Below are 57,671 nucleotides of genomic sequence, written 5' to 3' on the forward strand. Positions count from 1 at the left end.
AATCGGCTCAAACATGAAGAAATGAAATGACTGAGTCAGCCGAGAAGAATTTCCCCGCTTATTCGCACCTTCCCTAGATGTAATGCGAGGCCTGAATGCTGAATGTGAGTGCCATTCCGTTGACCGACATCTCACCCATCTGGGATGACGGCTTTCTCTCCCTCTCCAAGAACCTGCTCTCTGCCGTCACCCTGGACGACTTCATCAAGAAGCTGAACTGGATCCAGCCCTGCTTTAGCCAAGTGGATCGGGTCAACCTCATCCTCAACCTGGGGACGGGGGAGGAGGCGGTCTTCTACTACCTGGGGGAGCAGGGGCCGACACACCTCATCTGCCGCAAGGCCGATCTCCATTTTTCCCGCGAGCAGGCCATCGTGCTGCCGGGGAGCCGCTTTCGCCATCGCTGCGAACAGCTGGCGAGCACTCCTGTCTATGACGGCTTGCAATCCTACTGCCAGCTGCCCATCACCACTGCTCGCAGCCACCTGGGCGGGGTGGAGTTCATCAGCCGCGAGGCCAATGCCTTCCAGATGGAGACCCTGGCCAAGCTGACCCAGCTGGCGGCCATCGTCGCCATTGCGCTGGAGAACGTGCTGGACAAGGAGCGCACCCTGGAGCAGGCCAACTCCCTGCGCCTTGAGCGCGACAGCTGCAAGATCCTGGTGGACGTGACCAACGCGGTGATTAAACTGGTGCGCATCGCCGAGTTGCCCCAGAGCCTGTTCACCATCCTGCACCACCATTTTGGCATCAGCAGTCTGTGCCTGGCCGAGTACAACGCCACCTCCGACAGCTTCAAGAGTTACCTGGTCAATCAGCAGCAGCGTGAACAGCCCGGCATCATCAACCATTCGTGTTTTGAGAAGAACTGCCTGCAGGGGGCGCTCGGCCACAGCGAGCCCTTCTTCCTCTATCGCGAGCAGGGCCACGGCTGCCAGTCGAGCTGCCGCTTCACCTCCCAGATCCTGCCCCCCGACGCCGACAGCTCCTGTATCCTGCCGCTGCGCTATCGGGGCAACCTGCTGGGGGTGTTGATCCTCTCCCACCCCGAGGCGGATTTCTTCGCCGACCTCGATATCTCGCTGCTCGAACAAGTGGCGGCGCGCACGGCGATTGCCATGAACAACGTGCAGGCGCAGCAGGAGATCTCCAACACCACCGGCGCCAGGGAGAAGACCCTTCGAGTCGACGGACCCGCGCCACAGGGGGACTTTGCCAACATCATCTACCAGAGCGCCGTGATGGAGAAGGTGCTGGAGAAGGTGAAGCTGGTGGCCCAGAGCGATTGCACCGTGCTCATTCTGGGGGAGACCGGCACCGGCAAGGAGCTGATCGCCCAGGCCATTCACGCCCTGAGTACCCGCCACGATCACGAGATGGTCAAGGTGAACTGCGCCGCCATTCCCACCGGCCTTATCGAGAGCGATCTGTTTGGCCACGAGAAGGGGGCCTTCACCGGGGCACTGACCCAGCGCATCGGCCGCTTCGAGCGGGCCCACAAGGGCACCCTGTTCCTCGACGAGGTGGGGGACATGCCGCTCGATCTGCAGCCCAAACTGTTGCGGGTCTTGCAGGAGCATGAGCTGGAGCGGGTGGGCAACAGCAACCCCATTGCCATCGACGTGCGGCTGGTGGCGGCCACCAACTGCGATCTGCTCTCCATGGTGAAGAACAAGCGCTTTAGAAGCGATCTCTATTACCGGCTCAACGTCTTTCCCATCGAGCTGCCGCCCCTGCGCGAGCGGCGCGAGGATATTCCTCTCTTGGTCAACTTCTTCATCAAGAAGATCGCCAAGCGGATGCGCCGCACCATCACCTCCATCTCGGCCGACGCCATGAAGATGCTGGTGTCGCTCCCCTGGTACGGCAACATCCGTGAGCTCGAGAACATCATCGAGCGGGCAGTGGTGATGACCCGCGGCCACGTGCTCAACCTCTCGCCGGACGAGCTGCTGCCCCTCAAGGGCTTTCACAAGATAGAGACCCTGGTCTATGACGAGCCGGCCCGGGAGCTGTTTCGCGAGCCGCTGCCCGCCTTGCCGCAAGGTGAAGAGGCACAGGGGGAGGATGAGAGGGTCAGCATCATCCGGGCGCTGAAGGCGTGCAATGGCATCGTTGCCGGCGAGCGGGGCGCGGCCCAGCGCCTCGGCATGAAGCGCACCACCTTGCTGTCGAAAATGAAACGGCTCGGGATCTCGGCCAAAGATCCACGCACCCTCAACTAAGGGGCACCTAGATGTTGCTTGAACTCGACCCCGACACCCCGCAGGCGCTCAGCGCCCATCGCGAGGTGGTTCATTACCATCAGCGCGGCGTCACCACCGACAGCGCCATGCAGCTGCCTTGCGAAACCCCGGTGGCGCTGGTCTACAACGGCATCGCCCACAGCGTGATGATGTGCTCTGCCGCCGATCTCGAGGATTTCGCCATCGGCTTCTCGCTGTCGGAGGGGATCATCGACAGCCTGCTCGATATCCACGACATCGAGCAGCAGAGCGCCTGTCGCGGCATCGAGCTGCACATCACCCTGGCCAATCGCTGCGTCCATCGTCTGAAAGAGAAGCGGCGCACCCTGGCCGGGCGCACCGGGTGCGGCATCTGCGGTAGCGAGAGCCTGGAGCAGGTGGTGCGCGCCCAGCCAAGGCTGCCCGACAGCCAGCGCTTTGCGGTGGGCCATATCGACAAGGTGCTGAGCGCTCTGCGCCCGCTCCAGCTGCTGGGGCAGAGCACGGGGGCGACCCATGCCGCCGTGCACGTGGACGGCGAGGGCAATATCCTCGCCATTCGCGAGGACGTGGGGCGTCACATAGCGCTCGACAAACTGGTGGGGTACTTGCAGCGCAGTGGCCGGCGCGACGGCGCCATCCTGGTGACCAGCCGCGCCAGCTTCGAGATGGTGCAAAAGTGCGCCAGCGCCGGGGTGGAGATCTTGCTCGCCATCTCCGCCGCCACCGAGCTCGCGGTCGAGCGGGCCGAGCAGACCGGGCTCACCCTGGTGGGCTTTTGCCGCCCGGGGCGGGCGGAGATCTACAGCGGCCGCCAGCGCATCCTGCTGGCAAGCGCGGCATCATCCCTTACAGCGGCAGAAGGCTGAGGGCACAAGGCCATTGGCGCTCGGGATTGGCTCGGGTATAGTCCTGCGCCAACAAGATAGGTTCGGTCGCGCTCCTTGCCCGTCAGGGCGCCGCGGCCGACACAGCTTCAAAGGATACCAAGCCCATGAAATTCAGCCCGCTGCTGGATGAGATGATGAAAGCCCTGCAGGTGCTGCCGGGTGTCGGTCCCAAGTCGGCCCAGCGCATGGCATTTACCCTGCTCGAGCGTGAGCGCAGCGGCGGCCTGCGGCTGGCCCAGCTGCTCTCTCGCGCCCTCACCGAGATTGGCCACTGCAGCCACTGCCGCACCTTCACCGAGAACGAGCGCTGCGAGATCTGCGCCAATCCCAAGCGCGAAGAGAACGGCCTGCTGTGCGTGGTGGAGAGCCCGGCGGACGTGGCCGCTATCGAGCAGACCGGCCAGTTCTCCGGCCGCTACTTCGTGCTGATGGGCCACCTCTCGCCGCTGGACGGCATTGGCCCGGAAGAGCTGGGGCTGGAGATCCTGGAGCGACGCTTGAAAGACGAGGCGATCAGCGAGCTTATTCTGGCCACCAACCCCACCATCGAAGGGGACGCCACCGCCTGGTACATCGCCGACATGGCCCGCGCCGCCGGCGTCAAGGTGAGCCGGATTGCCCACGGGGTGCCGGTGGGCGGCGAGCTGGAGCTGGTGGACGGCACCACGCTCTCCCACTCCCTGATGGGGCGCCAGCCCCTTAACTGAGTCAGTGCCAGTTTTTCAACTGAACCCACGCCAGCCCTGCAACAGGCTCCGCGTCACGACTCAGCAGCAATACCAGAACCCGCCTCGGCGGGTTTTTTGTTGGGCAAGAGGGTCGATTGGCGCAAAAATCGCCATTCGCACGCCTCGACGCTTTGCCCCCCTTGAAATGGCGATCGCCGGCCCCATCTTGGATCGGGAATATGTTCAACCCGAATCGCCTGAGGATAGTGTCGATGACCCAAAGCGTTCATGCCGAAACCCACGGGTTTCAGACTGAAGTCAAACAACTGCTGAGCCTGATGGCCCACAGCCTCTACTCCAACAAAGAAGTGTTCCTGCGCGAGCTTATTTCCAACGCCTCCGATGCGGCGGACAAGCTGCGCTTCAAGGCGCTTTCCGATGCCTCTTTGTTCGAAAACGACGGCCAGTTGCGCGTTCGCCTGGTGGTTGATAAAGAAAATCGGACTCTGACCATCTCCGACAACGGGATCGGTATGACCCGTGATCAGGTGATCGAGCACCTGGGCACCATCGCCAAGTCCGGCACCGCCGAGTTCTTCAAGAACCTCTCCGGTGATCAGGGCCGCGACTCCCAGCTGATCGGTCAGTTCGGGGTGGGCTTCTACTCCGCCTTCATCGTCGCCGACAAGGTGACCGTGGTGTCCCGCGCCGCCGGTACTGCTCCAGAGCAGGGCGTGCAGTGGGAGTCGGAAGGGGAAGGCTCCTTCACCGTGGCTGACGTGACCAAAGAGGGTCGCGGTACCGACGTCATCCTGCACCTGCGCGCTGAAGAGGACGAGTTCCTCGACGACTGGCGTCTGCGCTCCGTGGTCAGCAAATATTCCGACCACATCAGCGTGCCGGTGGAGATGTACAAAGAGGGCACCCCGGATAGTGTTGGAGAGGGCGAAGAAGACGGTGAAACCATCGTCGGCACCCCGGGCGAGTGGGAGCAGGTCAACCGCGCCACCGCGCTGTGGACCCGCAACCCGAAAGAGATCAAGGACGAGGAGTATCAGGAGTTCTATAAGCACGTCGCTCACGACTTCGAAGATCCGCTCTTGTGGGGTCACAACCGGGTGGAAGGGGCGCAGGAGTACACCAGCCTGCTCTACGTGCCGGCCCGCGCTCCGTTCGATCTCTACAACCGGGATCAGAAACATGGCCTGAAGCTCTACGTGCAGCGCGTCTTCATCATGGACGACGCCGAGCAGTTCATGCCGGCTTACCTGCGCTTCGTCAAAGGGGTGCTGGACTCCAACGATCTGCCGCTCAACGTCAGCCGTGAAATCCTGCAAGACAACAAGGTGACCGTCTCCCTGCGCAAGGCCTGCTCCAAGCGCGTGCTGACCATGCTGGCCAAGCTGGCCAAGGACGATGCCGAGAAGTACGCCAAGTTCTGGAGCGAGTTCGGCAATGTTCTCAAAGAGGGCCCGGCCGAGGATTACGCCAACCGCGAAGAGATCGCCAAGCTGCTGCGCTTTGCCAGCACCGCCGGCGAGGGTGAAGCCCAGACCGTGTCACTGGAGGATTACGTTGGCCGCATGAAGGAAGGCCAGCAGAAGATTTACTACATCACCGCCGACTCTTACGCCGCCGCCAAGAACAGCCCGCACCTCGAGATCTTCCGCAAGAAGGGCGTCGAAGTGCTGCTGATGTGGGAGCGGGTCGATGAGTGGCTGATGAGCCACCTGACCGAGTTCGACGGCAAGCAGCTGGTCTCCGTCACCCGTGGCGAGCTGGATCTGGGCGATCTGGAAGACGAAGCCTCCAAACAGGCGCAGGAAGAGGCCGAAAAAGCCAACGCCGGTCTGGTGGAGCGGGTCAAGCAGAGCCTGGGTGAGGCGGTGAAAGAGGTGCGCGTTACCCACCGTCTGACCGACTCCCCCTCCTGCATCGTCACCGATGCGCACGGCATGAGCACCCAGATGATCAAGCTGATGCGCGCCGCCGGTCAGCCGGTGCCGGAGCAGAAGTACATTCTGGAATTGAACCCCGACCACGCCCTGGTGAAGAAACTTGACACCATCCAGGACGAGGCGCTGTTCGGCGAGTGGGTCACCCTCTTGCACGAACAGGCCCAGCTGGCCGAGCAGGGCGGTCTCAATGATCCGGCGAGCTTCGTCTCCCGTATCAACCGTCTGTTACTCCAGGCATGATGTTTGGGCCCACTGCGCGCAGTGGGCTCTTTCTTTTCTGGCGCCTGCCCCGTTTGGGGTGGGCGCCAGTTGTGTGCAGCACTGCTGCATTTTCACTCATTTTTCGTACACGGATCTGCGCCAATGGTCGTATTGCCATGTCGGAAAGATGGTGAAAAATAAGCCACTCACACGGGGCAAGCTTGTGAAAATGGGCGAAACCGTGTAGTTTTTTGCCTTCTCAAGAATTGAATAACCAATCAATAGGAGCGTGTATGCGCATTGTTCTGTTGGGGGCTCCGGGTGCCGGCAAGGGTACTCAGGCTCAGTTCATCATGGAAAAACACGGTATTCCGCAGATCTCCACCGGCGACATGCTGCGTGCCGCGATCAAGGCGGGCACCGAGCTGGGCCTCAAGGCCAAAGCCGTGATGGACGCAGGTCAGCTCGTCTCTGACGACATCATCATCGGCCTGGTCAAAGAGCGTATTGCCCAACCGGATTGCGCCAACGGCTTCCTGCTGGACGGTTTCCCGCGCACCATTCCCCAGGCGCAAGCCATGAAGGACGCCGGTGTTGCCGTGGACTTCGTATTGGAGTTCGACGTGCCGGACGAAGAGATCGTCAAGCGCATGAGCGGTCGTCGCGTTCACTCCGGCTCCGGCCGTACCTACCACGTGGTGTTCAACCCGCCGAAAGTGGAAGGCAAGGACGACGTGACCGGTGAAGATCTGGTGATCCGTGCCGACGACGAAGAGACCACAGTGCGCAAGCGTCTGGATGTGTACCATCAGCAGACCGCACCGCTCATCGGCTTCTACGGCAAGGAAGCGGAAGCGGGCAACACCCGTTACGTCAAGATTGATGGCACCCAGCCGGTGGATCTGGTCAGCAAGCAGCTGGCGACCATCCTGGGCTAAGCCCGCCATTGCCATCGTCCCCAAGGGGCCAGCGGCAATGTGCCAGTGAGACAAGGGCCCGGCATGGGCCCTTTCTTGCATTCAGACATAACAACAGAACGACAGGAAGCATACGTGACCACGAAAACCGGGATCTTGCTGGTCAATCTGGGTACCCCAGCCGCGCCCACCACGGCCGCCGTCAAGGCGTTTCTCAGCCAGTTTCTGCACGATCAGCGGGTCGTCGACCTGCCGCGCTACCTCTGGTGCCCTCTGCTCCACTTCATCATCCTGCCGACCCGCTCCCCCAAGGTGGCCAAGCTCTATCAGCAGGTGTGGACCGAGCAGGGCTCGCCGCTGATGGTGATAAGCAAGCAGCAGCGCGCGGCGCTGGAGCAGGAGCTCAAGCGCGAAGGGGTCGAGGTGCCGGTGGAGCTGGCGATGACCTACGGCTCTCCTTCGCTGGATGAGGGCTGGCAGGCGCTCAAGGCCAAAGGAGTCAACCGGGTGATCCTGTTGCCGCTCTATCCCCAGTATTCGGTCAGCACCACCGCCTCGGTGTTCGATGGCTGGGCCAAGGCGATGAAGAAAGAGCGCAACCTGCCGGTGGTGCGGCTCATTCGTGATTACCATGCTCACCCCGAATATATCCAGGCGCTGGCCATGAGCGTGCGTCGCCACTGGGAACAGCACGGCCAGGGCGAGCACCTGCTGATGTCGTTCCACGGCATTCCCGAGCGCTACGAGCGGGAAGGAGATCCCTATGGTCACCAGTGCCGGCGCACCGCCGCCCTGCTGGCCGAGGCGCTCGGGCTGGAGGCCAGCCAGTGGACCGCCAGCTTCCAGTCCCGCTTTGGCAAGGAGGAGTGGCTCAAGCCCTACACCGACGTGACCATCGCCGGCCTGCCGGCCACCGGGATCAAGCGGCTTGACGTGATTTGCCCCGCCTTTGCCGCCGACTGCCTCGAAACCCTGGAAGAGATCCAGGTGCAGAACCGGGAGATCTTCATGGCCGCCGGTGGCGAGCAGTTTGAATACATTCCGGCCCTCAACAGCGATCAGGCCCACATCCGCATGATGGTGTCGCTGATCTGCCGCGAGCTGGCCTGACAGACATACAGCCGGTGCCGCCCATCGACACCGGCTGCCAGCCGTTTGCTATCCAAGGAGAAGGAGTTTCACCATGATGCATATCACCCTGATTTACGCCGGCCTCTTGGGGCTGCTGTTCCTCTTGCTCTCCTTCTGGGTGGTCAAGCGCCGGGCCCAGTTCAAGGTGATGATAGGGGAAGGGGAGGCACCCGAGATGCGCGCCGCCATCCGGGCCCACGGCAACTTTGCCGAGTACGTGCCGCTCACCCTGCTGCTGATGGCGCTGTGCGAGCTGGCGGGTGTCGGGGCGTTGTGGCTCCATGTCGGCGGCCTGGCGCTGCTGGTGGGACGCATCCTGCATGCCATCGGCATCCAGATCCCCAAGGCACCCAACCTGCCGAGACTGGTCGGCACCCTGCTGTTCTGGCTGGCGCTGGGCCTCTTCTCGGTGCTGGCGCTGGCACAGGGGCTCGCCGCCGGCTGAGTCTTGTTCGCTGCAAAAACCACCTCCTTGCGAGGTGGTTTTTTTGATGAGTTTTGGTAAACGTTTTCCTATGCAGGCCGTGTCTATACTGACTTCATATTTTAATCAGGCGACTTTTCGGCGCGGCGGATTGTGTTAAAATCCCGCCCCTCTTTCCCCCAGAGCACAAGAACATTGCCATGAAATTTCCCGGTCAGCGCAAGTCCAAACACTACTTTCCAGTGGATCGTCGTGATCCCCTCATCTCCCAGAGCGCGGTGCTTGCGGAGCGGGGCAAGGCCTATGTGGTCGGGATTGACCAGACGCTGGTCGATATCGAGGCGCACGTTGATCTGGCATTTCTCGAGCGTTACGGCCTGAGCCGCGGCCACTCCATGCTCATCTCCGATGACGTGGCCGAGCAGATCTACGACGAGCTCAAGAGCAACAACATGGTGGTGAGCGAGTTTGCCGGTGGCACCATCGGCAACACCATGCACAACTACTCGGTGCTGGCGGACTCCCATTCCATCCTGCTCGGCGTCATGAGCCAGGACATCCGCATCGGCAGCTACGCCTACCGTTACCTGTGCAATACCTCGTCACGGGTCAACCTCGACTACCTGCAACCGGTAGATGGCCCGGTCGGCCGCTGCTTCACCTTCATCACCGAAGGGGGCGAGCGCAGCTTCGGCATCAACGCCGGCAAGATGGACCATCTGGATGTGGCCCACATCCCCGAGACCATCATCAAGGAGTCCTCCGCCCTGGTCATCACCGCCTATCTGGTGCGCGGTGAAGATGGCACCCCGATGAAGGACGCGGCCATGACTGCGGTGCGTTATGCCCGCGAGGCCGGCGTGCCGGTGGTGCTGACCCTGGGTACCCGCTTCGTCATCGAGTCCGACCCCCAGTGGTGGCGCGATTTCATCAGCGAGAACGTCACCGTGCTGGCCATGAATGAGGAGGAGGGCGAAGCCCTGACCGGCTTCTCCGATCCGCTGGCCGCCGCCGACAAGGCGCTGGACTGGGCCGACATGGTGCTCTGCACCGCAGGGCCGGTGGGGCTCTACATGGCTGCCTACACCGAAGAGGACTTCAAGCGCGAAACCACGCTGCCGCTGCTGCCCGGTGTCATCCCCGAGTTCAACATGTACGAGTTCAGCCGCCCCATGACCCGCAGCGGCTGCCGCGTGCCCAAGCGCATCTACTCTCACATCTCTCCCTACATGGGCGGGCCGGAGAAGATCAAGAACACCAACGGGGCAGGGGACGGGGCCCTCTCCGCCGTGCTGCACGACATGGTGGCCAACGCCTATCACCGCAGCGCCGTGCCCAACTCCGCCAAGCACGTGGCCGAGTTCCTCACCTACTCCTCGCTCTCCCAGGTGTGCAAGTACGCCAACCGGGTGAGCTACGAGGTGTTGGCCCAGAGCAGCCCGCGTCTGTCGCGCGGTCTGCCGGAGAAGGAAGACAGCCTGGAAGAGGTGTACTGGGAGCGTTGATCCCGCCCCTTGCGCTGAAAACGCCTCCTTCGGGAGGCGTTTTGTCAGGTAAAACCCGGCCGCGGGCAGTTTTTTGTGTGATAAACCCCAAGATGCTTGAGTCCATGTCACTTTTGCGACACCATTTGGCCACCGCATTGCCACTCGGCACTGCCGTGGCCGCAGCACCCGATAGAGAGAGAGCCCCATGAGTAAGTTAACTGACAATCTTGACGCCAATTTCCAACTGTTCATCGAAGAAGTCCGCGAGTCGGGTCAGGTATGGGGCTTGCGTTACGGTGAAGACTGGGTCGTCTGCCGCTCTGCCGAGTTCGAAGATGCCGACGTGATGCCGCTCTGGTCTGCCGAAGGGGATGCCCGCCTGCACTGCGTGGACGAGTGGGCCGACTACGAGCCGGAAGTGATCGAGCTGGAAGAGTTTCTCGACATCTGGATCAACGATCTGGACGAAGACGACGTGCTGGTCGGCCCGAACTGGAACGCCGATCTGGAAGGGCAGGAGCTCGAGCCCATCGAGCTGGCCAAGGCGCTGGTGGAACTGGACGCCTGAACCACACTGCATTGAGCCGGGCCTGGGCCCGTCTGATGAGAACCGATATCCGCGAGGATGTCGGTTTTTTTATGGCCGGCTTGCAGAATACTGAATGAAAAGGTGATTTGGCTTTGCACCCGCCAGAGGGATGGTCCATCATCAACCTTTTGCCGAGCGGGAGGAGCCATGTTTGTATTCGACGTCACCGGCGTTGCAGGGGCGCGAGCCGAGATCCGGGTTCAGGCGCTGGACTGGGGGCAGAGCGGCCCCGTCACCTTCCGCTGCGATGACGATCAACTGGCGGTGCTGCTGCTGACCGACTGCCGCTGCGATGCGGTGGGCTTCTTCAATCTGCTGGCGGGCTGCAAGCCGCTCTATCTGGAGCAGTGGCTCAGCTATCTGCAGGAAACCGGCCGCATCGCCAAGCAGAGCTGCCAGCTGGAGAGCCCGGCCCAGGAGGATTACCTCGCCAAGGCCGGTCTTGAACACGAAGAACTCAATGCCCTGCTCGGGCAGGTCTATCAGGTGGCCGGTTTCAACCGGCTGCAGATCAACCGTTACCTCAAGAATCGCCACAATCCCACCACCCTGGCGACCCGCTACGATCAGAAGGAGCTGGAACGCTATCGTCAGCTCAACGACATCATTCTGACTCTGCTGAAGTTGAAGCATCCTCAGTAAACAGCCCGAGCTGGCTGATATCCGGCCGCAACTGCTGGGGCTTGGCGATGAGATAGCCCTGCAGCCCGTCCACATACATGCCCTGCAGCAGCTGCTTCTGACCCAGCTGCTCCACCCCTTCCGCAATCACCTGACACCCCATCCGGTGTGACACGTCGACGATCATCCGCACGAACTGCTGGTTGGTCAGATCCTGCTCCAGCCCGGTGATGAGGGCGGGATCCAGCTTGATGTAGTCGGGCTTGAGCTCGCGAAACAGGTTGAATGACCCTATCCCCTTGCCGAAGTTGCAGATTGCGGAGCGACTGCCGTTGCGCCTGAGCAGCTCGAACACCCGCTTGGCCCCGGTCAGGTTGCGTTCCAGATGCTCTTCATCCAGTTCGAACACCAGGTTGGCGCTGGTGTTGGGGTCGTTGAGCAGCTGTCGGTCCAGCCAGATCAGAAAGGCGCTGTTTTGCAGCAGGTTGCTGGAGAGGTTGATGCCCCAGCGACTCTGATTCGAGCCAAAGGCCCGGTACTGGCGCATGACGTGGGTCACCAGCATCTGCTCCAGCCGCATCACCATGTCCAGCCGCTGGGCCATGGCGAACAGGGTGTCGGTGGGCAGCACTGTGCCGTCGGCACTGCTGAAACGGGTGTAGATCTCGTTGTAGGCCAGCATGCTGCGGTGCATCGGCTGGATCGGCTGGTAGGTGAAGCTGATCCGCTCCTGCTCCAGCAGCTCGGTCAGCACCAGCTTCCAGTGATGCTGCCCCTGCAGCTCCACCACGCTGTCATCCTGCTGGATGGCCCAGCCGTTGACCGTCTCGGTCTGGGCGCGGGCCAGCGCCAGATCCGCCCTGGCCAGAATGGCCTCGATCTTCTGGCCGCTGCTGAGCCGGGTCAGCCCGGAGTAGGCGGCGCTCTCCAGTTCATGCTGCTGCTGATAGTGATCGAAGGCGATCTTCAGATCCCGCCCGAGCAGGGGGGGCGGGATATTGGCGACCGGCTGCACCAGCACCGCGAAGTCGGCCCCCGAGATGCGGTAGACCTGATGGCCCGGGAAGCGGCTCACCACCCTGGTGATGATATTGGCGATATCCTTGATGTAGGCATCCCCTGACTGAAAACCGCGCTGGGCGTTGAGCTTGCCAAGCTCGGTGGCGCGGATCAGCACCAGGGTGGCGGTCTGGGTGTCCTGATCCCGCTGCAGCAGCTCAGTCATGTCGCGGCGAAAGGCATGGCGGTTTTGCAGCTGGGTCAGTTCGTCCTGGGTTGCCTGATTGTGCAGCTCGCTGATCTGGCGGTGGGCGTCGCGCTCGGCCTCGTTGAAGTGGGCGAGCAGCTGCTGCAGGGCGGCCTGGGCCTCGGGGGTGGTCAGACAGGTGGGGTCACGCAGTTGCAGTGCCCGGCACCACACCTGCTCCTGGTGGCTTTGCTCCGCCCGTTGGAGGTGCAGGGTCAGCATGCTCAGCAAGCCGAAGCCGAGCAGGCTGGTGGCGAGGATGATAAGCAGGGTCAGCAGCGTGCTGGTGAAGGCGAGCCAGAGCCCCTGCAACAGCAGCAGGGGAGCACAGAGGAGAGCGATCACCAGCAGCTGGTTGCTCCCGAGCTTGTTCAACATGGTGTCATCCTTGATGATGTCGTTGATGCTGAAATTCTAACCAAGCTCGCGCTGCAAAGCATGAGATCCCGCTCAACTCCTGGAAAAGGGCCAATTGAAATCAGTTAAATGTGAGTGAAACCACTTTCATGGCGCCGGAAACAGGCGAAGATGAATCGAAAATGGACCAAAACAAGGCAGAGGTAATTATGTTGTTAGAACCCGTAAATACTGCCAAAGCACGGCAACTATTGAACCAGAGTATGGCCTTGGTGCTCGCGGGGGGACGGGGCAGTCGCCTGAAGCAGTTGACCGACAACCGCGCCAAGCCTGCCGTCCATTTTGGCGGCAAGTTCCGCATCATCGACTTCGTGCTCTCCAACTGCATCAACTCCGGCATTCGCCGGGTCGGGGTGGTGACCCAGTACAAGTCCCACAGCCTGCTGCGCCACCTGCAATCGGGCTGGTCCTTCCTGCGCTACCAGATGAACGAGTTCATCGACTTGTTGCCCGCCCAGCAGCGGGTGGACGAGGTGCACTGGTATCGCGGCACCGCCGACGCCATCTACCAGAACGTCGACATCATCCGTGACTACGGCCCCAAATACATAGTGGTGCTGGCGGGGGATCACATCTACAAGATGGACTACGCCGCCATGCTGCTCGATCACGTGCGCCTCGGCGCCAAGGTGACGGTGGCCTGCATCGAGGTGCCGCGCGCGGAGGCCTCCGCCTTCGGGGTGATGGACATCGACGAGCAGCGCAAGATCCGCGCCTTCGTGGAGAAGCCGGCCAATCCGCCCGCCATGCCGGGCAACGAGAATGTCTCCCTGGCCTCCATGGGCATCTACATCTTCGAGGCGGAGTACCTCTATCAGCTGCTGGAAGAGGACATTCACAATCAGGAATCCAAACACGATTTCGGCATGGACGTGATCCCGCGCATCGTGGGAGAGGGCAAGGCGTTTGCCCACCCGTTCACCATGTCCTGCGTGGGGGCCAAGGAGGGACAGAAACCTTACTGGCGCGACGTGGGTACCCTGGATTCGTTCTGGGAGGCCAACATGGATCTCGCCTCCGTGGTGCCCGAGCTCGACATCTATGACGAGAACTGGCCCATCTGGACCAGCCAGACCATGACGCCGCCGGCCAAGTTCGTGCAGGACAGAAACGGCCAGCACGGCATGACCATCAACTCCATGTTCGCGGGGGGCTCGATCGTCAGCGGCTCCTTCGTGCTCAACTCCGTGCTGTTCACCCATGTGCGGGTGCACTCCTTCTGCACCCTGGATCAGGCCATCATTTTCCCCGGCGTCGAGATTGGCTCGGGTTGCCGGTTGCGGCGGGTGGTAGTGGACAAGGGCTGCAAGCTGCCCGACGGGCTGGTGGTGGGAGAGAACGCCGACGAGGACAACCGCCGCTTCTATCGCTCCGAGCAGGGTATCGTGCTGGTAACCAAGGAGATGCTGGCCAAGCTGGGGTGATGTCACGCCCAACGCCAGACGCCACAACTAAAAAGGGATCCGATAAGGCTCCCTTTTTCTATTCAGCGAGTGGCTGATTATTTTTCGGTGATCAGCGCCTTGGCGGCCATCACCATGGCGGTGCCGTGCTTGCCACCGGCGGCGGTCACTTGCGGGACGCCATCTTCGTCGGTGTCACCACCGGCCCCTTCGATGACGTTCTCGCCGGAGTCGCCGATCCACTCGGCCATCTGCATGCCGCCGTTGACGGTGCCACGGAACCAGCCCACGTAGCGCTGGGTCAGCTGGGCCAGCTCCAGCGCCGGGGCTTTCTCGCCGCCTTCGTTGCGCAGGTTCAGCATGGCGGAGCGCAGGGCGCCGGAGATGGCGGCCTGGGTCCAGGGAGTGTATTCACCCTGCTTGCCGGCGAGCCAGGTACCGGCCTTCTGGTTGAAGTAGGCTTTATCGGCGGCGATGAACAGCTCGCGCGCCGCCGTGCGGTACTTGGCATCCGAGGTTGCCAGGAAGGCGGCGGTCAGGCCGCGGATGGCGGCAAACTGCGCATCGATGGACTGGCCGGCATCGAGCTTGCCACCCAGGGTGACCCCATCGTGCACCAGCCCATTTTTGCCCTTGAGATTGGCGAGGATGAAGTCAGCCTGCTGGCGAATGAGCACCAGCGCCTGCTGGCCCTGAGCGGTTTTCAGGTTCAGCTCGCCATTGTCACCGGCGGCGTAACCGACCGGCAGCGCATCCTGGGCGCGCTGGAAGATCTGCAGGGCGACCAGGCTGTAGGCGGCGTCAAAGGTGGTGACGTGCTTGCCCTGTTTGCCTGCCTGCCAGCTGTCGACCAGGGTGCCGGCCTTGGGTTCGAAGTGCAGGGCATTGAGGTTCTTGAACACCATGCCGGAGAGGTTCAGCGCCAGGGAGAAGGCATCGTCACCCGCCACCAGCTTGGCGGCATCGCTGCCCTTGTTGGCAGCCGGTGTGGCGGCGAACGGGGCACCGTCGAACACGGCGTGGAAGGCCGGGTTCTGGTTGGTGTTGGCGCTGCGCTGATCGGTGAAGGCGTAGAACTCGGAGAGCGGCCACAGCATCATCCAGGCGTCGCGCAGCTGGGCGGAGCCGTCCACCACCTCGAGCTTGCCGATGGCGCCGACGTCGTTCTTGCCGGTCTCGGTCACTTTCACCTGATGGGGGAAGTAGACGATACCCTTGGCCGGATCGTACTGCGGGGTGATCTTGGCGCCCAGCTGCTTGCCGTCAAAGCCGAGCTGACCCTGCAGGATGGCCAGCTTGTCGATGGACTGCTCGGTCAGCATCATGCCATTGAAGCCGTCGGCGGCTGAGACCCCCAGCTTGTGCTTGCCGTCTTGATCCATGGTGGCGGACGCGGCTTCCACCTCTTCATCGGTCTCGGCCACGTGCATGCCGCCGAGGAAGTCCTGGGACCACATCACCTCTTTGAGCAGGATGCCGCCCACGGCCGCCGGCACCAGCAGGTTGTCACTGCCGCTCCAGCGCAGGGTGGCGTAGTCGCGGAAGTAGGCCGGTACCTGGGTCTTGACGCTCTTCTCGTTGCCCTTGGCGGTCTTGATGGTGATCTGGTCGCCGTTGACCGGGGTGGCGTTGACGGCTTGCGCGAACTCCGGGTTGGCGGAGGAGTAGGGCAGGGAGAGGGGATACATGCCCTGCGGCACTTCATCGGCCGGGAAACCGACCGCATCGGCCATGGCCAGCACCCGCTGGCCGAGGGAGGCCATGGTGCCGCCGCGAGCCTGGTTTTGCGGACCGTTCACCAGATGGGGGCCCATGCCGGATTGATAATTGAGGGCGTACATCGCCTCTTCGGAGTATTCGTAGGATTCGATGCCGGCGGCGAAGTCGAACGGGGTCGGCTCATCGGCGCGATTGGCGTCCAGCACATCCAGATCCAGACCGAGGGCCTCGGCCAGCGGCTCGCCGGAGAGCTCGAACTCGGTGTAGGCCAGCATGTTGGCGGCGGTGTTGAATGTTTTGTCTTCTACCTTGACGGCGGCGTGTGCGGCGCCGCTCAGGAGCGCGCAGGCGATTGCCTGGACCAGTACGGTTTTTCTCATGTCCCTTCTCACCATATGTTTGATTTTATTATGACGCTTCTCATGAATCTAAATGAGAATGGTGTGCATTATGAGGCAAAGGGGGAAGCTTGAGAAGAAAAAACCGCGCCCCTGGAGTTGAAGATAAGAGGGGCGCGGTTGGGGGTCAGAGCAGCTTGAAGGGGATGACCAGTCGTCCCGGTTCCACCTTGAGGGCTTCGACTTTATCCTTGATCCTGGCTTCGTTCTTGCGACTGCCATCCAGCCGGTAGACGGGGGTCTGGGAGAGGAACAGCGAGAGCGACTGGTTGAAGGTGGGCAGTAGCGGGGTGAGGGCGGTGCCCACGTCGGCCGGCTCGGTCTTGACCGAGATGAGCTCGAGATCGCGCAGGTAGATGGCGCCCTGCTCGGCCACATAGTCGGGGCGGGCGCTGAGGGAGAGGCGGATCTTCATCTGCTGGCTGCCAAGGGGACTCGCTACCTGCAGATCGCCAGCGGCATCCAGTTCGACCCGGTCGGCCTGGCGGCGACCGATGCGGCTTTGCATCTCATCGAGGCGGATCTTGCTCGACATGATGCCGGGGATCCCCAGCTGCTTTTCGAAGGCGACCCTCTCTTTGAGGTATTGGTTGATCTCCCCTTCGCTGACGTTGTACTGGGTGAGTGAACAGGCGGCCAGCAGCAGGCTGAGGGGGAGCAGAAGCAGGTGCTTTAACATCGAGGATCCCGTGGGTTGAGACAATGGTCATAAAGATGGCGCCATCTTAGGGGGAAATGGCGTTCGCTGCCAGCGCGGGCGGCGAGCCCGCGGTTTTTGTCGCAGCCTCATATGGGGGGTTGGCTGCGGTGCTCATACGGACAAGGCTGGCCGGACCTGCACGGTGGGCCGCAGCAGCCGTGGCACCCGCCATATCCACAGATAAGTTCCAGTTTTATCGGCATAAAAATCCCATTGACCGGGGGATTTCAAAGCGAGTATTTTACCGCCGCACAAATACAAACTGATAATCATTATCATTTTGAATCATATTTGAGGGTGTAACGTGGATACTCTTGTGATGGAAAATAGCGCGCCTGCCCAGGCTGCGTCTTCGCCCGAATTCTTGTTTACCTCGGGTCAGGGCACGCTCAGTGCCACTGATCTGGGCCAGCCTATCACCACCCCCGCCTGTGAATGGCCTTTGCTAGAACAACAGATTGCCGGTGCGCTGGCAGCGGCCAGTGCCGCCGGCCAGGCCAACCCCCTGCTCATCGGTGCCTTTGCGTTCGACCCGGCGGAAGCCTCCTGCCTCTATGTGCCCGGCCACTATGAGCGGGGCGATCGCCCTGTCCCGCCGGCACAGGTGCCGGCAATAGCGGCGATGGCAGAGCAGGTCGTCGAGGCCAACCGGGTCATCTCGGTGCAGAGCACCCCGCCGGCCAGCGAATTTCAGGCCTCGGTCAGCGCGGCGCTGGATGCGTTTGCACAAGGCAAGCTCGCCAAGGTGGTGCTGTCGCGCAAGCTCACCCTTACCCTGCACCAGCCTGCCGACCCTAAGCAGGTGATGGCCCGCTTGATGGCCCAGAATCCCCATGCCTTCCACTTCTCCCTGCCGCTCGGCCAGGACCGCCGCCTGCTGGGCGCCAGCCCCGAGCTGCTGCTGCGGGTCAGCGGGGGAGAGGTGTTCACCCATCCGCTGGCGGGCTCCGCCCGTCGGGCGAGCGAGCCGGCGCAAGACGAAATGGTGGCCCGGGATCTGCTGGCCTCTCGCAAGGATCAGCATGAGCACCGCCTGGTGATCGACGAGATCCGCCGGGTGTTGACGCCCCACTGCCGCGAGCTGGCGATCCCGTCCAGCCCCTCGCTGATGAGCACGGATACCCTCTGGCATCTGGGCACCCCCATTGCCGGGCGGCTCAATGGTGGCGAGGCATCGGTACTGTCACTTGCCTGCCAGCTTCATCCGACCCCGGCCCTGTGCGGCTATCCCACCGATCTGGCGCGCGAGTTCATTCGCGAGCAGGAGCCCTTCCGGCGCGCCCTGTTCAGCGGCATCGTCGGCTGGTGCGACAGCCAGGGCAACGGCGAGTGGGCCGTGGTGATCCGCTGTGGCGTGCTCGACGGCCATCAGGTTGAGCTGTTCGCTGGCGCCGGCATCGTCGCGGGCTCGGATCCCGCCATGGAGTGGGCCGAGACCGGCACCAAGCTGGGCACCATGCTCAAGGCCCTGGGCCTGGATTTGGAGGTGGCGCAATGACCCAGCCCAACCGCTTCCTGCCCTATACCCGCTGGCCTGACGCGTTGGCGGAGCTGTATCGCGCCAAGGGCTATTGGCGCGGCGAGCCGCTGACCGCCATGCTGGCGCGCCAGTGTGAGCTGGCCCCCGACGCCGAGGCCATTCTCTGCGGCGAGCGGCGCTTCAGCTATGGCGAACTGGACGCCGCCTCGAGCCGGCTGGCCGCCAATCTGGCCCGCCACGGCCTGGGCGTGGGGGATACCGCGCTGGTGCAGCTCCCCAACGTGGCCGAGTTCTATCTGGTGTTTTTCGCCCTGCTCAAGGCCGGCATCGCGCCGGTCAACGCGCTCTTTAGCCACAACCGGCTGGAGCTCCTCTCTTATGCCGAGCAGATCACGCCGCGCCTCTTTATCGGCTCGCTGACCCATCCGCTGTTTGCGAGCAAGGGGCGCGAGAGCGAGCTGCTGACAACCATCGGCGTCGAACTGGTGCTGCTGGATGGTGACGCAGGGGAGCTGGGGCTGACCCGCTGGTTGGCGAAGGGGGCTGAGGGTGAGCCGGTGACATATGGCCCGACCCCGGCGGACGAGGTGGCCTTCTTCCAGCTCTCCGGTGGCAGCACAGGCACCCCCAAGCTCATTCCCCGCACCCATGACGATTACCTGTACAGCGTGCGCCGCAGCAACGAAATTTGTGGCCTCGGCCCCCATACCCGCTATCTGTGCGCCCTGCCGGCGCCCCACAACTTCCCCCTGAGCTCCCCTGGCGCCCTGGGGGTGTTCGAAGCGGGCGGCACAGTGGTGCTGGCACCGGATCCCAGCCCCATCAGCTGTTTCCCGTTGATCGCCCGCCACCGGGTCAATCTCACCTCGCTGGTGCCGCCGGCGGTCTCGCTCTGGCTGCAGGCAGCGGAAGCGGACCCCACCGCGCGCACTCAGCTCGAGAGCCTCGACTTGCTGCAAGTGGGTGGCGCCAAGCTGGGGGAGGCGGTGGCCAGCAAGATTGGGCCGCTGCTCGGCTGCCGGCTGCAGCAGGTGTTCGGCATGGCGGAGGGGCTGGTGAACTACACCCGGCTGGACGACCCCGACGAGAAGGTGATCCATACCCAGGGCCGCCCCATGAGCCCGGACGACGAGGTGCGCATCCTCGATGAGGCGGGCAATCCGGTCGCCCCCGGCCAGTCTGGCGCCCTGCACACCCGCGGCCCCTATACCTTCCGCGGTTACTACCAGAGCCCGGCTCACAACACCCGGGTGTTTGATGCCGAGGGCTTCTACTGCTCCGGCGATCTGGTGGTACAGGATGCCGATGGTTACCTCACCGTGGTAGGGCGGCAGAAGGATCAGATCAACCGGGGCGGTGAGAAGATCGCGGCGGAAGAGGTGGAAAACCAGCTGCTGCACCACCCGGCCATCACCCATGCGGCCCTGGTCTCCATGCCCGACAGCGCCATGGGGGAGAAGAGCTGCGCCTTCATCGTCAGCACGGATCCCGCCTTGAAGCCGCTGGCCTTGCGCAAGTTTCTGCGCGAGCGCGGGGTGGCGGACTTCAAGCTGCCCGACCGTTTCGAAACCCTGGACGCCCTGCCCATGACGGCGGTGGGCAAGATTGACAAGCAGGGGCTGCGGGCGCGCATTGCGCACGCCATCGCCGCCAACCAGTCCCTGACAACAGCATAAAACTAAAAAAGGAATCATGACGTTATGGCTATCCCAACCCTGAACAATTACGCCATGCCCAGCCAGTGGAAGGCCAACAAGGTCAACTGGTCTCTGGATCCCAAACGTGCCGCCCTGCTGATCCACGACATGCAGGAGTACTTCACCGCCTTCTATGGCGAAAACAGCCCGCTGATCGCGGCGCTGACCGAGCGCTTGGCCGCCGTACGCAAGCAGTGCAAGGCCCTCGGCATTCCGGTCTTCTACACCGCCCAGCCCAAGGACCAATCTCCTGAAGATCGCGCCCTGCTCAACGACATGTGGGGCCCGGGGCTCAACAAACGGCCCGAGCAGCAGCAGGTGGTGGCAGCACTGCGCCCGGAGCGGGACGACACCGTGCTGGTCAAGTGGCGCTACAGCGCCTTCCAGCGCTCCGAGCTGGAGCAGATGCTCAAAGCGCTGGGGCGGGATCAGCTGATCATCGGCGGCATCTACGGCCATATTGGCTGCATGATGACCGCCTGCGACGCCTTCATGCGCGACATCCAGCCCTTCTTCCTGGCGGACGGGGTGGCGGACTTCTCCCTGGCCGATCACCAGATGGCGCTGGACTACGTGGCGACCCGCTGCGGCAAGGTGATCCGCTGCGAGGAGGTGCTGGCGCTCGCCCCGGCCTCCGCTTCTGCCGCCCAGACCAGTCCGCTCCTGACCAATCCGTTGCTGACGTATGAGGGGCTCAAGGCGCGGCTGCTGAGTCATATCGACGAAGACGAGGGGGAGTTTGACCCCGACGAGAACCTCATCGACTACGGTCTGGATTCGGTGCGGATCATGGCCCTGCTCACCGAGTGGCGCGCCGCCGGGGTGGAGCTGGGCTTCGTGGATCTCGCCAAGCTGCCGACCCTCAATGGCTGGTGGCGCCTCATCGAGGCCAAGCTGGCAGCCCAGGCGCTGGAGGTGACCCCATGAACCGCTTCCCCTTGACCATTCCCCAGCAGGGGCTCTGGTCCGGACATCTGCTCAACGACGACAAGGCGATGTTCAACACCGCCGAGTGCATCGCCTTCGATGGCAAGGTCGAGGCGGCCGTGCTGGCCGCGGCCCTTGCCAAGGCGGTGGGTGAGTGCGAGGCGCTCAAGGGCCACTTCGAAGCCGATGGGGAGGCGGTCTGCTTCGTCTCGGACGAGGCACAGCTCGCCTATGGCGAGGTGAACCTTGCGAGTGATGACGAGGCCGCCGCCCGCGCCTGGGCCTGGGCCGATCTGCGCCGCCCGTTCGAGTTGACCAAAGAGGCGCCCTGCCGCTTCGCCCTGTTGCGCGGCCCCGGCCGCGATTACCTCTACAGCTGCGTGCACCACATTGCCCTCGACGGCTTTGGCACCACCTTGCTGTTCCAGTGCATCGCTGAGCTGTATGCAGAGGGGCTGGCCGGTGAGATGAACTCCCCATCCCCCTTCGGCTCGTTGGCGGAGGTGCTGGCGGAAGAGGCGAACCGCGAGCAGAGCGGCAAGAACGCCGCCGCCCGCGCCTTCTGGCAGGAGCAGCTGCAAGGCTGGCCCGAGGTGAAATCTTTCAGCGAAGCCCGCGCCCCCATCGCTGCCGAGTTTATCCGCGAGAGCCGCCCGCTGCCCACCGAGCTGTGGCAGACCCTGGTGCGCTTTGCCGATGACAACAAGCTGGGCTGGCCGGATCTGCTGCTGGCCGGGCTCTCGGCCCAGTTGTCCCTTGCCAGTGGTCAGGAGAAGACCCTGTTTGGCCTGATGATGATGAACCGCATCGGCTCGGCCTCCCTGACCGTGCCCTGCATGCAGATGAACATCACTCCGCTGGCACTGGCGCTCGATGAGGGGCTGAGTCTGGTGGTTGCCGCCGACGCCGTGGCCAAGGCCAAGCGCGGGGTGCGCAAGCATCAGCACTACCGCTACGAGCTGCTGCGCCGCGACCTCGGTCTGGTGGGTGGCGACAAGCGCCTGTTCGGCCCGCTGGTCAACATCATGCCGTTTGATCACGCTCGCCGCTTCGGGCCGCTATCTGCCCATATTCTCAACATCAGCGCCGGCCCGGTGGAAGATCTCACCATCGAGGTGCAGGTTGGCGTCGATGGCCAGCCCAGACTGGATCTGGACGCCAACCCGGGTTGCTACCAGCAGGCCGATCTGGCGGCCATCGCCGATACCCTGTTCGCCTTGCTGGGTCGCTGGCTGGCCGAGCCTACCCAGACCCTGGGGGCGCTCAAGGCCGACTGGCTGGCCGAGCAGCGGGCCAGCGCCCTGATCGCCGGCCCCGCTCATGAAGTGATCAAGACACTGCCGGTGCTGGAGGCGCTCTGCCACTTCGCCGCCCAGACCCCGGACAAGATCGCCTTGATTCAGAGTACGGAGCAGGGAGAGGCCCGCTTCAGCTACGAGGCGCTGCTGGCCAGATCTGAACAGATGGCAGCCGCCCTGCAGGCCGCCGGTGTTCAGCCGGGAGACAGGGTCGGTGTCATGCTGGCGCGCAGCCCCCAGGCCATCTTCGCCCAGCTGGCGGTGCTGCTGGCAGGCGCCGTCTATGTGCCCCTCGACCCCGAGCAGCCGCTGGAGCGCCAGGGCCATATTCTGCGGCTGGGGGAGGTCAAGACCCTGATCACTCAGGCCGAGTACCGTCACAAGCTGGCCAGCCTGTTTGAGGGCCGTACTCTCTTGGTTGGGGATCTGCTGGCGGGGGATCTGGTGAGCGATAACCGCTTGAACCAGCCGGCCGCCGGCCGCGCCGTCGCCTACCTGATGTTCACCTCTGGCTCGACCGGTCTGCCCAAAGGGGTGGCGGTCAGCCACGGCGCGCTGGATCACTTCGCCGCCGCCGCCCGCTGCCGTTATCACCTGGATGAAGACGCGCGGATGCTGCAATTCGCCCCCTTCAACTTCGACGCCAGCATCGAGGAGGTGTTCGCCACCCTGAGCGCCGGTGCCACCCTGGTGCTGCGCACCGACGCCCTGCTTGAATCCATGCCCGCCTTTGCGGCCGGGGTGGAGCAGATGGGGATCACCCACCTCGACCTGCCCACCGCGTTCTGGAACGAGTGGGTGGTGGCGCTGACGGCGGGTCAGGCCCACATTCCTGCCAATCTGGCCACCGTCATCATCGGCGGCGAGGCGGTCTACCCTGAGCAGCTGGCCCAGTGGCAGCGCCAGGGGCGCTCCGATGTGCGCCTGTTCAACACCTACGGCCCCACCGAGACCACAGTGGCGGTGACCACCCAGGAGCTGCAGCAGGAAGACCCGAGCCAGGCCCAGTTGCCCATCGGCCTGCCGCTGCCCGGCATGCAGGCACTTATCCTGGGGGCGGGGGAGCAACCCGCCAGCGAGGGGGAGCTGGTGCTGCTCGGCCCGCAGCTGGCCAACGGCTATGTGGGGGGCGTGCAAGGGAGCTTTGGCACCCTGCGGATCGGTGAGGAGGATGTGCCCGTCTATCGCACCGGCGATCGGGTGCGCTTGGTGGCCGGCCGGCTGGTCTACCTCGGTCGGCGCGACAACGAATTCAAGATAAGCGGCTATCGCATCCAGCCCGGCGAGGTGGAGGCGCAGCTGCTGGCCCTGCCGGGGGTGGACGAGGCCTGCGTGCAGGGGGTGAACATCGGCAGCGTGCGCCGGCTGGTGGCCTTCGTGGCGGGGCCTGAGCGCGACAGCCGGGTCATCAAGGCGCAGCTGGCCAAGGTGTTGCCTGCCGCCATGATCCCTACCGATTATCGCCACTATGACCAGCTGCCCCGCACCGGCTCCAACAAGCTGGATCGCAAGGCCCTGCTGGCCGCCTACCAGGCGGGAGGCGAAGCCCTGACCCTGGGCAGCGAGACCGAGAACCGGGTCGGCACCATCTGGCAGCAGATCCTGGGGCTCGCCACCATGGCGCCCGCCGACAACTTCTTCGAACTGGGGGGCCAGTCCCTGCAGACCATCCAGATCGTCAACCGGCTCGGCGCCGAGTTCGGGGTGCAGGTCAAGGTCTCCGATGTGTTTGATCACCCGCGCCTCGACGACTTCTGCCGTTTCCTCGACGGCCTGCTTGCCGAGGACGAAGAGAGCGTGGAGATGGTGTGGTGATGAGCAAGGAGCAACAAGCAATGGCCTTTGATTTCACTGGCAAGCGGGTCTGGGTGACCGGAGCCGGGCGCGGCATCGGCCGCGAGGTGGCAATGCAGTTCGTGGCGGCCGGCGCCTGTGTGGTGGGGCTGGATCTGGCGTTTCCCGAAGCCGACTACCCCTATGCCACCCGGCTGCTCGATATTGGCGATTCGAAGGCGGTCAACGCCTGCTGCGCAGCGCTGCTGGCAGACGGCGGGCTGGATGTGCTGGTGAACGGGGCCGGGGTGCTGCGCCTCGGCCCCACCGACGCCCTGAGCGATGACGACTGGCACGACTGCATGACGGTCAACGCCAGCGGCGTCTTCTATCTGCTGCGGGCCCTGGTGCCCCACTTCAAGGGGCAGCGGCGCGGTGCCATCGTCACCATCGGCTCCAACGCCGCCCATGTGCCGCGCATGCAGATGGCGGCCTATTGCGCCTCCAAGGCGGCGGTCACCAGCCTGACCCAGACGGTGGGGTTGGAGCTGGCCCCCTTCGGCGTGCGCGCCAACCTGGTGTCGCCGGGCTCGACGGATACCCCCATGCTGCGTGGCATGCTGCCAAGCGAGGAGGCCATGGCCCGCACCATTGCCGGGCTGCCGGAGCAGTTCAAGCTCGGCATCCCCTTGCGCAAGGTCGCCACCCCGGCGGAGATCGCCCATACCGTCCTCTTCCTGGCCTCGGATCTGGCCAGCCACATCACGCTGCAGGATCTGGTCGTCGACGGCGGCGCCACCCTGAGTGCCTGAGGCTTGAGAAACAGATGAACAATATGATTTTGCTGTTGAAACAGCTGGAACGGCAGGGGGTCAAGCTGGCGCTGAACGACAAGGGCCAGCTTATCTCCCAGTCGAGCAAGGAGGCGGTGACACCGGCCATCGGCGCCACCATCAAGGCCCACAAGGATGAGCTGGTGCGCTGCCTGGCGGCCCGTGCCGCCTTCGAGGCGCCCATTGTCGCCGAGGGCGCCCGGCAGGGGCCGCTCTCGTCATCCCAGAGCGGGCTCTGGTTTATCGAGCAATACGAGGAGGCCTCCCACCTCTACAACATGCCGGTCTATTTTCGCGTCAAGGGAGAGCTGGACACGGCGGCGCTGGAGTTTGCCTTCGACCACCTGTTTGCCCGCCACCCCAGCATGCGCACCCGCTTCATCAAGGACGAGGCGGGCAGGGGGGCGCAGGAGATCCTGCCTCACACGCCCTTCACGCTGCAGATTGAGGACGTGAGCGCAGAGCCCGCTGCCGAGCGCGAGGCCTATGTGGCCCGCCGGGTGCGCGAGGAGATCGGCCGCCCCTTCTCCCTGACCCAGGGGGATCTCAGCCGGGTGCACCTGATCCGGCTGGGCAGCCGCGAGCACGTGCTGCTGATCACCCAGCACCACATCATCTCCGACGGCTGGTCTGTCAAGAACATGTTTGCGGATCTCAAGCGCGCCTTTCTTGCCCATCAGAACCGCGAGCCCCTGCAGGTGAGCGAGCTGCCGCTCACCTACATCGACTATGCCCGCTGGTTCAACTCACCGCGTTTTCTCGATTATCACGCCGAGTTCAAGCCGTTCTGGGTCGACCGGCTCGGTGGCAGCCCCGAGGTGCACGGCCTGCCGCTCGACAAGCCGCGCCCGGCCCATCAGGACAGCGGCGGCGAGCTGGTCTTCTCCACCATCGACAACGATCTGTGGGAGAGCTTCAAGCGCCTCTGTCAGCGTCACAGCACCTCCAACTTCATCGGTCTGCACGCCCTGTTTGCATTGCTGATGGTGCGTCAGAGCGGCGAGAAGGAGGTGGTGATCGGCACCCCGCTCGCCTATCGCGAGCGCCACGAGATCGAGTCCTTGGTGGGCTTTTTTGTCAATACCCTGGTGCTGCGCACTCAACTCAGCGGCAAGCCCAGCTTTGTCGATTATCTGCAGCAGTGCCGGGAGGAGGATCTGGCGGCCTTCGATCACCAGCTCTACCGCTTCGAGGCGCTGGCCGAGGCCATCGGCGCCGATCGCACTACCGCCATCAACCCCATCTTCCAGATCATGCTGGTCTATCAGGCCAAGGTGGACTTCAACGATCTCATCCCCGGCTGCCAACTGGTGGAGGAGACCTCGCCTGTGCTGCCGGCCAAGACCGACATCTCGGTCAAGGTGACCGAGCTGATGGACTCCGTCAGGGTGGACTGGCTGTTTGCCACCGCCCTGTTCGAGCGAGAGACCATCCAGGCGTTTGCCGATCGCCTGCTGCACCTGATGCGCGCTGTGGTGGCGGCCCCCGAGACCGACATCTGGCAACTGCCGCTGGAGGCGGGCACCGACCAGGCGGCGCTGGCCGCACAGCTTGCCGACCTGCCGCGGGACTACCCGAGCCGTGACACCCTGCTCTGTCATATCGAGCGGCGCACTATTCAGTTGCCGGACGCGCTGGCGGTCAGCGACGGCGCGCAATCGTTGACCTATGGCGAGCTGGAGGTGCGTGCCAACCGGTTGGCCCACTGGCTGCAATCCTGCGGCGTTACCCCGGGCGCCGCCATCGGCATCCAGGCCAGACGCGATGTCGCCTTCGTCATCGCCCTGCTCGCCTGCTGGAAGGCGGGGGCGGCCTATGTGCCCCTCGACCCTGCCTATCCCGCCGAGCGGCTGGCCCATATCCTGAGCGACGCCAGTATTGCGCTGGTGCTCGGGGGAGAGCCGGATGCTCGGCTTGCCGAGGCCATCAAGGGCACAGATGCCGGTTACCACAACCTGCACCAGCTGGCGCTGGACAAGATGCCAACCAGCACGCCCGCACTGCCCCGGGACGCCGCCATGCTGGCCCAGATCATCTACACCTCCGGCAGCACCGGCCTGCCCAAGGGAGTCATGGTGGAGCAGGGTAGCCTGGTCAACCTGATGGCGGATCACGGTGAGCGCATCGCCCTTGGGAAGGGTGGGGCCATGTTCAACTGCATGTCCCTCTCGTTTGATGCGGGCAACATGACCAGCTTGCTGCCGCTCTACTGTGGCGCGGCCCTGCACTTCGGCGAGCCGGGTGAAGGGGTGATCGGTGCCGCGATCGCTTGCGGTGCCAGCCACATGATTTTGCCGACCGCCCTGCTCGCGAACCTGCTGCCACCGGCGGAGCTCGGCTCCCTCAAAGCCATCGGCTTTGGCGGCGAGGCGTGCCCGAGCAGCCTGGTGGAGCGTTGGGGGGCGCGGGTGGCCCTGTTCAACATGTACGGCCCGACCGAGTGCACCGTCACCGCGCTCTGCGCGCGGCTCACCCCGGGGGCGCCCATCACCATTGGTCGCCCCGTCAACAACCTGAGGGCGCTGATCCTGGACGAGGCGGGCAACCTCTGCCCGGTGGGGGTGCCCGGCGAGCTCTGCCTGGCAGGGTTGGGGCTGGCCCGCGGCTATCTCAATCTGCCGGAGCGCACCCAGGAGGCCTTTATCGAGCTGGCGCTGGCGGATCGACCCCATCGCCTCTATCGCACCGGCGATCGGGCCCTGCTGCGCCGCGATGGCAACATCCAGTATCTGGGCCGGATAGACGAGCAGATCAAGCTGCGCGGCTATCGCATCGAGCCGGGGGAGATAGAGACCCGGCTTGCCGAATTGTGCCCGGCGATGCGCCAGATCAAGGTGGTGGTGCAGGAGGGGCGCCTGCTCGCTTACGCCTGTCTGCAGGCCGGGGCGAGCGAGCCCGACGGCGACGCCCTGCTGCAGCGGGCTGGCGAGTGCCTGCCCGAATACATGGTGCCGGCGCGCCTCTGCTGGCTGCCCGAGATGCCGCTCACCCCCAACGGCAAGCTGGACTTGCGCCGCCTGCCCGCCATCGTCTGGCAGCAGAGCAAGGGCGAGCCGCAAAACGAACTGGAGCAGACCGTGCTCGCCATCTGGCAAGGGGTGCTCAAGCAACCGCTCGGGGTGGAGGATGACTTCTTCCGTCTGGGCGGTGACTCCATCCTCAGCATCCAGCTCACCACCAGGCTGCGGGATGCGGGGCTGCACTGCAGCGTGAAGGACGTGTTCGAAGCCAAGACGGTGCGCCGTCTCTGCCGCCAGCTCGGCCAGCAGCAGGCGGTCAGCCACAGAAGCGAGCAGGGCAGCCTGACCGGCGAGTTCCCGCTCCACCCCATTCAGCACTGGTTCTTCGAGCAGGGCTTTGCCAAGCCCGGTCACTGGAACCAGGGGGTGATCCTGCACCTGCCGGCCGGGGTGGACGATGAGGCCCTGCGCGGCTGGCTGGATACCCTGCGCCAGCACCACGATGCCCTGCGTCTGGCGGTGACCCCGGCCGGCCAGCGCTACCTGGCCGAACTGCCATTGCCGCCGCTGCCGACCCTGGATGCAGCCAATCTCGATGAGGCCGAGCTGCAGGCCCGCCTGACCGAGCTGCAGGGGGATCTCGACCCTGCCAGCGGCCATACCCTGGCCTGGGCCCGCCTGCGCAATCTCTCTCTGGAAGGTGAGCTGGAGGGCGAGGGCGAGACGGTAGAGGGGCTCTTCCTCGCCTTCCATCACTTGGTCATCGATGCGGTCTCCTGGCGCATCCTGGCCGAAGATCTGGCTCGGGTGAGCAGGGGCGAGCCGCTGCCCGCCAAGGGCAGCAGCTATCGCCAGTGGGGCGAGGGGCTCGCGGCCTATGCCAAACGGGAAGAGGATCAGCTTGGCTTCTGGCTGGCTCAGGGGGAGGCCAGCAAGCCAGGCTTGCTGGAAGCGGCCCGCGCCGCCGATGGCCGCGCCGCCGCCAGCCTGCTGCAACTGAGTCAGGAGACCACGGCCCGTCTCATCGACACCGCCAACCAGGCCTACTTCACCCGGGTGCCCGACCTGCTGCTGGCGGCACTGACCCGTACCCTGAGCGAGCAGGGTTACGGCAGCCGTCACTGCGTGATGCTGGAAGGACACGGCCGTGAGGCCATCGATGCGGAACTGGACGTGAGCCGTACCCTGGGCTGGTTCACCAGCACCTACCCGTTGGCGCTGGCGGATGCCGGGGCGTGGGATGCGCTGGTGTGCGCCACCAAGGAGCAGCTGCGCGCCGTGCCGGACAAGGGGGTGGGGTTCAACGCCCTGCGCTTGCACCACCCACGTGGCTGGGCACTGCCCGAAGCCCTGGTGGTCTTCAACTACCTGGGGGTCAGCCATCAGGGCGAGGCTGTTCAACCCTGGCAGCCCCTGCCGCTGGCACCGGGGGCTCCCACGTCCCCTGACAACCTGCCGCGCGAGCTGGTCAGTCTGCACGGGGGCGTCTATGACGGGCGCCTCACCCTGCGCCAGGTGGGCGCCCTCAACCAGCAGGCGAGCGACGCCTTGATGGCGCGGCTGGCGGACAACCTGACGGCGCTGGTGGAACACTGCTGCGCGGTGAAGGCCCCACGCCATACCCCGAGCGACTTCCCGGGGCTTGGCCTCTCGCAAAGCGCGCTCGATCGGGTGCTGAGCGGGCGCGAGGTGGAGACTCTGCTGCCGATGACCTCTTTGCAGCAGAGCATGTTCCATCACAGGGCGTTGCTGCCCGGGGATCACGCCTATCACCTGCAGACCGAGATGGACTATCACCAGCCGCTGGACGTGGCGGTCTACCGTCAGGCCTGGCAGGGGCAGATCGCCCGCTGGCCGGCCCTTCGCAGCGAACTGGTGCTGGCGGACGGGGTGGCGCTGCAGCGCATCCTCAAGCATGCCGAGTTGCCATTCCACTATGAGGACTTGTCCGAGGTAGGGAATGAGGCGGGAGAGGCCGAGGCACGGGTCCAGGCCTATCGCGAGCAGGATCTGGCCCGCCCGATCCCGCTCGATCAGGCGCCCCTGCTGCGCCTTGCCTGCTTCAAATTGGCCCCCGATCACCACAAGGTGATCTTCAGCGCCCATCACGGCGTGCTGGATGGCTGGAGCGGCCCCGTGTTGCTGGGTTCCCTGCATCGCGGCTATCAGGCGCTGATGAACGGCCTGTTGCCGCAGCGCGAGCCGGATACGGCCTGGCTCGAATTTGGCCGCCATATCGCCAGCCAAGCCCGCAGCGCCGACGCCTACTGGCAGGGGCGGGGCGAGCTCTTGGCAATGCCTAACGATCTCGCCTGCCTGTTTGGGGTGACGCTGGACGCTAGCTCAAGCGGGCGCCATACCCAGCAGCGACCGGCGGTGCGCGCCACGGCATTGCCGGCCGAGGTGGCGACCTTGCTCGCGCACCGTGCCCGCGAGCTTGGCGTGACTGCGGGCCTGTTGGCCCAATATGCCTGGCACCGTCTGCTGGCACGCCGCTCTGGCGATGCCGTCACCCTGGTGGGCAATGTGACCCCGGGTAGGGATTACCCCATCGAGGGGATCACCGCGAGCGTCGGGCTCTACATCAACAGCCTGCCACTGGCGCTGGCGTGGTGCACCGAGCTGACCCTGGCCGAGCATATCGCCCGGTTGCAGACCGATTTGATGGCGCTCAACGAGCACGGCACCCAGTCACTGGCGGCACTGACCAAAGGCCGAGCACGCCTGTTCCAGAGTCTGTTCGTGTTCGAGAACTACCCCATGCCGGCGGTCCCTGCTGCCCCCGAACCCCACCAGCTGGTGCCGCGCTTTGGCACCGTGGTGGAGAAGGTGGAGCTGCCGCTCTCCTTGGTGGTCAGCAGCCGGGGCGAGACGCTCCAGCTGCGCCTCGAATTCGACGGCGAGCAGATCCCCGAGGACTGGGCCGAGGCGGTGCTGGCTGCCTGGCTGGCCGAGCTCGACTGGCTGGCGCAGGCGGATCTGAGCCAGCCGGCCAGAGTGGCGGCGGCACAGCCCCCGGTGATGCCACAGGTGGCCTCCACCAGGGCGGAGTCCGGCCTGGCTCAGCCGCCGGCCGAGGCCCGTGTGCTGGTGGCCCTGTGGGAGCGCCAGTGCGGCGTACCCGGCATCTGGCAGCAGACCCTGTGTGAACTCGGGGTGGATTCGGTGCAGCAGCTCGCCCTGCTGGCGGCCCTCAACGAGGCGTTTGGCCAGGAGCGGGCGTCGCTCACCCTGCAGACGCTCAAGGCCCACCCATCCCCCAGCCGGCTCTATCGACACTGGCTGGTGCGCCAAACGGAGGCCGCGCTATGACGGTGACCATCAAGCATGAGGCTTCGCTCGTGCAAACCCGGCCTGCCCCCCGCGAGGGGGCGGCCAATCTGGGTGCGCGGCTGGCGGCATGTCTGGCCGCCACCCCGCTGGCCCCCGCCATCCGTATGGGCGGGGAGGGCATCAGTGAGGGCGGATCAGATGAGCAGTGGCTTAGCTACGGCGCGCTCAATGATCGGGTGGCCCAGATTGCCGCCCGATTGCAGGGGCTGGCGGTGGGGGAGCGGGTCGGCCTCTATCTCTCCCGCAGCCCCGATCTGGTGGCCAGCCTGCTGGCCTGCCTGCGGCTCGGCCTCACCTTCGTGCCCCTTGAGCCGGACTTTCCGGTGGAGCGGCTGCAGGGGATCGCCCGCCAGGCGCGCCTGTCGGCGGTGATCTGCGACGGCGACAGGCCGGCTCCCGCCTTCGGCTGTCCACTGCGCACCCTCGACGGACCGGCAGCGGCAGGGCCCGTCTCCTGGCCCCAGGTGGATGACGCCCTGGCTGCCTACATGATGTTCACCTCGGGCTCCACCGGCGAGCCCAAGGGGGTGGTCATCAGCCGGCGGGCCCTGCTCTGCTTCCTCGACGGGATCCGCGAGCGGCTCGGGTTCTCACCTGGCTGCCACTGGCTCTTTATCACCACCCCGGCCTTCGACATCTCCCTGCTGGAGATGCTGGGGCCGCTCTGGGGCGGTGGCCGGCTCACGGTGGCCGGCGGCGAGCACAACAAGGATCCGCTGGGGATGCTGGCGCTGCTCGAGGCCGATCCCTCCATTAACTGGCTGCAGGCCACCCCGGCCTGCTGGCGCATGCTGCTCAAGGCGGGCTGGCAGGGGCGCAATACCCTCACCGCCCTGTGTGGCGGTGAGGCGCTGGACTCAGGATTGGCCGAGCAGCTCTGTGCCCGCACCCGGCGGCTGTGGAACTGCTACGGGCCGACCGAGGCCACCGTCTGGTCGCTGGTGAGCGAGGTGCGCTGGCCACCGACTGATGGCCAGATCACCATCAGCCACAGCCTGCCCGGCTATCGGCACTGGGTGCTGGATGAGGCGGGGCAGCCGGTGGCAGAGGGGGAGTGCGGCGAGCTCTGTATCGAGAGCCCGGCCCTGTGCGAGGGGTACTGGCGCAAGCCGGCTTTGACCAGCGCCGCCTTCCTGCGCCTTGCCACCCATCGCCTCTATCGCACCGGCGATCGGGTGCGACGACTGGGGGCGGACCGCTTCCTCTATCTGGGACGGCGCGACGATCAGGTCAAGCTGCGCGGTTTTCGCATCGAGCTCGGCGAGGTGGAGGCGGGGCTGCGTCGCCAGGCCGGGGTGCAGGAGGCGGCGGTGCGTCTGGTGGGCGAGGGGGACGAGGCCATGCTGGTGGGCTACGTGGAGGCGAAAAGCGGTGTGACCCTCAATCGCCTCGCCCTGCGCAAGGGGCTGCAGGCGACGCTGCCGCACTACATGGTGCCGGCGCGGCTCATGCTGCTGGATGCCCTGCCCAAGACCGGCAGCGGCAAGCTGGACAGGAAGGCGCTGCCCTTGCCGGAATAAGTTGGACGTTAAAAGCCATGGATAAAAAAGAAGCCCGCATATGCGGGCTTCTTTGTGGGCGCTAGTCACGAGAGCTTATTGGGTGATGGGGGCCGCATCGGGTTTGGCCAGCAGCTGCTCGACGTCGTCGATCACCTTGAGGGCCGCCTGGGGGCCGCCGGTGGAGGTCCAGAGCGATCCGTCCACGGCGCCGAAGCGCTTGCTCTTGATGGCGCCGAGCTGCTGGAAGGCCGGGGTCTGCTCGGCCTGCTTCATGGCATCCACCGCGTCGCCGCTGGCGCTCAGGGTGCCAATCACCAGCCAGTCGCCGTCCAGCAGGTTGAGGGATTCGAGGCTCAGGGCCGGGGAGTGGGGGGTCTTGTCACCGATCTGGTGGGTCGGCCGGGTCAGCCCCATCTCTTCCACCACGCTGCTGGCGAAGGTGCCGCTGTGCATGTAGCTCGGGCCCTTGGGGTTCCAGCGCACAATGCTCAGGCGCTCGCCCTGATGCTTGGCGAGCTTGCTGCGGGCTTGCTGCAGGCGGGCGTCATACTGGGCGAGGAAGGTCTTGGCTTCGGCGTCCCGGTTGAGCACGTGGGCGCTGCGATTGAAGATCTCCTTCCAGGAGTCACCCCAGTTGCCGGTGACCACGGTGGGGGCGATCTCCTTGAGCAGGGCCAGCAGCTCGGGCTTGGTCTGGCCGGTGAGGATGAGGTCGGGTTCCAGATCGATCAGCTTCTCCAGGTTGGGGTTGTCCAGATCGCCGACCACGGCGATCTCCTTGCCCGCCTGTTGCAGCAGGTAGCGGGGCAGGGTGGACTGGCCGCGGCCATTGACGGTGCCGACCGGTTGCAGCCCCAGGGTCAGGGCGCTGTCCAGATCGATTTCGCTCAGTACCACCACCCGCTTGGGCTGGGCCGGTACGACCTGGGTCTTGCCGTCGGCATCGGTCACCTGACGGGTCTCGCTGCCGGCCTGTGCCTGGAAGCCGACCAGACTGGCCAGCATCAGCACGGCAGCCAGGGGAGAGGAGATCTTCATCGTTACATCCTTCTTGGTGAAATCAGTGGAACACTGGGTCCCAAACGGGCGAACTCATGCTACCACAAATTCAAATGATAAGAATTGTCATTTGTGTTTGTGGCGTGGAGAGGGGGCGGTTTGCTACCATGCTGGCTCATCCACCAAGGGCTCTTCGTGATGTTCATTGCCACCGCGCCAGCCTGTTCACTGGACCGCTTTATCGTGCAAGCCGACAGCCTGCCGCTGCCCGGCGCGGCGCATCTGGCGCTGCAACGGGTCTGCTTTGACCCCGCCGCCTTCACCCCGGCCTGTTACGACGCGGCCGGCATGGTGCTGCCCGCCAGCTTGCAGCGCGCGGCCCCCAAGCGGCTGGGGGAGTTTCTGGCCGGCCGGCTGGCGGCGCGCCGGGCCTTGCACCCCTTTGGTCTGGGCCAGCAGCAGGTGAGCATCGGGGCCGCCCGCGAACCCTGCTGGCCTGCGGGGTTTGAGGGCAGCATCAGCCACAGCCTGTTGCAGGGGCGCGGCATGGCGCTGTGTGCGGTGCGCCCCGGCCGGGCGGGGATGGGGCTGGATCTGGAGGGCTGGCTGGCAGAGGGGCAGGCGAGCGAGCTCTGGCCCGGCATTGTTAGTGGAGAGGAGTGGGCCCGGCTGGCGGCAACTGCCCCTGCCATCGGCCTGAGCAGGGCTGAGGCGCTTACCTTGATTTTTTCGGCCAAGGAGAGTTTGTTCAAGGCGCTCTACCCCAGGGTGGGGCGCTATTTTGACTTTCTCGATGCCCGCTGGCTGACCATGACGGCGCAGACCCTCACCCTCGAACTGGTGGGCGGACTGACCCCGACACTGCCCGCCGGTTGGCGCTGCACTGTGTACTGGCAGCCAATGTACTGGCAAACACTGCATTGGCAAACAGGGCACTGCCAAACACAGCAGGGCGGGGTGCTCACCAGCCTGCTGCTGTGAATGGCGGCGCGCAGAGACACAAGCATAAAAAACCGCCTCTCGGCGGTTTTTTGATGGGGCTCAGGCCGGTTGGCGCATGGCAAAGGCATGCGGTCTGCGGCGGGGCACTATGATGGGGGCGCCGTCGCCGGGGGCGTGCAGTATGTCCACGTCGGTCTGGTAGAGGCGGTCGATGAGGGACTTGGTCACCACCTCGCGGGCCGGCCCCATGGCCTGGATGCCGCCATCCCCCAGCGCGATCAGCTCGTCGCAGTAGCGGGCGGCGGTGGCGAGATCATGGATGACGATGAGCACCGTCTTGCCCTCGGCGGTGATCTGGTGGATGGCCTCCATCACCTCGGTCTGGTGGCCGATGTCGAGGGCGCTGGTGGGTTCATCCAGCAGGATGATGTCCGCATCCTGGGCCAGCACCATGGCGAGCCACACCCGCTGGGCCTGGCCGCCGGAGAGGGAGCTGGCGCTCTGCTGCAGAATGTCGCCCAGCTGCATCCGTTCGCAGGCCCAGCGCACCATGCGCGCATCCTCCTCGCTCCACTGATTGAACCAGCCCTGATGGGGGTGGCGGCCGTACTGCACCAGCTGCTCGACCTGGATGCCGGCGGGCACCAGCGGACGCTGGGGCAGGTAGGCGAGCTCGCGGGCCAGCGCCTTCTTGCCGTAGCTTGCCAGCGGCTTGCCCTTGAGCAGGATCTCGCCGGCTTGCTGCTGCTCCTGGCCTGCCAGGAGTTTGAGCAGGGTGGACTTGCCGCCGCCGTTGGGGCCGACGATCCCCACCAGCTTGCCCTGGGGAATGGTGAAGGAGATGTCGTTGAAGACGGGCTTGTGCTGATAGCCAAATTGCAGGTGATTGATGGTGAGCGTCATCAGGCGGCCCTCGGTCTGTCTTGAAAATGGATGAATGGCATCGTCAGTCGGCCTTCTGGCGGTCTTTGAGCAGGATGAACAGCAGCAGCAGGCCGCCGAGAATACGGGTCATGATGCCGGTGGCCACCTCGTGGGGGCTGGCCAGCACCCGCACCAGGGTGTCGCTGGCCAGCAGCAGCAGGGCGCCGCACAGGGCGGCAATCCACAGCGGCACGATGCGATCCCGGCTGAGCCAGGAGGCGAGCACCGGGGCCGCCATGGCGATGAACACCACGGGGCCGCCGATGGCGGTACCGAGCGCCGCCACGACGATGGCCTGGGCCAGCACGCCGAGCTGCACCCGGTTGACGTTCACCCCCAGACTCTGGGCGGTGACGGGGCCCAGACGCAGTACGCCCAGGGCCCGGGAGAGATAAATGATCCAGGGGCAGACCAGCAGGATCAGGATCCCCACCGGCAGCACGGTGCTGTAGCCCTGGCCGACGAAGTTGCCCATGTTCCACAGATAGAGGCTGGTGAGGTGCACCAGCGACTGGGTGGACATCACGAACTGGCCGATGGCGTTCATCAGCTCGGAGACGCCGATGCCGATCACCACGAACAGGTAGCCCTGCTCCCCCGGCTTGTTGCACAGGGCATAGAGCACGGCGGCGGCAAACAGGGCGCCGAGCGGGGCGGCCCACCAAGGCCAGCTGCCGAGGGTCAGGTAGAGGGAGAAGGCGATGATGGCCAAGGAGGCCCCCTCGTTGACCCCGATCATGTCCGGGGTGGCGAGGCGGTTGCGAATGAGGGTCTGCACCAGGCAGCCGGAGAGGCCCATGGCGGCGCCCGCCACCAGCACGGCGACGATGCGTGGCAGCCGGATCTTGAAGACGGTCACCTCGCTCAGCCGGTTGCCTTCGCCAAGCAGGGTCTGGATCACCCCCAGCATGGTGAGTTTGCCCGAGCCCAGGGTCAGCGCCAGCAGGGAGAGCAGCACCAGGGCGACCAAGAGCCCCAGCGTGATCAGCCAGGCACGGCGGTGCAGCAACAGGGTGCGGCTGCCAACGCGCAGGCAGACGGTGCCGGTGGGAAGTGCCGTGGTGAGGGAGGGAGGGATGGAATTGTTCATGAGGCAGGCAACCTTATTTGACGGCCAGCAGGGAGCGGAAGCCGCCGCTGCGCACCACCAGGATGAGCACGGGGGCACCGATCAGCGCCAGGATCACCCCGTTGGGCAGTTCGAACGGCTGGATCAGCCAGCGCGCCAGGATGTCGGCGCCGAGCAGAAACAGCACCCCGAACAGGGCGGAGAAGCGCACCTGGATGGCGAGGCGCACCGGCTCCACCAGGCGGGCGCAGTAGGCGGCGAGAAAACCGACGAAGCCGATGGGACCGGCAATGGCGATGGCGCAGGCGGTAAACAGGGTGGCGGCCAGGAGCACGCCGATGCGCACCCGGGTCGGCCGGATGCCGAGCGCCAGCGCCTGGTTGTCACCCATCTGCATCAGGGTGAGCTGACGACAGAGCGCCAGGGTCAGCAGCAGGCCGAGCAGGGCAAAGGGCATCACGGTGAGCACCGCATCGAGATCCGAGGCGGCCAGCGACCCCAGATTCCAGAAACGGAACTGCTCCAGTACTACCTGGTTGGAGAGCAGCAGGAAGTTGGAGAGGCCGCCGAAGGTGGCGGAGAGGGCGACCCCCACCAGGATGAGCTTGAGGGGGTTGGATCGCCCCACCATCAGGCCGAGGCCGAGCACGATGAGGTTGCCGAGCAGGGCCCCCATGCCGGACCAGAGCAGGTAACCGTAGGCGGATTCGACGCCAAAATAGGTGAGGCCGATCACCAGGGCGAACACGGCGCCGGCGTTGACCCCGAGCAGGCCGGGTTCGGCCAGTGGATTGCGGGTGGCGCTTTGCAGCATGGAGGCCGCCAGCGCGAGACAGACGCCCACCACCAGGGCACACAGGGTGCGGGGCAGACGCAGGGTATGAACGATCATGGCGAGCTTTTCATCGGCCATGAGGGCGGGATCGCCCAGCAGAAATCCGGCGACCTCGCGGCCACCATAGACACCGGCGCCGGTGGCCAGTGAGAGACAGATGAGCAGGAACAGGAGAACCACTCCCAGCCAGAACAGGTGTGTTTGGTGTCTGTGCACCCGGCTACTCCTTCACGTCGAGGCAATAACAGCAGAAAAGGGAGCCCTGACGGGCTCCCTGCGGGGTTTACAGCTTGTAATCCACGCCGGCGTAGACGGTACGACCTTCCAGAATGAAGTCGGCGTCGGTGGCGACCTGGTCACGCTGGGTGTTGGTGAGGTTGGTGATGCCCAGCTTGAAGTCGAGCGCCGGGGTCACCTTCCACTTGGTGTTGACGTCCAGGGTCTGGTAGCTGTCGGACTTGAGCGCCTGGGAGTTGTGCATCGGCACCTTGATGAACTGGCTGCCTACGTATTGCCAGGCCAGGTTGGTGCTGACGATCTCGGTGGCTTGCCAATCCAGGCTCAGGTTGCCGGTGTGATCCGGGGTCTTGGCCAGATCGTCGCCGGTGCTCTTGTCTTCGGAGTCCAGCATGGTCCAGTTGCCGGTCAGCTTGAGGTCGTCCATCACATCGACCCAGCCGGTCAGCTCCAGCCCCTTGACCCGGGCCTTCTTGACGTTGAGGTAGGTCATCACGGTCGGACGGTAGCCCGGGCCCCACTGATCGCTCTGGATCAGATCCTCGATGTCGTTGTGGAAACCGGTGAGGCCGGCGCCAAAGCGAGCGGCTTCATAGGCGGTGCCCAGCTCGTAGCTGACGGCGGTTTCCGGTTTCAGATCCGGGTTGCCGATCACCTTGCAGGCGCCGCGGCAGGCGGTGGTGGCGAAGCCTTCGCTGGACTGGGCCAGGGTCGGGGCCTTGAACGCCTTGCCGGCGCCGCCCTTGATCACCCACTCGTCGCTCAGCTTGTAGAGCGCATAGGCGCGCGGGCTGAACTCGTTGCCATAGGTCTCGTGGTGATCCAGACGACCGGAGAGGGTCAGCGCCAGATCCCCCAGGCTGAACTCATCCTGCAGGTAGAGGGCGCTCTGGCTCGCATCCACGCTGCCATTGGTGATGCTGCGGCTGTGCTCCAGCTCGGTCTTGCGGAATTCCGCCCCTGAGGTCAGCAGATGCTCCCCGAGGTAGCCGCTCAGCTGGCCGTCGACCGTGTGGTTGGTCTGGGTGACATCGGCGGCGCCGCCGTTGAGCTGGGAGTCATCCATCAGATCGGTCTGCTCGAAGTAGTAGCGGGCCCGGCTGTCGAAGTGTTCCCAACGACCGTTGTGGGTCAGCCCCAGGCTCAGGCGATCGAGTTTTTGCACGTTGTGCGGGGTGGCCGGGGCGGTGGGGGCACGCGGCACGTTGTTGAAATAGCTGTCCATGTCGTTCTGGTTGTAGCCCAGATCGAACTCCACATCCTGGTTGTCGGCCACCAGCCACTTCAGGCTGGAGAGCATGTTGACCACTTCCCGTTTCTCCAGCGCATCGGCGTCCTTGTTGTTGGACTGATCGCTGTGCCAGCGGTCGCGCTGATAGCCTTCCACCACCAGGCTGCCGAGAAGCTTGTTGTCGATCAGGGCGCCGGAGACGAAGGCGTTGCCACGGTTGGCATCACCGCCATCACCCTTGGTGGGCATGGTGTGGGTGTAGCCGAAGGCCGCCTCGGTCTGCTCCTTGGCCTGGCGCAGGATCACGTTGACCACGCCGCCGAGAGCGTCGGCGCCATAGAGGGAGGAGACGGGACCGCGGATCACCTCGATGCGCTCGATGGCGGCCATGGGGATGGAGCTCAAGTCGAAGTCATTGCCAAACGAGCTGCCCAGGGTTTCGCGGGCGTTGACCCGCTTGCCGTTGATCAGCAGCAGGGTGTAGTCGCCGCCCATGCCGCGGATCTTGATCTCGCTGCGGCCGGTGGGGTTGGTGCCGATGATGTTGACGCCGGGCACGTGCTTGAGCGCTTCGCCGACGTTGTTGGCGTTCATCTTGTCCAGATCGGCGCGGGTCACCACAGAGACGCTGGCCGGGGCGGAGAGTTCGGTGTGCTGGGTCTGGGTGGCGGTGACCACCATGGTCTCGTTGGCCTTGACCGCTTCGGCCTGGGCCAGGCCCGGCAAAGCAAACAGGCCGAGGGAGAGCAAAATCGGGTTCAAGCGAAATACGCCAGGCTGCAACTGCATAGTCAAAACTCCATGAATAAAACAGAGGTTATGGGGTCCGGCTCTGGGGCCGGTGGCTCACTGACTTCCTTGTCTGGCGGTGCCAGACTCGGGGTTATTGTTATTCCTTGTCTGTGCCAGCCCCTTGAGCAGGAGCCAGACACCGCCGCAGGCCAGCAGGCCGCAGCCGATATTGATCCAGGCCAGATGGGCAAATCCGTGCAGCACGCCGCTCTGATCCGACACCAGCAACCTGGCGGAGAGCAGGCTGCCGAGCCCGGCCGCCACATTGGTGACCGTGCCCTGAAAAGACATGAAGGCGGCGCGCTGATGGGGGGCCGGGATGGAGGCCGTGATGGCGAGGGTGGTGCTGGAGCGGGCCGAGCTCAGCGCCATGAACAGGGTGAACAACAGGTAGACGGGCACGCCGACCGGCATGGCGAAACCGAGCAAAGTGATCAGCGCCAGCAGCAGGCTGGTGATCAGGATGGCGGCCTGGGCCCGGCCCTGATCAATCCAGCTGCCGCACAGCCGCATGGTGGCCATGCTGGCGAGGCCGCCGCACAGATAGAGGGCGGCGATCTGCTCGCGCGGGAACGCCAGGTTGAACTGGAAGTAGTTGGCAAAGTGCGGGATCAGCAGGAAGTGACCGAACATCTGCAAACAGAGGATGAACAGGGCGCCCTGACACAGCGGGGAGGCCAGCAACTGGCGCAGGCCGCTGCCGTGAGGGGCGCGGCTGACCGGCAGCGAAGGCAGCAGGGTGGCGCAGAGCAGGGCGAGCAGCAGGCCGCAGACGCCAAACAGCAGGAAGGGGCTCTGCCAGCCAAACCACTGGGCCAGCACCAGGGCGATGGGCACCACCAGGATGGCGGCCAGCGAGAACGCCATGCCCACGTAGGCGAGGCGACGGCCCCGCTCGGCAGGCGGTACCAGATCCAGTACGGCCGCCATCAAGATGGCGGCGAGCGGCCCGGCCACACAGCCCGACAGGACGAACAGCACCAGCAGCTGCTGGCTGTTTTGCACCAGGGCGCAGGCCATCAGCAGCAGAAAACGCAGGGTGAGCAGCACCAGCAGGGCGGGCTTGCGGTTGACTCGATCGAGCCAGGGTGCGGCGATAAGCCCCATCAGGGCGGCACCCAGGGTGGCACCGCCGCTGAAGTAGCCGGTCTGTTCCGGCTGCATGCCGAGGCTGATGACCAGATCCGGTCCGAGCGGCATCACCATCATCATGCTGCCCATGGAGAGCATGTTGACAAGCAGGGCCAGGTGGATGGCGGCGGGGGTGGTGGTCACTGGCTTCATCGACGGCAAGCTCAAAAAAATGAGACCGAATTGTATCCGAGCGATTTTTTCGTGACAACAAATGGTAATCATTTTTATTTGTGTTATTTGATCTGTCTCCGCTCTTTTCATAGAAAAATGAAGGGCCTGACCTTCACGGCGCTCGTCGCTCACGGGCAAAATCATTGAAAAGCGGGGCAGATGGCCCATGATGACGAGGTGATGATCAGGCCATGATCTGGTTGGCCGCCGAGTGGGACGGGAGGAGAAGATGAGCAGATGGCGCGGGTTTGGATTCTGGCTGCTGTGGGGACTCTGGTGCCTGCCGCTGCGGGCCGAGGTGAAGGTGATCCCGGTATTCGAGACCCAGGCGGCTGTGCAAACCCTCAAGGATCTCTATCCGGAGCTGGGGGTGAGTGCCATGGGCAACCAGCTGGTGCTGAGCGGCAGCGCCGCCCAGCTGCAGGAGGCCGAAGCGGCGCTGGCCAAATTCAACCAGCCGCCCCAGAGCCTGCTCATCGAGTGGCGGGTGGATGGCACTTCCAGCAGTCAGCAGGCCGGTGTGGGGCTGGGCCGGGATGCGGCCAAGCGGCAGTGGCTGCTGGAGGGCAATGCCCAGCAGTATCAGCGCAGTCAGAACGACAGCTGGCAGGTACGCGGCCTGTCGGGTCGGCCGGTGCTATTGCAGATGGGTACCTATCAACCGGTCACCTTCTATCAGTGGAACGGAGGCCAGGTGGTGGGGCTGATGCCGCTGGTGAACGGCCTCTATGCCACCGCCACCCTGATCGGCGACAGGGTACAGATAGCGCTCAGCAGCGAGCAGGCCAGACTGGAGCAGGGCACCATCAATCGGGGGCAGAGTGCCACCGAGGTGAGCGGTGCCCCCGGTCAGTGGCTGACGGTGGGGGAGCTCTCCACCAGCGCGGCGCAGCAGGGCAGCAGCCTGGGCACCCAATTGCAGGGGGGCAGTGGCAGTCAGATCGATCGCCAGACCCTGCAGATCCGGGTCACGCGCCAGTGAGGCGCCTGGTTGATCGGCTCGCCCCTCGGGTGCCTGGCCATCCCGGTTGAACCTGACTGATCAGTTGCCGGCGTGGGGCTGATCGGCTGCGTATTCACGCAGCTGGCGGCTGCGCAGCAGATACCAGAGTGACCAGAGGGTAGCGACCAGCACCAGGGCGGTGGGCCAGCTGAACGACCACTTCTGCAGATTGAGGCTGTGCAGTTGCATCAGCAGGCCGCTGACGGCAGAGCAGAGCAGCAGCAATGGGCTGTGGCGCCTGAGCCAGGCCCGGAGGCTGCGGGTCTGTTGATAGGTGCCGCCGCAGGCGAGCAGCGCCAGTATGGCGGGCACGTCGGTCAGCAGGCTGATATAGAGTGCGAGCCGGTCCGGGTAGAAGAGGGTCAGGATGGCGCTGCCGCTTTCGCGGGTGACGCCGGCCATCAGAAACAGCCAGACCGAGCGGGTCAGCAAGAGGGCGATGGGCCAGAACCAGAGTGGGGGACGCAGCTGGCCGTGATCGTCGTATCGGTGTTCGGGGTAGAGGGTCATGGTTGCCCGGGGTCGTCTGTGCAAAGGATGAAGGGGATATGGGGCGAAGGGGGGCCCTTTGCAAGGCGGGCGAGGGGCGGGAATTAATCGGGGGGCCATGCCCCCCAATCCGCTTATCTCTTTTCGTGCCGGGCCGCCGGTGTCACAGCCAGCCTTTTCGCTTGAAGAACAGACCGGTGCCGAGCGACGACATCACCATCAGCACCAGCGAGAGCGGATAGCCGTATTCCCAGGCGAGCTCCGGCATGCGGCCGAAGTTCATGCCGTAGATGCTGGCGATCAGCGTCGGCGGCAGGAAGATGACCGCGGCCACCGAGAAGATCTTGATCACCTTGTTCTGCTCCAGGTTGGTGACCCCCATGGAGGCTTCCAGCTGGAAGTTGATCTTGTCGAACAGGAACTGGGTGTGGGGCAACAGAGACTCCACGTCGTGCAGCATCTCGTCGATCCACTTGTTCTGCTCGTTACTCATCCGCTGGCGCAGGCTGCGCTTCAAGAACCGCAGGGCGCGACGGGTATCGTGCAGGGAGAGACGGATCTGGCCGTTGGCCTCTTCCTGGGCCATCAACTCCTTGAGCATGGGATTGATCTGATCCGGCTCGAAGATCTGATCGGCGGTGTTTTCCAGGGTCTTGTAGCCATCTTCGATGAGATCGGAGAGGTATTCGACTTTCAGATTCTGCACCTCCAGCAGGATGTCGAGGGCGTCCTCCACCTCCAGCCGATCCTGGCGCATGTAGTGGCGCAGCAGGCGCACCAGGCCGATGTCATCCTCGCGGATGCTGATCAGCAGGTTGTTGCGCAGGGTAAAGGAGACGTGGACACCCTTGGTGTCACGGCCGATCCGCTGGGGAAACAGGGAGTGAATGTGCAGACCGTCGGTATCCCAGTAGAAACGGGCGGATGCTTCGATATCATCGAGCTCCTCCTTGTCGGGCACCTCTTCCAGAAACAGGCCCGTCAACCATTCTCGTTCCGCCGTGTCCGGCTTGTAGGCATCCAGCCAGACGGTGTTGTCAGGCACTATGTCGTCAGGCCCGAGCGTGACTATGTCCAGTACCTTGTTATTGAGAATGTAGGCGGTGATCATCTGTCCCCCCTTAAGAAGTCATGGGTAATCAGGGATGGTTGCACAGGTCATGCGGCCTTAGAGCGCGTAGAAAGCGATCCCGTGGACAAGCTGAACGGGCCGATGGAAAACCTGAATGCGGCGAACTATACAGGGGCGGGCCGCGCTTGTCAGGGCCTATTCATCGGAGGTTCAGCCTGTTCGCTCAAAAAAACAGCGAGGTCGGAGCAGCCACGCCGACCTCGCAACGGGCGATCCCGGCGTCGCCTCCTTTATTCACCCTGGCAGGCGGGAGGAGTCGGGCTCACCGGCCGGAATGACGGGCTGCCGAGCGCTCTGCGACAGCCCCCGGCCGCGCGCCGGAAACCGCCTCTATTTGATGTGTTGGGGCAGTGCATCCTTGTTACCTGCACAGGTCTGCATGGGCAAGCCTGTTACATGTTGGGATAGTTGGGGCCAGAGCCGCCCTGCGGCGGCGTCCAGACGATGTTCTGGACTGTGCATCCTTGTTATCTGCGCAGGTCTGCATGGGCAAGCCTGTTACATGTTGGGATAGTTGGGGCCAGAGCCGCCCTGCGGCGGCGTCCAGATGATGTTCTGGCTCGGATCCTTGATGTCGCAGGTCTTGCAGTGGATGCAGTTGGCCGCGTTGATCTGCAGGCGGGGCAGGCTCTCCGAACCCAGGATCTCGAACACCCCGGCCGGGCAGTAGCGCTGTGCCGGTTCGGCCCAGGTGGGCAAGTTGACCGCCACCGGGATAGTCTCATCCTGCAGCTTGAGGTGGCAGGGCTGATCCTCGTCGTGGCTGGTGTTGGCGAGATAGACAGACGAGAGCTTGTCAAAGCTGAGCCTGCCGTCCGGCTTGGGATAGTCGATGGGCTGGCAGCGGCTGGCCATGCGCAGCTGACGGTAGTCCGGCTCCTTGTCCAGCAGGGTGAACGGCGAGGTGCGAGCAAACAGCCGCTGCTCCAGCCAGTTGAAGGCGCCGCCGAGCCAAGGGCCCCAGCGGCGCAGGGCGGCGCCGAAGTTGCGTGCTGTTTTGAGCTCATGGGCCAGCCAGCTCTGTTGCAGCGCATCGCCGTATTCGGCCAGATCCCGGCCTCCTTCATCGCCACCGCGCAGACTCATGGCGACTGTCTTGGCCGCCAGCATGCCGGACTTCATGGCGGTGTGGATCCCCTTGATGCGGGAGAAGTCGAGGGTGCCGGCATCGCAACCGATGAGCAGGCCGCCAGGAAAGTGCATGCGGGGCAGGGAGTGCCAGCCCCCCTTGGCGATGGCGCGGGCGCCGTAGCTGATGCGCTCGCCCCCCTGCAATGCCGCGGCGATGAGCGGGTGGTGCTTGAGGCGCTGAAACTCGTCAAACGGGCTGAGCCAGGGGTTGCGATAGTTGAGATCGACGATGAGACCGACCGCCACCTGATCCTGCTCCAGATGGTAGAGATAGAAGCCGCCCTGGCTCTTGTCTTCCTTCCCCTCAGAGAGCGGCCAGCCGCTGCCGTGCAGCACCCGGCCCGGTTTGCCCTGGCCGGGGGGGAGCTGCCACAGCTCCTTGAAGCCGATGGCGTAGTGCTGCGGCTGGGCGGCGTTTTCCAGCTGAAAGTCGGCGATCAGTTGCTTGCCGAGATGGCCACGCGCCCCTTCGGCAAACAGGGTGTAGCGACCGAGCAGCGCCATGCCGGGCACGTGATCCGCTTTCGGATTGCCCGCCCGATCCAGCCCGAGATCGCCGGTGATCACACCCTTGACCCGTCCCGCTTCCATGATGAGTTCGCTTGCGGTAAAACCCGGGTATATTTCGACTCCCAGCTGTTCGGCCTGCTGACCGAGCCAGCGACAGAGGTTGCCGAGGCTGAGGATGCGGCTGCCCTCGTTGTGCATGCGCGGCGGCACCGCCCAGTTAGGCAGTTGCAGGGCGCGGCTGTCGCTTTGCAGCAGGTGCACCTGATCGTCGTTGACCTCGACCCCGAGCGGGGCCTGTTGCCAGCTATCTGGCAGCAGCTCCTTGAGGGCGACGGGATCCAACAGGGCGCCGGAGAGCAGATGGGCGCCGATCTCCGCCCCCTTCTCCAGCAGGCAGACCGACAGCTCGGCATTGTGTTGTTTGAGGGCGATGGCGGCACTGAGTCCCGCCGGGCCGCCACCGACGATGACGACATCAAATTCCATTGCTTCGCGTTCCATCTTGCCTCTGTGCTCGACTTGGCCTAGGGTAGTGCTGGTAGTTTACGTAAACGTAAAGTAAATGTAAGCAAAAAAATGTGAGGGTTTTCATGGATTCACTCAACAGAAGCGAGGGATGCGCGTCATGAAGCTGCTGGTCGCGGTCAAGCGGGTGCTGGATTACAACGTCAAGGTCCGGGTCAAGAGCGATGGCTCAGACGTGGAGCTGGCCAACGTCAAGATGGGGATCAACCCGTTTTGTGAAATTGCGGTGGAAGAGGGGGTCAGGCTGCGTGAAGCCGGCGTGGCGAGCGAGCTGGTGGTGGTGACCTTCGGCCCCGAGGCGGCGGCCGAACAACTGCGTCACGCCTTGGCGCTGGGGGCGGATCGGGCCCGTCATTACGTGACTGGCGAGACCCTGACTCCGCTCACCGTGGCTCGCGCCCTGCAACAGGTGTGCGAGCTGGAGCAGCCCGATCTGGTGCTGCTCGGCAAGCAGTCCATCGATTCCGACAACAACCAGGTGGGCCAGATGCTGGCCGCACTCAATGACTGGCCGCTCGCCACCTTCGCCTCCGCCATCAAGCTGGTGGAGGGGGAATTGCAGGTGACCCGCGAGATTGACGGTGGCCTCGAGACCCTCGGCATGCCGCTGCCGGCGGTGGTGACCGTGGATCTGCGCCTCAACGAGCCGCGTTTTGCCTCGCTCCCCAACATCATGAAGGCCAAGCGCAAGCCGCTCGAGAGCGCGCCCTTCGCCGACCTCGGCGTCGAGCCGGCCGGTCAGACCCGGCTGCTCGGGGTGATGGCCCCCGCTGCCCGCAGCGCCGGCATCATGGTGGGCTCGGTGGACGAGCTGCTGGACAAACTCAAGCACGAAGCGAAGGTACTCTGATGCTGCCAGCAATCAACAGAACCCCGCCCGCCGGCGACAAGCTCGGGGGCGTCATGGGCGCACAGGCAGGGACATCAACGGACGATAGCAAGGGGCAGTCATGAGCATATTGATCATTGCCGAACATCATCAGGGCCAGTTGGCCGACAACGTGGCCCGTCTGGTCACCGCAGGGAGCCAGCTGGGTGGCGAGGTGCATCTGCTGTTGCTGGGGCAGGGGCTGACCGAGGCGGGCGAGCAGGCCGCCGCCCTGCAGGGGGTGAGCCGGGTGCTGCTGGCCGAGCACCCCATGTTGGCGGAGGGGATGAGCGACGGGTTCGATCCGCTGCTGGCCCATATTGCGCGGGATTATCAGCACTGCCTGATGGCCGCCAGCACCCAGGGCAAGGATCTGCTGCCGCGGGTGGCGGCCAGGCTCGGGGTGGAGATGCTCTCCGAGGTGACCGGCATCGAGAGCGGCGATACCTTCCTGCGCCCCATCTACGCGGGCAACGCCGTGGCCCGGGTGGCCAGCAGCGCCCCCATCAAGGTGCTGACCATCCGGCCCACCGCCTTCGCCAAGGCGGCGAGCGGTGGCCAGGCAGAGTTAGAGCGGTTGCCGGTGAGCGAGGTGGCCTGCCGTACCCGCCTCATCGAACGGCGCGCCGTGCGCTCCGCCAGACCCGAGCTCGCGGCGGCGCGGGTGGTGGTCTCCGGTGGGCGGGCACTGGGCTCCAAGGCGCAGTTCGCCCTGATAGAGGCGCTGGCTGACAAGCTGGGCGGCGCGGTGGGGGCGTCGCGGGCGGCGGTGGATGCGGGCTTTGTCGCCAACGATCTGCAGGTGGGCCAGACCGGCAAGGTGGTGGCCCCCGAGCTCTACATCGCGGTCGGTATTTCCGGTGCCATCCAGCATCTGGCGGGGATGAAGGAGTCGAAGGTGATCGTCGCCATCAACAAAGACAGCGAGGCCCCCATCTTCCAGGTGGCCGACTACGGGCTGGTGGGGGATCTCTTCACCTTGCTGCCGGAGCTCACCGCCAAGCTGTAACCTGGTGAAAAAGGGGGCCGGTGGCATTGAGTGCCGGCAAGCGCCCGTTTCCACGCATGTTCTCTGCAAGCCCTGACCCGTTCAGGGCTTTTTTCTGCCAACTGTGCTGGCGGCGGGTCGACAAAAGGTTGAGCCAGCTCCCAAAAAGCCTTTGATCCGGGGGCTGCACTTGTGTAAAACCAGACAAGTCACCGATCACACTCATCCACTCACGGAAAGCGTCATGAGCAAACAGATTTACAACTTCTGCGCCGGCCCCGCCATGTTGCCGGTCGAAGTCATGGAGCGCGCCCAGCGCGAATTTTGTAATTTCCAGGGGCTGGGAGCCTCGGTCATGGAGCTTTCCCACCGCGGCAAGCCCTACATGGCGGTCGCCGCCAAGGCCGAAGCCGATCTGCGCGAGCTGCTGGCGGTGCCGGACAACTACAAGGTGCTGTTCATGCACGGCGGCGGCCGTGGCCAGTTCGCCGCCGTGCCCATGAACCTGCTCGGCGGTGCCAACAAGAAGGCTGACTATCTGCTGACCGGTGTCTGGGCTGCGAGTGCCGTGGACGAGGCGCGCAAGTACGGCGATATCCAGACCTTTGACGGGGTGGCCAAGAGTGCCGAGGGCATCTCCCACCTGCTGCCGACCCCGGCGTTTCGCGCCGATGCGGCCTATGTGCACTACTGCCCGAACGAAACCATCGATGGCATCGAGATGTTCGACATCCCGGCTACCGGTGACGTGCCGCTGGTGGCGGATCTCTCCTCCACCATCCTCTCCCGTCCCATCGACGTGAGCCGCTTCGGCATCATCTATGCTGGCGCCCAGAAGAACATCGGCCCGTCGGGGCTGGCCATCGCCATCGTGCGCGACGATCTGCTGAACCAGGCTCGCGCCGATGTGCCGTCGATCTTCGACTACCAGCTCACCGCCAAGAACGACTCCATGTTCAACACCCCGCCCACCTACGCCTGGTATCTGGCCGGGCTGGTGTTCGAGTGGCTGAAAGAACAGGGTGGCCTGGAGGCGATGGAAGCGCGCAACAAGGAGAAGGCCGATTTCCTCTACGGCTATCTCGATCAGTCGAGCTTCTATGGCAACCAGGTGGATGCCAGCTGCCGTTCGCGGATGAACATCCCGTTCCAGCTGAAAAATGCCGAACTGGACAAGCTGTTCCTGGCCGAATCGGAAGCCGCCGGCCTGCTGGCGCTCAAGGGACACCGCATCGTCGGTGGCATGCGCGCCAGCCTCTACAACGCCATGCCGCTGGAAGGGGTGAAGGCGCTGGTCAGCTTTATGGACGGCTTTGCCAAGCGCCACGGCTGAGGCGTTTTTCCCCGATTGCCGACGCCGGGGACTCCCCGGCGTCTGTTTTTTCCGTGATGCCGGACCGGCCGCCCTCGCGGCCTGCTTTTGTGCCACCCGCAGTCTTGCCGAGCAGGGCGCGGGCTGCTAACGTCCGGTCAGGTCATTTTTTTGAGATCGTACAGGAAGTCTATGAATTCGTTGCGTTTGGAACCTATTTCTCGTGTGGCCGGTGAGGTCAATCTGCCCGGCTCCAAGAGCGTGTCCAACCGGGCGCTGCTGCTGGCAGCCCTGGCCCGTGGCACCACCCGGCTCACCAACCTGCTCGACAGCGATGACATTCGTCACATGCTGGCGGCGTTGACCCAGCTCGGGGTCAAGTACAAGCTCTCCGCTGACAAGACCGAGTGCACCGTGCACGGCCTGGGTCGCAGCTTCGCGGTGAAGGAGCCGGTCAATCTGTTCCTCGGCAACGCTGGCACCGCCATGCGACCGCTGTGTGCCGCACTGTGTCTGGGCTCCGGCGAATACACCCTGGGCGGGGAGCCGCGCATGGAAGAGCGCCCCATCGGCCATCTGGTGGATGCCCTGCGCGAAGCGGGCGCCCATATCCAGTACCTGAAGAAAGATGGCTATCCGCCGCTGGTGGTGGATGCCAAGGGGCTGTGGGGCGGTGATGTGCACGTCGATGGCTCTGTCTCCAGCCAGTTCCTGACGGCGTTTTTGATGGCGGCACCGATGGCGGCGGGCGACACCCGCATCCACATCAAGGGGGAGCTGGTCTCCAAGCCCTACATCGACATCACCCTGCACATCATGAAGCAGTTCGGGGTGGTCATCGAGCACGACAACTACAAGCTGTTCTACATCAAGGGCAACCAGAGCTATGTCAGCCCGGGTGACTTCCTGGTGGAAGGGGATGCCTCCAGCGCCTCCTACTTCCTCGCGGCAGGCGCCATCAAGGGCAAGGTGCGGGTCACCGGCATCGGCAAGCACAGCATTCAGGGCGACATCCACTTCGCCGACGTGCTGGAGAAGATGGGCGCGCGCATCACCTGGGGCGATGACTTCATCGAGGCCGAGCAGGCGCCGTTGCACGGCATCGACATGGACATGAACCACATCCCCGATGCGGCCATGACCATCGCCGTGGCCGCGCTGTTCGCCGAGGGGCCTACCTCGATTCGCAACATCTACAACTGGCGGGTGAAGGAGACCGATCGCCTGCACGCCATGGCGACCGAGCTGCGCAAGCTGGGCGTCGAGGTGGAGGAGGGGCGTGACTTCATCACCGTCACCCCGCCAGCGCAGCTCAAGCATGCGGCCATCGATACCTACAACGACCACCGCATCGCCATGTGCTTCTCGCTGGTGGCGCTGTCCGATACCGCCGTCACCATCAATGATCCGGGTTGTACCTCCAAGACCTTCCCGGACTACTTCGACAAGCTGGCCAGCATCAGTCAGCGCGCGTGATGAACCCAGGCCCGCCTCGCTGCGGGCCTGTTTCTTTGGGCTGTCCCGCTCTGCTCCCCCCTCTCTTCATCCTCGCTTAGCAGTATTATTAAAACTTGCAAGGCAGGATAAGAAAATTCCTTCCTAGATAATGTAATTTTCTATTTACACCGCTGTCCGTGCGGGCTAGATTGAAGTTTCTTTATCGCAGTCATCTAGCAGGAAGCCTTGTCATGCAGCATCAAACCGACGACGTTCGTATCAGTGAAATCAAAGAGTTATTGCCCCCGGTTGCGGTGCTTGAGAAGTTTCCGGCCACCGAGACCGCATCAAGTACCGTCTTTGAATCCCGTCAGGCCATCCATCAGATCCTGGCCGGTGAAGATCAGCGCCTGCTGGTGGTGATCGGCCCCTGTTCCATTCACGACCCGGCCGCCGCGCTGGAGTACGGCAAGCGCCTCAAGGTGTTGCGTGACGAGCTCAAGGGCCAGCTGGAGATCGTGATGCGGGTCTACTTCGAGAAGCCGCGTACCACGGTGGGCTGGAAGGGGCTGATCAACGACCCTTACCTCGACAACAGCTGCCAGATCAACGACGGCCTGCGCATCGGTCGCAAGCTGCTGCTGGATCTCAACGACATGGGGCTGCCGACCGCCTCCGAATTCCTCGACATGATCACCCCGCAATACGTGGCGGATCTGATGAGCTGGGGCGCCATCGGTGCCCGTACCACCGAATCCCAGGTACACCGCGAGCTGGCCTCCGGCCTCTCCTGTCCGGTGGGCTTCAAGAACGGCACCGACGGCACCATCAAGGTGGCCATCGACGCCATCGGGGCCGCCAGTGCGCCGCACCACTTCCTGTCGGTGACCAAGTACGGCCACTCCGCCATCGTCGCGACCCGGGGCAACCCGGACTGCCACATCATCCTGCGCGGCGGTCGTGAGCCGAACTACAGCGCCGCCCACGTGGACGAGGTGGTGAAGGGGCTGGACAAGGCCGGTCTGCCGCAGAAGGTGATGATCGACTTCAGCCATGCCAACAGCAGCAAGCAGTTCAAGAACCAGATGCTGGTGGCCGAGGACGTGGCCGGTCAGCTGCGTGCCGGCAGCCGGGCTGTGTTCGGCGTCATGGTGGAGAGCCATCTGGTGGAAGGGCGTCAGGATCTGGTGGAAGGGTGCGAGCTCACCGTCGGTCAGAGCATCACAGATGCTTGCATCGGCTGGGCCGACACCGAAATCCTGCTGCGCAATCTGGCTGATGCGGTGGCCACTCGCAACGCAGGCTGATCCCGGCTTGGCGGCGCCGCGTGGCGCGCCTGAGCTACGACACACACAAAAAAAGCGCGACCCTGGGTCGCGCTTTTTTATTGGCCAGAGCGGGCGGCAGGCATGATCACCAGCGGTAGGTCTTGAGCAGCTGCTCGAGCTTGCGGCACTGCTCCACCAGCTGGACGCTGGCGAGGTTGGCGGCGTGAGCCTGGCCCAGGGTGTCGTTGGAGGTGTTGCGAATGTCGCTCACCGAGCCGTCCACCTCGCTGCAGACCCTGTCCTGTTCCTCGGCGGATTGCGCCATCTGGGCATTGAGATCGTTGATGCTGCTGATGCGGCCGATGATGTTCTGCATGGCGGCCAGGGTAGCCTCTGTCTTGTGGATGCTTTCGTCCGCCTTGGCCTTGGCATCCCCGATCACCGACACCGCGCTCTGGGCCTCGTTTTGCAGGGCGGCGATCATCTGGGAGATCTCCTCGCTGGCGGCGCGGCTGCGGTTGGAGAGGGCACGCACCTCGTCGGCCACCACCGCAAAGCCGCGACCCTGTTCACCGGCCCGGGCCGCCTCGATGGCGGCGTTGAGGGCCAGCAGGTTGGTCTGATCCGCAATGCCCTTGATCACCTCCAGCACCCCGTCGACCGCTAGACAGCGGTTGTCGAGCTGCTGGATCACCCTGTCGACCCGCTCGATCTCCGCTGACATCTCGCCCATGTCGTTGATGGAGTGCTGAGCCAGGCGGCTGGTGTTGGCCGCATCCTGGTTGGTGAGGGCGGAGAGCTCGGCGCTCTTGCGGGCGTGCTCGCGCACCTCGTGGGAGCTGGCGGCCAGCTCGCTGACGGCGGTGGCCACCTGAACCGTCATGCTCTCCTGCTGGCGGGCCGAGCCTTCGGTCTGGGTCGCCACCTGGCGGATCTGGTTGGACTCCTGATAGAGCTGGTGGGTGGCGCTCTCCACCTCCTGCAGGCTGTGGCGAAACCCCTGCACCATGTCGCTGACGGCGCGGGTCATCTCGCCCAGCTCATCCCGGTTGGGATTGAGCAGGGGGAGGGAGAGATCCCGCTCCTTGGCCATGCGGGTCATGGCCAGCTGCAGGTGGCGTACCGGCCGCTTGATGTAGCGCTGCAGCACCCAGCCCAGCAGGCCGAAGCCCAGCCCAAACACCGCCACCAGGCTGCCGCTCAGGATCAGGTTGTTGCGATGTATCTCGCCAAAGGTGTGGCTGAGATCGTAACTGATGCGTACCGCCCCCATGACGGTCCCTTCCGCCACCTGGTGGCAGGTGGTGCACTGGGTGCCACGGTACTCCTTGTAGGCCTTGAAGGGCTTGATCAGGGTGAGCTGGTTGCCCTGCTGCTCGAGAATGGTCTCCCCCTGGTTGATGGCGCGCTCGTCCAGCTTGTCTTCAATCTGCTGATCCGGGTGGCCGGGGCCGAACAGGCTGGTCACCGCCGGGGCGCGGATCAGACGGGCCTCGACGATGCCGGCCTCGCTCTTGAGCTTGGTCTGCACGATCTGGCGGTTGGCAATGGCCCCCGTCATCATCAGTACGTTGAGCTGATCCATGTAGGTGTTGGCGGCGCTCTCCACCTTTTCACCCGCCAGCCGGATGGCGAGATCCCGTTGCAGCCAGGCAGAGAGCTCGAAGCTGAGGGCGAAGGTGCAGCCGATGACCAGGGCGAGGGGGAGAAAGATTTTCCAGTTCAGAGACAGATTTTGCATCGTTGGCAGGTCCATGCGCAGGTGAGCGATCGTCAATGGTTGATGACTCTCCCCGCGCTCGCTCATCAGAACGGGGGAGATGGTTCTCTATCGGCACACCCTACCTCATCTTGAGTAAATTATCTGTTAACTGGATCCGTGTTGGAGGTTAATGGTGCGTAGCAAACGAGAGCTGTTCGTCGTTGAGTTGATCCAGCACAAACTTGGTATTTGTTGATATTGGTTATCATTTGCATTATTTCACTTGATAACCTTGCCTGCGATGACACCACAGCTGACCCCGACCATGACCGGTCTTGCCACCCCGGATCCCCTCAAGTTCGCCTTTGGCGCCAAGACCTCGGCCCACGCCAGTCGCGGCGGCATGCGCCCGCTCACCCTCGACCATGCCGACTGGCAAGCTTGGTGGCGCCGCGAGAGCGAGGCGGACGAGCGGGCGCTCTATATCCACATCCCGTTTTGCCGCAAGCGCTGCAGCTTCTGCAATTTCTTTGAAAATGGCGCCAACCCGGCCCGTATCACCCGCTATGTCGACGCGCTCTGCCGCGAGCTTGCCCAGGCCGCCGAGACACCCTTCACCCAGAGCCGCCCTTTTTCGGCCGTCTATGTGGGGGGCGGCACGCCGACGGACATGAGCGCCGACGAGCTGGCGATGCTGGCCGCAGCCATCCGTCGTTTTCCCCTGACTTCGGATGCGGAGGTGACCCTGGAGGGGCGCCTCAACGGTTTTGATGATGCCAAGTGGCACAATGCGCTGGCGGGCGGCTTCAACCGTTTCTCGTTCGGGGTGCAGAGCTTTGATACCGAGGTGCGCCAGGAGGCGGCCCGCTTCGACGATAGGGAGACCCTGCTGACCCGGCTGGGGGAGCTGACCTGTCACGACGACGCGGTGATCGTGGCCGATCTCATCTTCGGCCTGCCGGGCCAGGATGATGCCGTGTGGCGTCAGGACATCGCGGATGTGATGGCAAGCGGTGTACACGGGGTGGATCTCTATCAGCTCATCGCCATGGCCGGCACCAATCTGGCCCGTGCCGAGGCGAGGGGCAAGCTCGGCTGGGCCGCCGATGGCCAGCAGCGGGCCGCCATGTATGCCTATGGCGCCCAGACGCTGGAGCAGGGGGACTGGCAGCGGCTCTCCTGCAGCCACTGGCGGCGCGGCGAGGCCGAACAGAGCCGCTACAACCAGATGGCCAAGCGCGGCGCCGAGATCCTCCCCTTCGGGGCCGGGGCCGGCGGCAACGTGCATGGGCACGGCCTCATGTATGGCCGGGATCTGGCGCTCTGGCACGAGGCGCTGGCGGCGGATCTGCGGGCCCCCGGCATGGTGATGGGGCGCAATCCCAATGGCCGCCTCGATGGCCTGCTGCGCGGCGCGCTCGACAGCGGCTGGCTAGCGCTGGCCCGCCTGCCTACGCCGCTGCGGGTACATCTGCAGCCCTTGTTCGAAGCCTGGCAACAGCACGGGCTGGCAACGCTGAGCGAGGCGCGGCTTGAGCTCACCCTGGCGGGGCGTTTCTGGAACGTCAATCTGCAGGCCGGGCTGTTTGAATACTTGCAGATCAACCCGCTGGCGGGGTCGGGTACGGCGCCAGCCGATCCGGCGCAGGCGGTGCGCCATTCGCTGGTGTGAGTGTGCTGGTGTGAGTGCGCTGGCCGAGAGGGCCGGGTAAAGAGGGGATGATAAACAAGGGGGCACCTGATGTGCCCCCTTGTTCGTTATGGCTGGTGGACCTCTTCCACCCGTACCCGCAGCTGCCCCTCTGCAAGCTGGGTGACCAGCGTCTGGCCGGCATCCACCTGGGCGGCGCGGCTTATCACCTCACCGCTTTGGGTGCGGGTGATGGAGTAGCCGCGCCCCAGGGTGGCGAGCGGGCTCACCCCGTCGAGGCGGGCGCTGAGCATGGCGAGGCGGTGGCTAGCAAGGTCTTGGCGTTTGGCGATAAGGGCATGGAGGCGCTCCTCGGCCAGCTGGTGGCGACGCTTGCCGGCGGCCAGCAAGCGCTCCGGACTCTTGCCCTGCAGGCGCAGCTCCAGATTGGCGAGGCGCCGCTCCCCCTGATGCAGTCTGTGGTTCATCAGCTGCTGCAAACGGGCGGAGAGCTCGTCGAGGCGCTGGGATTGCTGCTCCAGCCGCCGCTTCGGATCCTGATGATCGAGCCGCTTTTGCAGCAGGATGAAATCGTGGCGGGCGGCGGTCTGCTGGCGGTTCATGGCCTGCAGCAGTTGCTGCTTGAGATGGGCGAGGCGCTGGGCGCGGGCGCTCTGATCCGGCGCCACCAGCTCGGCGGCTGCCGACGGGGTCGGGGCGCGTAAGTCGGCGGCAAAGTCGCTGATGGTGACATCCACCTCGTGGCCCACCGCACTCACCACCGGGATGGCGGAGCCGGCGATGGCGCGCGCCACCGCCTCTTCGTTGAAGCACCAGAGATCTTCGAGCGAGCCGCCGCCGCGCCCGACGATCAGCACATCCACTTCAGCGCGGCGGTTGGCCAGGGCAATGGCAGAGACGATCTGGCCGATGGCGGCGCTCCCCTGCACCTGAGTCGGGTAGATAAACACCGGCAGATCCGGCGCGCGCCGTTTGAGCACCGTCAGCATGTCATGCAGGGCAGCACCGGTAGCGGAGGTGATGAGGCCCACCGCGCGCGGTTCACGGGGCAGCGGCCGCTTGCGCCCTTCGTCGAACAGCCCCTCGGCGCCAAGGCGACGCTTGAGCTCCTCAAAGCGCAGCGCCAGCACGCCGTCGCCCGCCGGCAGCATCGATTCGATGATCAGCTGGTAGTCGCCGCGCGGCTCATAGAGGGAGACCCGCGCCTGCACCAGCACCTGCATGCCATCCTGAGGGCGAAACGCCACCCGCCGGTTGTTGCCCTTGAACATGGCGCAGCGCACCTGGGCCGACATGTCCTTGAGGGAGAAGTACCAGTGGCCGGAGCTTGGCATCGCCAGGTTGGAGAGCTCGCCGGTCAGCCACACCAGCCCCAGATCCTGCTCCAGGATCATGCGCACGGCGCTGTTGAGGCGGGTGACGGTAAAGACCTGCTGTTGTCTGCTTTGACTCGGTTCGTTGCGGTAGTTCAAGGCTGGTCCTGCACTGTGTGCCCCGCCTTGGGGGCGGGGGCATAAAACAATGGCGCCATCTTAACGCAGTTCGGGGCGAACGCCGAGCGGCGCTGGCCCTGTCGGGTTCAGCGTGCGTCCGGATCCTGAGGCTGCCCCCGGGCCTGAACGGCCGGGGGGCTGGCCTGGCTGGTCACCAGCCAGACCGAGAGGCAGACGACCAGGCCCCCCAGCACGAAGCCCTGGTTCAAGGTCTCGCCCAGCACCAGCGCGCCCCACAAGATGCCGAAAGGGGGAATCAGGAAGGTGACGGTGAGGCTGCGCAGCGGGCCGATATCGGCGATCAGTCGAAAATAGAGCAGATAGGCGAGGGCGGTGCAGACCACGCCGACCGCCAGCACGCTGGCCCAGGCGGTGGGCACGGCCCAGTCGACCGCGGGGCCGGCCGCCAGCTGGTAAGCGAAAAAGGGCAGCAGGAACAGGCTGGCACCCAGTTGGCTGCCAAAGGCCACCAGCTTGGCATCGAGCCCGCCGCGATGGGTGATCCTGCTGCGGGTGAGAAAGCCGGCGAGGCCGTAGCAGGCGGTGGCAAACAGGCAGGCCAGCACCCCGGGCAGCAGATGCCCACCGGCACTCACCTCGCCGGTGGTGGTGATGAGGCTGATCCCGATCACCCCCAATATCACCCCCAGCCACTTGCGCCGGTCAAGGCGCTCGTTGAAGCAGGAAAAGCCGATGAGGGCCCCCATCAGCGGCGTGGTGGCGTTGAGGATGGCCGAGTAGCCGGCCGGCAGCCAGAGGGCGGCGATGGCGTACATCAGAAACGGGATGGCGGAGTTGATGACGCCGAGCAGCATGGCGGACTTGAGCTTGCCCTGAAACCCCATGGGGGCGCGCAGCAGCAGGAGCATGACGGCAAGCCCGATGAGGGCGAACAGGACTCGCAGGAAGGTGGTGTTGACGGCGCCAAACGCCGGGGCGGCGATGCGCATGAACAGGAAGCTGGCGCCCCAGATGGCGGCCAGCAGAAGCAGGCGCCCATAATCGGCAGGTTTCATGGTGTCGTCCTTGAG

General features: G+C 64.5%; 41 protein-coding genes. 26 read left to right on the forward strand and 15 right to left on the reverse strand.

All coding sequences use genetic code 11. From position 1 onward, the window contains the following. Positions 1-95: 95 nt before the first annotated feature. From PG881_RS13825 to PG881_RS13870, 10 genes are all read left to right on the forward strand, one after another. Positions 96-2,225: a sigma 54-interacting transcriptional regulator gene (locus tag PG881_RS13825; RefSeq protein ID WP_270800691.1), complete on the forward strand. Its 2,130-nt coding sequence runs from the start codon at positions 96-98 to the stop codon at positions 2,223-2,225. 11 nt (positions 2,226-2,236) lie between these two features. After that, positions 2,237-3,094 (forward strand): formate dehydrogenase accessory sulfurtransferase FdhD, encoded by an 858-nt coding sequence (fdhD, locus tag PG881_RS13830; RefSeq protein ID WP_270800692.1) that lies wholly within the window; start codon positions 2,237-2,239, stop codon positions 3,092-3,094. A gap of 125 nt (positions 3,095-3,219) precedes the next feature. Continuing rightward, on the forward strand, positions 3,220-3,822 hold the full coding sequence (recR, locus tag PG881_RS13835; protein ID WP_010633741.1) for a recombination mediator RecR: 603 nt from the start codon (positions 3,220-3,222) through the stop codon (positions 3,820-3,822). A 233-nt stretch (positions 3,823-4,055) separates the two neighbouring features. Continuing rightward, complete coding sequence (gene htpG, locus PG881_RS13840) at positions 4,056-5,981, forward strand: molecular chaperone HtpG (protein ID WP_270800694.1); 1,926 nt, start codon at positions 4,056-4,058, stop codon at positions 5,979-5,981. A gap of 254 nt (positions 5,982-6,235) precedes the next feature. Beyond that, positions 6,236-6,880, forward strand: a complete 645-nt coding sequence (gene adk, locus PG881_RS13845) for an adenylate kinase (protein ID WP_011706319.1) — start codon at positions 6,236-6,238, stop codon at positions 6,878-6,880. Positions 6,881-6,994: 114 nt separating this feature from the next. Then, entirely contained in the window at positions 6,995-7,969 is a 975-nt protein-coding gene (hemH, locus tag PG881_RS13850; protein ID WP_042067040.1) for a ferrochelatase, read from the forward strand. A gap of 73 nt (positions 7,970-8,042) precedes the next feature. Next, positions 8,043-8,435 carry an MAPEG family protein gene (locus PG881_RS13855; RefSeq protein ID WP_041217031.1) on the forward strand — a complete coding sequence of 131 codons (393 nt, stop codon included), beginning with the start codon at positions 8,043-8,045 and terminating at the stop codon, positions 8,433-8,435. A 179-nt stretch (positions 8,436-8,614) separates the two neighbouring features. After that, the gene (locus PG881_RS13860; protein WP_011706316.1) at positions 8,615-9,919 is read left to right on the forward strand and encodes an inosine/guanosine kinase; all 1,305 of its coding nucleotides are present in this window, start codon (positions 8,615-8,617) and stop codon (positions 9,917-9,919) included. 187 nt (positions 9,920-10,106) lie between these two features. Then, positions 10,107-10,469, forward strand: a complete 363-nt coding sequence (locus tag PG881_RS13865; protein WP_010674427.1) for a DUF2750 domain-containing protein — start codon at positions 10,107-10,109, stop codon at positions 10,467-10,469. A 168-nt stretch (positions 10,470-10,637) separates the two neighbouring features. Further along, entirely contained in the window at positions 10,638-11,132 is a 495-nt protein-coding gene (locus tag PG881_RS13870) for a hypothetical protein (protein WP_017408190.1), read from the forward strand. Here the strand turns inward: PG881_RS13870 and PG881_RS13875 are convergent. Next, a complete protein-coding gene (locus PG881_RS13875) occupies positions 11,095-12,735 on the reverse strand; it encodes an EAL domain-containing protein (RefSeq protein WP_270800697.1) in 1,641 nt (546 codons plus the stop codon). The genes PG881_RS13870 and PG881_RS13875 overlap by 38 nt on opposite strands. A gap of 188 nt (positions 12,736-12,923) precedes the next feature. On the opposite strand from PG881_RS13875, the gene glgC reads away from it, so the two are divergent. Then, positions 12,924-14,198, forward strand: coding sequence for a glucose-1-phosphate adenylyltransferase (glgC, locus tag PG881_RS13880; RefSeq protein WP_270800699.1), 1,275 nt, complete (start codon positions 12,924-12,926; stop codon positions 14,196-14,198). 77 nt (positions 14,199-14,275) lie between these two features. Here the strand turns inward: glgC and PG881_RS13885 are convergent, their stop codons facing one another. Together PG881_RS13885 and PG881_RS13890 are read right to left on the reverse strand one after the other, a co-directional pair. Next, a complete protein-coding gene (locus PG881_RS13885) occupies positions 14,276-16,276 on the reverse strand; it encodes a hypothetical protein (RefSeq protein WP_270800701.1) in 2,001 nt (666 codons plus the stop codon). A 145-nt stretch (positions 16,277-16,421) separates the two neighbouring features. Next, positions 16,422-16,973: a lipoprotein gene (locus PG881_RS13890; RefSeq protein WP_024944003.1), complete on the reverse strand. Its 552-nt coding sequence runs from the start codon at positions 16,971-16,973 to the stop codon at positions 16,422-16,424. A 325-nt stretch (positions 16,974-17,298) separates the two neighbouring features. Here PG881_RS13890 and amoC point away from each other — a divergent pair, with 325 nt between their 5' ends. Genes amoC through amoH form a run of 7 tightly spaced genes read left to right on the forward strand, consistent with a single transcriptional unit; the run spans position 17,299 to position 32,815 of the window. After that, a complete protein-coding gene (gene amoC / locus PG881_RS13895) occupies positions 17,299-18,492 on the forward strand; it encodes an amonabactin biosynthesis isochorismate synthase AmoC (protein WP_118881091.1) in 1,194 nt (397 codons plus the stop codon). After that, on the forward strand, positions 18,489-20,150 hold the full coding sequence (gene amoE / locus PG881_RS13900) for an amonabactin biosynthesis (2,3-dihydroxybenzoyl)adenylate synthase AmoE (protein WP_118881092.1): 1,662 nt from the start codon (positions 18,489-18,491) through the stop codon (positions 20,148-20,150). The genes amoC and amoE overlap by 4 nt, the downstream gene beginning before the upstream one ends. Positions 20,151-20,174: 24 nt before the next feature. Beyond that, entirely contained in the window at positions 20,175-21,098 is a 924-nt protein-coding gene (gene amoB, locus PG881_RS13905) for an amonabactin biosynthesis bifunctional protein AmoB (RefSeq protein WP_118881093.1), read from the forward strand. Continuing rightward, entirely contained in the window at positions 21,095-24,211 is a 3,117-nt protein-coding gene (gene amoF, locus PG881_RS13910; protein WP_270800706.1) for an amonabactin biosynthesis non-ribosomal peptide synthetase AmoF, read from the forward strand. Before amoB ends, amoF begins: the two co-directional genes overlap by 4 nt. Positions 24,212-24,231: 20 nt before the next feature. Next, positions 24,232-24,981: an amonabactin biosynthesis protein AmoA gene (gene amoA, locus PG881_RS13915; RefSeq protein ID WP_118881095.1), complete on the forward strand. Its 750-nt coding sequence runs from the start codon at positions 24,232-24,234 to the stop codon at positions 24,979-24,981. A 14-nt stretch (positions 24,982-24,995) separates the two neighbouring features. Continuing rightward, a complete protein-coding gene (amoG, locus tag PG881_RS13920) occupies positions 24,996-31,274 on the forward strand; it encodes an amonabactin biosynthesis non-ribosomal peptide synthetase AmoG (RefSeq protein ID WP_270800708.1) in 6,279 nt (2,092 codons plus the stop codon). Continuing rightward, positions 31,271-32,815 carry an amonabactin biosynthesis glycine adenylation protein AmoH gene (gene amoH / locus PG881_RS13925; protein WP_118881096.1) on the forward strand — a complete coding sequence of 515 codons (1,545 nt, stop codon included), beginning with the start codon at positions 31,271-31,273 and terminating at the stop codon, positions 32,813-32,815. The genes amoG and amoH overlap by 4 nt, the downstream gene beginning before the upstream one ends. Before the next feature lie 75 nt (positions 32,816-32,890). Here amoH and PG881_RS13930 read toward each other — a convergent pair whose 3' ends face one another. Next, on the reverse strand, positions 32,891-33,835 hold the full coding sequence (locus PG881_RS13930) for an amonabactin ABC transporter substrate-binding protein (RefSeq protein WP_017786862.1): 945 nt from the start codon (positions 33,833-33,835) through the stop codon (positions 32,891-32,893). 156 nt (positions 33,836-33,991) lie between these two features. Here PG881_RS13930 and amoD point away from each other — a divergent pair, with 156 nt between their 5' ends. Beyond that, positions 33,992-34,777, forward strand: a complete 786-nt coding sequence (amoD, locus tag PG881_RS13935; RefSeq protein ID WP_085735331.1) for an amonabactin biosynthesis phosphopantetheinyl transferase AmoD — start codon at positions 33,992-33,994, stop codon at positions 34,775-34,777. 60 nt (positions 34,778-34,837) lie between these two features. Here amoD and PG881_RS13940 read toward each other — a convergent pair whose 3' ends face one another. From PG881_RS13940 to PG881_RS13960, 5 genes are all read right to left on the reverse strand, one after another. Continuing rightward, complete coding sequence (locus tag PG881_RS13940) at positions 34,838-35,641, reverse strand: amonabactin ABC transporter ATP-binding protein (protein ID WP_016350955.1); 804 nt, start codon at positions 35,639-35,641, stop codon at positions 34,838-34,840. Positions 35,642-35,684: 43 nt separating this feature from the next. Further along, complete coding sequence (locus tag PG881_RS13945) at positions 35,685-36,752, reverse strand: amonabactin ABC transporter permease subunit 1 (protein ID WP_060389177.1); 1,068 nt, start codon at positions 36,750-36,752, stop codon at positions 35,685-35,687. A 13-nt stretch (positions 36,753-36,765) separates the two neighbouring features. Continuing rightward, positions 36,766-37,782 carry an amonabactin ABC transporter permease subunit 2 gene (locus PG881_RS13950; RefSeq protein ID WP_011705838.1) on the reverse strand — a complete coding sequence of 339 codons (1,017 nt, stop codon included), beginning with the start codon at positions 37,780-37,782 and terminating at the stop codon, positions 36,766-36,768. A 67-nt stretch (positions 37,783-37,849) separates the two neighbouring features. Continuing rightward, on the reverse strand, positions 37,850-39,823 hold the full coding sequence (locus PG881_RS13955; protein WP_106552435.1) for a siderophore amonabactin TonB-dependent receptor: 1,974 nt from the start codon (positions 39,821-39,823) through the stop codon (positions 37,850-37,852). A gap of 57 nt (positions 39,824-39,880) precedes the next feature. After that, the gene (locus tag PG881_RS13960; protein WP_045526898.1) at positions 39,881-41,110 is read right to left on the reverse strand and encodes a siderophore amonabactin export MFS transporter; all 1,230 of its coding nucleotides are present in this window, start codon (positions 41,108-41,110) and stop codon (positions 39,881-39,883) included. A 250-nt stretch (positions 41,111-41,360) separates the two neighbouring features. Here PG881_RS13960 and PG881_RS13965 point away from each other — a divergent pair, with 250 nt between their 5' ends. Continuing rightward, positions 41,361-42,113 (forward strand): hypothetical protein, encoded by a 753-nt coding sequence (locus tag PG881_RS13965; protein ID WP_270800723.1) that lies wholly within the window; start codon positions 41,361-41,363, stop codon positions 42,111-42,113. A 60-nt stretch (positions 42,114-42,173) separates the two neighbouring features. Here the strand turns inward: PG881_RS13965 and PG881_RS13970 are convergent, their stop codons facing one another. The 3 genes from PG881_RS13970 to PG881_RS13980 form a co-directional block, all read right to left on the reverse strand. After that, complete coding sequence (locus PG881_RS13970) at positions 42,174-42,644, reverse strand: DUF2919 domain-containing protein (protein WP_024943989.1); 471 nt, start codon at positions 42,642-42,644, stop codon at positions 42,174-42,176. 142 nt (positions 42,645-42,786) lie between these two features. Next, positions 42,787-43,734 carry a magnesium/cobalt transporter CorA gene (gene corA / locus PG881_RS13975; RefSeq protein ID WP_011705843.1) on the reverse strand — a complete coding sequence of 316 codons (948 nt, stop codon included), beginning with the start codon at positions 43,732-43,734 and terminating at the stop codon, positions 42,787-42,789. A 519-nt stretch (positions 43,735-44,253) separates the two neighbouring features. Next, on the reverse strand, positions 44,254-45,897 hold the full coding sequence (locus tag PG881_RS13980; RefSeq protein WP_270800726.1) for an electron transfer flavoprotein-ubiquinone oxidoreductase: 1,644 nt from the start codon (positions 45,895-45,897) through the stop codon (positions 44,254-44,256). Positions 45,898-46,021: 124 nt separating this feature from the next. Here PG881_RS13980 and PG881_RS13985 point away from each other — a divergent pair, with 124 nt between their 5' ends. The 5 genes from PG881_RS13985 to aroG all read left to right on the forward strand — a co-directional run bounded on the left by PG881_RS13985 (position 46,022) and on the right by aroG (position 51,833). Then, entirely contained in the window at positions 46,022-46,771 is a 750-nt protein-coding gene (locus tag PG881_RS13985; RefSeq protein WP_039213551.1) for an electron transfer flavoprotein subunit beta/FixA family protein, read from the forward strand. Positions 46,772-46,871: 100 nt separating this feature from the next. Continuing rightward, complete coding sequence (locus PG881_RS13990; RefSeq protein ID WP_270800730.1) at positions 46,872-47,798, forward strand: electron transfer flavoprotein subunit alpha/FixB family protein; 927 nt, start codon at positions 46,872-46,874, stop codon at positions 47,796-47,798. 223 nt (positions 47,799-48,021) lie between these two features. Continuing rightward, positions 48,022-49,110, forward strand: coding sequence for a 3-phosphoserine/phosphohydroxythreonine transaminase (gene serC, locus PG881_RS13995; RefSeq protein ID WP_252377300.1), 1,089 nt, complete (start codon positions 48,022-48,024; stop codon positions 49,108-49,110). Positions 49,111-49,281: 171 nt separating this feature from the next. Beyond that, a complete protein-coding gene (aroA, locus tag PG881_RS14000) occupies positions 49,282-50,565 on the forward strand; it encodes a 3-phosphoshikimate 1-carboxyvinyltransferase (RefSeq protein ID WP_010633771.1) in 1,284 nt (427 codons plus the stop codon). Between the two features lie 212 nt (positions 50,566-50,777). Next, positions 50,778-51,833 carry a 3-deoxy-7-phosphoheptulonate synthase AroG gene (aroG, locus tag PG881_RS14005; protein WP_011705850.1) on the forward strand — a complete coding sequence of 352 codons (1,056 nt, stop codon included), beginning with the start codon at positions 50,778-50,780 and terminating at the stop codon, positions 51,831-51,833. Positions 51,834-51,939: 106 nt separating this feature from the next. On the opposite strand, the gene PG881_RS14010 is transcribed toward aroG, so the two are convergent. Then, the gene (locus PG881_RS14010; RefSeq protein WP_270800736.1) at positions 51,940-53,535 is read right to left on the reverse strand and encodes a methyl-accepting chemotaxis protein; all 1,596 of its coding nucleotides are present in this window, start codon (positions 53,533-53,535) and stop codon (positions 51,940-51,942) included. Positions 53,536-53,797: 262 nt separating this feature from the next. On the opposite strand from PG881_RS14010, the gene hutW reads away from it, so the two are divergent. Continuing rightward, positions 53,798-55,168 (forward strand): heme anaerobic degradation radical SAM methyltransferase ChuW/HutW, encoded by a 1,371-nt coding sequence (hutW, locus tag PG881_RS14015; RefSeq protein ID WP_270800738.1) that lies wholly within the window; start codon positions 53,798-53,800, stop codon positions 55,166-55,168. A gap of 86 nt (positions 55,169-55,254) precedes the next feature. Here the strand turns inward: hutW and xseA are convergent, their stop codons facing one another. Together xseA and PG881_RS14025 are read right to left on the reverse strand one after the other, a co-directional pair. Then, the gene (gene xseA, locus PG881_RS14020; RefSeq protein WP_270800740.1) at positions 55,255-56,619 is read right to left on the reverse strand and encodes an exodeoxyribonuclease VII large subunit; all 1,365 of its coding nucleotides are present in this window, start codon (positions 56,617-56,619) and stop codon (positions 55,255-55,257) included. 107 nt (positions 56,620-56,726) lie between these two features. Beyond that, entirely contained in the window at positions 56,727-57,656 is a 930-nt protein-coding gene (locus tag PG881_RS14025; RefSeq protein ID WP_270800743.1) for a DMT family transporter, read from the reverse strand. Between the last annotated feature and the right edge of the window lie 15 nt (positions 57,657-57,671).

This window comes from Aeromonas sp. QDB54 (genome assembly GCF_027707385.1).
GTDB lineage: Bacteria > Pseudomonadota > Gammaproteobacteria > Enterobacterales > Aeromonadaceae > Aeromonas > Aeromonas hydrophila.

Excerpts from the sequence above, each read along its gene's own strand:
- PG881_RS14025 (WP_270800743.1), bottom strand. The coding sequence starts at position 57,656 with ATGAAACCTGCCGATTATGGGCGCCTGCTTCTGCTGGCCGCCATCTGG.
- hutW (WP_270800738.1), top strand. The coding sequence starts at position 53,798 with ATGACACCACAGCTGACCCCGACCATGACCGGTCTTGCCACCCCGGAT.
- recR (WP_010633741.1), top strand. The coding sequence starts at position 3,220 with ATGAAATTCAGCCCGCTGCTGGATGAGATGATGAAAGCCCTGCAGGTG.
- PG881_RS13980 (WP_270800726.1), bottom strand. The coding sequence starts at position 45,897 with ATGGAACGCGAAGCAATGGAATTTGATGTCGTCATCGTCGGTGGCGGC.
- PG881_RS13885 (WP_270800701.1), bottom strand. The coding sequence starts at position 16,276 with ATGAGAAAAACCGTACTGGTCCAGGCAATCGCCTGCGCGCTCCTGAGC.
- PG881_RS13990 (WP_270800730.1), top strand. The coding sequence starts at position 46,872 with ATGAGCATATTGATCATTGCCGAACATCATCAGGGCCAGTTGGCCGAC.
- PG881_RS13940 (WP_016350955.1), bottom strand. The coding sequence starts at position 35,641 with ATGACGCTCACCATCAATCACCTGCAATTTGGCTATCAGCACAAGCCC.
- htpG (WP_270800694.1), top strand. The coding sequence starts at position 4,056 with ATGACCCAAAGCGTTCATGCCGAAACCCACGGGTTTCAGACTGAAGTC.
- amoF (WP_270800706.1), top strand. The coding sequence starts at position 21,095 with ATGAACCGCTTCCCCTTGACCATTCCCCAGCAGGGGCTCTGGTCCGGA.
- aroA (WP_010633771.1), top strand. The coding sequence starts at position 49,282 with ATGAATTCGTTGCGTTTGGAACCTATTTCTCGTGTGGCCGGTGAGGTC.
- PG881_RS13955 (WP_106552435.1), bottom strand. The coding sequence starts at position 39,823 with ATGCAGTTGCAGCCTGGCGTATTTCGCTTGAACCCGATTTTGCTCTCC.
- PG881_RS13865 (WP_010674427.1), top strand. The coding sequence starts at position 10,107 with ATGAGTAAGTTAACTGACAATCTTGACGCCAATTTCCAACTGTTCATC.
- PG881_RS13870 (WP_017408190.1), top strand. The coding sequence starts at position 10,638 with ATGTTTGTATTCGACGTCACCGGCGTTGCAGGGGCGCGAGCCGAGATC.
- amoA (WP_118881095.1), top strand. The coding sequence starts at position 24,232 with ATGGCCTTTGATTTCACTGGCAAGCGGGTCTGGGTGACCGGAGCCGGG.
- serC (WP_252377300.1), top strand. The coding sequence starts at position 48,022 with ATGAGCAAACAGATTTACAACTTCTGCGCCGGCCCCGCCATGTTGCCG.
- amoG (WP_270800708.1), top strand. The coding sequence starts at position 24,996 with ATGAACAATATGATTTTGCTGTTGAAACAGCTGGAACGGCAGGGGGTC.
- PG881_RS13985 (WP_039213551.1), top strand. The coding sequence starts at position 46,022 with ATGAAGCTGCTGGTCGCGGTCAAGCGGGTGCTGGATTACAACGTCAAG.
- PG881_RS14010 (WP_270800736.1), bottom strand. The coding sequence starts at position 53,535 with ATGCAAAATCTGTCTCTGAACTGGAAAATCTTTCTCCCCCTCGCCCTG.
- glgC (WP_270800699.1), top strand. The coding sequence starts at position 12,924 with ATGTTGTTAGAACCCGTAAATACTGCCAAAGCACGGCAACTATTGAAC.
- PG881_RS13960 (WP_045526898.1), bottom strand. The coding sequence starts at position 41,110 with ATGAAGCCAGTGACCACCACCCCCGCCGCCATCCACCTGGCCCTGCTT.
- PG881_RS13825 (WP_270800691.1), top strand. The coding sequence starts at position 96 with ATGCTGAATGTGAGTGCCATTCCGTTGACCGACATCTCACCCATCTGG.
- PG881_RS13930 (WP_017786862.1), bottom strand. The coding sequence starts at position 33,835 with ATGAAGATCTCCTCTCCCCTGGCTGCCGTGCTGATGCTGGCCAGTCTG.
- corA (WP_011705843.1), bottom strand. The coding sequence starts at position 43,734 with ATGATCACCGCCTACATTCTCAATAACAAGGTACTGGACATAGTCACG.
- PG881_RS13945 (WP_060389177.1), bottom strand. The coding sequence starts at position 36,752 with ATGAACAATTCCATCCCTCCCTCCCTCACCACGGCACTTCCCACCGGC.
- adk (WP_011706319.1), top strand. The coding sequence starts at position 6,236 with ATGCGCATTGTTCTGTTGGGGGCTCCGGGTGCCGGCAAGGGTACTCAG.
- PG881_RS13890 (WP_024944003.1), bottom strand. The coding sequence starts at position 16,973 with ATGTTAAAGCACCTGCTTCTGCTCCCCCTCAGCCTGCTGCTGGCCGCC.
- PG881_RS13965 (WP_270800723.1), top strand. The coding sequence starts at position 41,361 with ATGAGCAGATGGCGCGGGTTTGGATTCTGGCTGCTGTGGGGACTCTGG.
- PG881_RS13855 (WP_041217031.1), top strand. The coding sequence starts at position 8,043 with ATGATGCATATCACCCTGATTTACGCCGGCCTCTTGGGGCTGCTGTTC.
- PG881_RS13860 (WP_011706316.1), top strand. The coding sequence starts at position 8,615 with ATGAAATTTCCCGGTCAGCGCAAGTCCAAACACTACTTTCCAGTGGAT.
- PG881_RS13875 (WP_270800697.1), bottom strand. The coding sequence starts at position 12,735 with ATGTTGAACAAGCTCGGGAGCAACCAGCTGCTGGTGATCGCTCTCCTC.
- aroG (WP_011705850.1), top strand. The coding sequence starts at position 50,778 with ATGCAGCATCAAACCGACGACGTTCGTATCAGTGAAATCAAAGAGTTA.
- amoE (WP_118881092.1), top strand. The coding sequence starts at position 18,489 with ATGACCCAGCCCAACCGCTTCCTGCCCTATACCCGCTGGCCTGACGCG.
- fdhD (WP_270800692.1), top strand. The coding sequence starts at position 2,237 with ATGTTGCTTGAACTCGACCCCGACACCCCGCAGGCGCTCAGCGCCCAT.
- amoH (WP_118881096.1), top strand. The coding sequence starts at position 31,271 with ATGACGGTGACCATCAAGCATGAGGCTTCGCTCGTGCAAACCCGGCCT.
- amoB (WP_118881093.1), top strand. The coding sequence starts at position 20,175 with ATGGCTATCCCAACCCTGAACAATTACGCCATGCCCAGCCAGTGGAAG.
- PG881_RS13970 (WP_024943989.1), bottom strand. The coding sequence starts at position 42,644 with ATGACCCTCTACCCCGAACACCGATACGACGATCACGGCCAGCTGCGT.